This window comes from Sphingopyxis sp. 22461 (assembly GCF_052044915.1).
Taxonomy (GTDB): Bacteria; Pseudomonadota; Alphaproteobacteria; order Sphingomonadales; family Sphingomonadaceae; genus Sphingopyxis.
In genome coordinates this window covers 57,094-99,855 of record NZ_JBQENY010000015.1, presented here as the reverse complement: position 1 = coordinate 99,855, position 42,762 = coordinate 57,094, and the positions used below count along the sequence as shown (strand labels likewise).

Sequence of the window (42,762 nt, the reverse complement as noted above, 5' to 3'; positions counted from 1 at the left end):
CTGAGCTATCATCCCTCCGGCAACGTCGGCTTGGCAACGAAAGATTCGGTGATGGGCCCCTGCCTTCGCAGGGGCACGGTAGTATTGAAGTTAGGAACCGCTCACCTCGCTCCACAGCCCCCGCACGATATCGCGCATCCGCTGCGCCTCGTCCCAGCGGTTCGTCAGTTCGCGGCCGTCGGGCGCGGTGATCGCGTAAGGTGGAGGCCCGAGTTCGCACATGAAGGTCAGCGCGTCGCCCGCGCGCGCCTGTTCGAGCCAGAGTTCGAAGCCGCGGCGCCACCAGGCGATATGCTGGTCGCGCCAGCCGGCGTGCTGCGGCGCATCGAGCGCGACCTGTACCTGATGCGTCGTCGAGACGCGGCCGTGGAAATTATGGCTCCCCTGCAGGATCGTCTCGATCGCCGCGAGCTGGTCGCCCGAAAGCGGCAGTTCCATCTCGCCGGCGACGGGATAGTGCGACAGGTCGGCGGTAAGCGGCAGGCCGGGGCGTTCCTCGATCAATTGCAGCGTGAAGAGCAAATCGTTGGTGAGACGGCCGCGGTGGGTTTCGAACCACACCGGGAGCGGCGCGTCCTTCGCGACCGCGACAAGAGCATCGATCAGGCGCAGCGCGGCGCGGAAGTCGGCGGTCGGGCCGGCGATCTGGACGTTGAGATGGTGTGCGCCGAGGCGGTGGGCTTCGCCGATCCAGTGCGCGAGCTGGCCCGCGTCATGGACGAGAACCTGCCCTTCCCATGCGAGGCCGAGCGGGTTCATCACGCGCGCGACGCCGTCGGCGCGCGTAGTGCGCGCGAGATTGACGCCGACACCGTCGAAGCCCGCGGCGACGACCTGACCCAGCGCTTCGTCGAGGCGGTTTTCGATGTCGAAACCGGGGCATTTGTCGAGGCCCCAGACCGATTGAAGAACGAGCAATTCGGGCAACGGTTTTCCTTTCAGACAACGCTGTCATATCGCGTCGGTGGCGGGAGTCAAATCAAACCCGTCGCCCCCGCGAAGGCGGGGGCCGTCGGAGGCCTTGCCCAGCATTGCTGCATAAACCGACAGCGGCCCCCGCCTTCGCGGGGGCGACGAAAAAAGAAAAGATCGTGAGAGGATGAGATGAAAACCGAAGCCCCCACCCCGCCCGTCATTGCGCCGGTGTCCTTGGCGTATCGCCGCTACGCGCTGACGGTGCTTCTGATCATCTATATCCTCAACTTCCTCGACCGGCAGATCGTCTCGATCCTCGCCGAGCCGATCAAGAATGAGCTGCATCTGGCCGATTGGCAGCTCGGGGTGATGACGGGGCTCGCCTTCGCGCTTTTCTATACCGTGCTCGGGATTCCGATCGCGCGCTTTGCCGAGACGGGCGACCGGCCGCGGATCATCGCGGTGGCGGCGGGGTTGTGGAGCGTGTTCACCGTCGCGTGCGGCTTTGCGCAGAATTTCGTGCAGCTGGTGCTGTGCCGGATCGGGGTCGGGATTGGCGAGGCGGGGTGCACGCCGCCCGCGCATTCGCTGATCACCGATTATACGCCGAAGGAGAAACGCGCCTCGGCCCTCGCCTTCTATTCGCTCGGTATCCCGCTCGGCGGGCTGCTCGGGCTAGCACTCGGGGGGTTGATTGCCGATGCCTGGGGCTGGCGGACGGCATTCCTGTTCGCGGGGGCGCCGGGGGTGCTGATGGCGCTGATCGCGTGGACGACGCTGAAGGAACCGCGGCGGCAGATGCACGGCGATCTCGCGGCGCTCAAGGCGGCGCGGCCCGACTTCAAGACCGCGATGGCCGAGATCCGCGGCAAGCGCACCTTCTGGCTGATCGCCTTTGCCGCCGCGATCAAGGCGTTCATCGGCTATGGCGCCGCGGCCTTCCTCGCGCCCTTCTTTTTTCGCAACCACGCCGAGGAGCTGACCGCGATCGCGAGCGATTTCGGGCTGGGGCTGACGGGATTTCTGGGCGTTGCGCTCGGCATCGTGCTCGGGCTGACAGGCGCGCTCGGCACCTGGATGGGCGGGCAGTTGGCCGACAAATATGGCGCGCGCGACCTGCGCGCTTATGTGGCGATCCCGGCGGTTTCGACCTTTCTCGGCATCCCTTTCTACATCGCGGGGCTGATGGCCGATTCGGCGGTGTTCGCACTGATCATGTTCGCCTTTCCGCCGGTGCTCAACACGCTGTGGTACGGGCCGGGCTTCGCCGCCGTGCAGGGGCTGGTGCGGCCGCAGACCCGCGCGACCGCGTCAGCGGTGCTGCTGTTCATCATCAACCTGCTCGGGCTTGGGCTCGGCCCGCTCGGGGTGGGTGTGGTCAGCGATTTCCTCTCGGGCCCGATGGGGCTAGGGTCGGCGGAAGGCGTGCGCTGGTCGTTGATGATCTTCATCCTGTTCGGCGCGCTCGCCTCGGCGTTGTTCTGGATGGCGCGGAGTTCGATCCGCGAGGAGATGGTGAGTTGAGTATCGCGAGTATCGCCCTGCCCCGCATCTTCCGCATCGGCGGCGGCGCATCGAAGCAATTGGCCGAGGTGCTTGGCGCGCTGGGGCTGGCGCGGCCGTTGATCGTGACCGACGGCTGGCTGGTCAGCAGCGGGCGTGTGGCGGAACTGGTCGATGAGCTGACGGCGGCGGGGATCGCGGCGCGGGTGTTCGCGGACACGGTGCCCGATCCGACGGTCGCGTCGGTCGATGCGGGCGTGGCGTATCTGCTCGAGGGCGATCACGACTGCGTCGTCGGTTTCGGCGGCGGCAGTCCGCTCGACAGCGCGAAGGCGATTGCGCTGCTCGGGCGGTTCGGCGGGGCGATGGCCGATTACAAGGCGCCGCATGTGCAGGACGCGCCGGGGCTGCCGGTGATCGCGATCCCGACGACCGCGGGCACGGGGTCGGAGGCGACGCGCTTCACGATCATCACCGACGAGGCGACCGACGAGAAGATGCTGTGCCCGGGGCTCGCCTATCTGCCCGTTGCGGCGCTCGTCGATTATGAGCTGACCTTTACCAAGCCGGTGCGGTTGACCGCCGATACCGGGATTGATTCGCTGACGCACGCGATCGAAGCCTATGTATCGAAGCGCGCCAACCCGTTCAGCGACGGCATGGCCCTGCTCGCGATGCGCGCGATCGCGCCGAACCTGCGGCGCGTGTGCAGCGACCCGATGGATGCCGCGGCGCGCGAGGCGATGATGCTGGGCGCGACGCAGGCGGGGATCGCCTTTTCGAACAGCTCGGTCGCGCTGGTCCACGGGATGAGCCGGCCGATCGGGGCGCATTTCCATGTCCCGCACGGGCTGTCGAACGCGATGCTGCTGCCCGCGGTGACCGCCTGGTCGGCGCCCGCGGCGCTGCATCGCTATGCCGATTGCGCGCGCGCGATGGGGGTGGCGGACGAAGCCGAGGGTGACCAGTCGGCGGTGGCACGGCTGCTCGACGAGCTGGCGGCGCTCAATCGCGAGTTGGAAGTGCCGGGGCCGGCAGCGTGGGGGATCGACGCGGCGCGCTGGGATGCGCTGGTCCCGACGATGTGCGCGCAGGCGGCGGCGTCGGGGTCGCCGGCGAACAATCCGCGGGTGCCCGATGCGGAGGAGATGGCGACGCTTTATGGGCAGGTTTGGGCTGGATAAAATCTTTTGTTCATCGACAGGTAAGCCGCACCCTGCTTAAGCGCGCTCGCCCCGTCCCCTTCTCTCCTACGTCTCAAACGTGGGGGCGGGGCATCCTCATAAAGCCGACGTCACCCCGGACTTGATCCGGGGCCCCGCTCAGCGACATTGAAAGCGGGACCCCGGATCAAGTCCGGGGTGACGAATTGAGGGGATTCGAGGTCGTCAGAGTTCCAGCGGCCCGTGCTTCATCTTCGGCAGCACATGGCGCGCGAAGAGATCGGCTTCGGCGGCGTGCGGGTAACCTGAGAGGATGAAGGCTTCGATGCCCATGTCCTGATAGCGGTTCAGCTTTGCGAGAACCTGATCGGGGTCGCCGACGATCGCGGCGCCGCAGCCCGAGCGGGCGCGGCCGACGCCGGTCCACAGATTGTCCTCGACATAGCCGTCGTCGGAGGCGGCCTCGCGCAAGGCGACCTGCGCGTTGACGCCGAACGACTGCGAGTCGAGCGACTTCGCCTTGATCTCGGCGCCCTTCGCGGCGTCGAGTTTCGAGAGCAGGCGGTCGGCGGCGGTGCGCGCTTCGGCCTCCGTGTCGCGCACGATCATGTGCGCGCGGTAGCCGAATTTGAGGGTGCGACCGTAGGCGGCGGCGCGCTGCGTCATGTCGGCGATGATCTCCTTCACCACCTCTTCGCGGTCGGGCCACATCAGGAAGACGTCGCAGCCCTTTGCGGCGGCGTCGCGCGCGGCGGGCGAGAGGCCGCCGAAGTAGAGCGGCGGCGCCTTGCCCGAGACGGTGCCGACGCGCGCGGGGGCGACCTGCAGCTTCCAGAACTCGCCGTCATGGTCGAGTGCCTCGCCGTTGAGCAGGGTCTTGAGGATATGCATCGCCTCGACCGTACGGCGGTAGCGCGGTTCAGAGTCCATCGTCTCGCCGGGCATGTCGGAGGAGATGATGTTGACCGTCAGGCGGCCGCCGAGGATCTGGTCGATCGTCGCGATCTGCCGCGCGAGCTGCGGCGGCCAGCTTTCGCCGATGCGCACCGCCATCAGCAAGCGGATGTTCTTGACCATCGTCGCGACCGCGGCAGCGAAGGCGGTGGTGTCGATGCCGAGCGCATAGCCCGAGGGGAGCAGGATATTATCGAAGCCCAAGGAGTCCGCCTGCATCACGATGTCGCGGCAATGTTCCCAGCTCGATTTGAGCATCGGGTCGGGAACGCCGAGGAATTCATAGTCGTCGTCGCAGAGCGCCGAAAACCAGCTGACTTCGCAACTGCGGTCGGTCATGGCAGATTCTCCCCCATCGATGTTTGCAGCACCGCATACCATTCGGCGCGCGTCCAGCGCGGGGCGAAGGCCTGCGGAATTTCCTTGATGCGTTCGACATTCTGCGTGCCGACGATCGGGATCGGGCGCGCGGGATGCGCCATCACCCAGCTGTAGGTCGCGGCGGCGCGCGAGACGCCATATTCGGCGGCCTTCGCATCGAGCAGTCCGGCGACTGCGCGCGTGCGCTCGTCGGCCGGATCGCCGAGCCGGCCGCCGCCGAGCGGCGACCAGGCGAGGAAGCTCATGCCCTCGGCCATCGACTGGTCGAAGATGCCGTCGAAGAGCGGGGCGAGATGCAGCGGCGAAAATTCGCTCTGGTGGCTGACCACCGGAACGGGGAGGAATTTGGCGAGCGCCGCGGTCTGGGCAGGCGTGAAGTTCGAGACGCCGATCGCGCCGATCTTGCCCGCGCGGTGCGCCTCCTCGAGCGTGCGCGCGATTTCCTGCGGATGGGTGAGCAGGTCGGGGCGGTGGATCTGCCACAGTTCGACATGGTCGGTGCGCAGGCGTTTCAGCGAGATGTCGATGGCCGAGGTCAAATAGGGCGCGCTGCTGTCATAGGGTACGCCGAGGATGATCCCGCCCTTGGTCGCGAGCACCATCTTGTCACGCATGGCGGGGGCTTCGGCGAAAACGTCGCCAAGCAAAGCCTCGGCCGAGCCGAAACCGCCGGGGGTATCGCAGCCGTAGATATCGGCGGTGTCGAACAGGGTGACGCCGGCTTCGAACGCAGCATCGATGCGGGCGCGAGCAGTCGCGACGTCGACGCCGGCGAAGCGCCACATGCCCCAGGCGATGGGCGAAACCTCATGGCCGGCGAGAGTCACATTGGCGGGAGCGGGAAGAAAATCTGACATCGCTGTCATATACTCCATAATCGGATGCAAGGAAAGTGGGTTTCGTATGCGATTCTAGGGTTCGATTTCGGTTTTCGTGTTCCCCGGCGAAAGCCGGGGTCCATCCGGCGGTAGGAGATGGGCCCCGGCTTTCGCCGGGGAACACCTAAATATGATCCGTCATTTCCATCAATGTGCCAGCACCTGCACCTCGCCATCCTCCTCCTCATCCACCGCGACGATGCGCGGCAGGATGAGGTGGATCGCGGCGAGCGCGACGAGATAGGTGATGGCGCAGACGAGGAACATCGGCAGATAGCCCCTGCCCGTGTCGAGCGACCAGCCCGCGAACTCGATCATCGCCATGCCCGACAGGTTCCCGGCAAAGGCGCCGATGCCGATCGCCGAGCCGACGATACGCGCGGGGAAGACGTCGGTGGTGAGGCCGAAGAGATTGGTCGAGAAACCCTGATGCGCGAAGAGCGCGAGGCCGAGGATCATCGCGGCGGTCCATGCGCTGTCGACGCCGACGAGCAAGGGCACCGGCAGGATGAGCAGCGCGTAAATGAGCATCGTCGTCTTGCGCGCCGCGTTGACGGTCCAGCCGCGGCGCCCCATCAGGTAGGAGGGCAGATAACCGCCGGTGATGCCGCCGAGCGCCGCCATGAAATAGACGAAGGCGACGGGAAGCCCGAGCGTGCCCTGCGTCAGCCCGAAAACGCGGTGGAACAGGTCGGGCATGAAGAAAAGCAGGAACCACCACACCTGATCGGTCAGCGCTTTGCCGAGGATGACCGCCCATTGGCGGCGATCGCGGAGCAGACTGCTCCAGGCGATTTTCGGCGCCGCGGCGTCGCGCGCGGCGTTCGGCTGTTCGGGAATGCGCACCATCAGCCAGACCACGACCCAGACGAGGCCGAGCCCGCCCGCGATCAGAAAGGTCGCCTGCCACCCCCACATCAGCGCCATCAGCGGGATGAGCAAAGGCGTCAGGATCGCGCCAACGTTCGGCGCGATGCCGCCGAGGCCGAGGACGAAGCTTCGCTCCTTCGCGTTAAAGTAGGTCGCGGCGGTCTTCACCGCGGCGGGCGTGCCGATCGATTCGGCGGCGCCGAGGACGGCGCGTGAAGCGACGAAGCCCGATACGGTCGAGGCGAAGGCGTGCGCCATGCCCGCGAGGCTCCACACGCCGACGCCGATCGCGAAGCCCCAGCGAAGGCCGACCTTGTCGATGAACCAGCCGGTGCCGAGGAAGGCGAGCGCGGCGGCGAACTGGAAGGCCGACGCCATGTGGCTGTAATCCCGGTCGGTCCAGTCGAACTCGAGCTGGAGCGTCGGCTTCAAAAGCGCGAGAATCTGGCGATCGACATAGTTGAGGACGATCGCGATGAAGACGAGTCCCACCACGAGCCAGCGGCGTTTATCGGCGATTTGCGCCAAGATCGTCTCTCCCCGAATCCATTTGTCCGGCGGATGAGATAACGTTGTCATATCGGAATGGACAGCGGTTTTTTGATTCTGGGGTGCGGGCAGGCTCCCGATCATTTCCCGAAGGACAACGACCGGTGGCCTGCCCGCTTGGCGTTATGCGTCGATCAACGCCGGATCCTCGTCATCCTCGTCGATGATATTGCCCGACTGCCGATCGAACAGCCGGCGATACTGACCGTCGGGATCGGCCAGCAGCGCTTCATGGTTGCCATCCTCGATCACCCGCCCCTGATCGAACACGAGGATTCGGTCGAGCGTGCGCACTGTCGACAGGCGGTGCGCGATGACGATCGCGGTGCGCCCCTTCATCAGCCGGTCCATCGCCTGCTGGATCAGCGCCTCGCTTTCCGAATCGAGGCTCGACGTCGCCTCGTCGAGGATCAGGATCGGCGCGTCGGCGAGGAAGGCGCGTGCGAGCGCCACGCGCTGACGCTCGCCACCCGACAGCTTGACCCCGCGCTCGCCGACAAGCGTCGCGTAACCGCGCGGGAGCCGGGCGATGAAGTCGTGCGCGTTGGCGAGCCGCGCCGCCGCCTCGACCTCGGCCCGGCTCGCATCGGGGCGGGCATAGGCGATATTGTCGGCAAGGCTGCGGTGGAACAGGATCGGCTCCTGCTGCACGATCGCGATCTGCGCGCGCAGCGACTGTTGGGTCGCGTGCGAAACATCCTGCCCGTCGATCGTCACCCGCCCCTCGTTCACGTCGTAGAGGCGCTGGATGAGTTTGACGAAGCTCGTCTTGCCCGATCCCGAATGGCCGACAAGACCGATCCGCTCGCCACCCCGGATCAGGACGTCGAGATGTTCGTAGAGCGGCGTTTCGTGCCCGCCATAGCGGAAGGTGACATCGTCGAAGCGTATTTCGCCGGCGCCGATCCGGATCGGCGCGGCGCCCGCCCGGTCCTCGATCCCCAGCGGCTGGTCGTGAAGATCGACGAGTTCCTCCATCTCGTTCACCGAGCGTTGCAGGTGATGGATATGGAAGCCGATGTCGACGAGATAGCCGTGGACGACGAAATAGCTGGTGAGCACGAAGGCGACGTCGCCCGGCGTTGCAGCGCCGCGCCACCACAGCCACAGCGCGACGCCGGTGATCGCACTGCGCACAACCCAGAGGAGCAGGATCTGGGCGCTGCCCGACCAGGTGTAGCGCATCCACGTCCGCCGCGTGCGCTTCGCCCATTTGGCGAGCAATGTTCCGACACGCGCCTCCTCGCGGTCCTCGGCGCCGAACGCCTTGACGACGGCGTTGGAACCGATCGCGTCGGAGAGGAGGCCGCCAAGCTTTGTGTCCCATGCGTTCGACAGCGTCGCCGCGGGCGAGGCCCAGCGCGCGGCGAGTGCGACGGTCATCGCGACATAGAGCGCCGCGCCGATGCCCATGACGAGCCCGAGCACCGGCCAGTGCCAGCCGAGGAGGAGCATCGTGCCGACAAGCACGACGGCCGACGGCAGCAGCTGCAGCAGCAGCACGTCGTTGAGCGTGTCGAACGCCCACATGCCGCGCGTGATCTTGCGCACCGTCGAACCGGCGAAGGCGTTGGCGTGCCAGTCGGTCGAGAAACGCTGGACGCGGTGAAAGCTGCCCTGCGTCACGCCCTGCATCATGCGCAGCGTGAAGGGGATGATGCCCGCCCACGCGAAATGGCGGAGGATCACCATCGCGAGGCCGAGCGCCGCCATCGCCGCGAAAAGCGCGAGCGCGCCGTCCTGCCGGCCGGCGGCGAGCGCGTCGATCAGCCGGCCGGCGTACAGCGGCACGAAAATCTCGGTGACCGTCGCGACGGTGATGAACAGGGCGATGAAGGCGGCGCGCCCGCGCTGCACGGCCCAGTGGCGGAAAGTGAAGTCGAGGACGCGGCGAATCGAATTCGCGCGGCCCGTGTCGGGTGTCGATGTCATATCATGAACCGGCGCGAAAGCGCCGTCTCCAAAGCGTTGTATCAGGGGGCGATCGGGTCGGAAAACCGGATCACGGAGGCTTCAGGACCTAGTGGTCGAAGCGCTCGAAGGCTCTAAACCTTCCGGGAGGGCATGCTGCGATCGAAAATTTCATTACGCCCTCCTTTCTTCGCATTGGAACGGACGGCCGGTGTACCGGCCTGCCATCTGCTTGGCAAGTCCCGACTTTTCCGCCCGATGGGCGGGCCGGGGCGGCCCCTCCCGCTCAGCCTTTCGGCGCCGCGGTCGAGCCGCGCACGACCAGCTTGTGCGGAAGCTGCCGTCGCTCGATCGTCTCGCCGAATTCGAGCAGCAGGTCGGCGGCGGCGTAGCCGAGGTCGCGGATCGGCTGATGGATCGTGGTCAGCGACGGCCAGACGACCTGCGCGAGGTCGGTGTCGTCGAAGCCCGCGACCGACAGCTGGTCGGGCACCGCGACGCCCAGCCGGTGCGCGGCGGCGAGGACGCCCGCGGCCATATCGTCGCTGCTCGCAAAGATCGCGGTCGGCGGCTGGTCGAGCGCCAGCAGCGCCTCGGCCGCGGCGGTCCCCGACTGGAAATCGAACTGGCCCGGAAAGACCAGCGCCGCGTCGAAGCCGATGCCTGCGCGCTGGAGCGCCTGCCGATATCCGGTCAGCCGCTGGCCGCTCGCGAAATAATTGCCGTGCCCGGTGACGAAGCCGATGCGGCGGTGGCCGAGCGAGATGAGGTACGCGGTCATGTCGTCGGCCGCCTGCACATTGTCGATGTAAACCGCTGATGTCGCGGTCAAATCGGTGCCCGGCTGGACGCGCACGACAGGAATCTTGCGGCGGAACAGCTCGGCGAGCGCGGTGCCGACGTCGGTCACCGGGGGGGTCATGATGATGCCGTCGAGCTGCGCCTGATCGATCAGCGCGCCGATGTCGTCGACGAGGCCGGGCGAGTTGATGTCGCACGGCTGGACGATCATGCGGAAGTCGGCCTCGCGGCAGCGCTGTCCGACCCCCGCCTGCATGTTGAAGATATAATAGGGGCTGGGGTTGTCGTGGATCAGCCCGATCTGGAACGAGCGTTTTCCGGCGAGCGTGCGCGCCGCCTGGCTCGGGTGATAGTTGAGGCGCGCGACGGCTTCCTCGACCTTTTGCCGCATGTCGTCGCTGACATAGCGTTCCTTGTTGAGCACGCGCGAGACGGTCTTGATCGACACGCCGGCGACGCGCGACACATCCTTGATCGTCGCCCGGGTCATGCGCGCTTGCGCTCCGCACCCGGCTGGAAAATCCTCGTCACGGCTGCGCATCTCCCCGTTCGGCCTGTTGACCACCGCTGTCTTCTTTGGCGCTGTCTGCTTTGGCGCGTCGCGCCGCGCGCCGCAAGAGAAGCCTTGCGCCCGCGCCCGCGTTGGCGATATGGCGCGATCTTATGACAGCGTTAGACAGAAACGATCTGACATCGATGCGCCATGCGCATTGGAACAATTTGCCGAGCGGCGGGGACCTGTTCGGCGAATTGCATCTCGCGCAGACCAGGGCCGGCACGGCGCCGAAAGGCCGCCTGTTTCCGGGTCTCGCCGCCTGCGCGGTGGCATCGGCGGCCGCGGCATGGCTGTCCGACCATTATGGTTTTCCGATCATCCTGCTCGGCCTGCTCGTCGGGCTGGCGCTCAATTTCATCGCGACGAACGAGGCGACGCACCGCGGGCTCGACTTCGTTTCGCGCACCTTCCTGCGCATCGGGATCGTCGTGCTCGGGCTGCAGGTGACCTTTCTGCAGATCGCGGTGCTCGGGCCGGTGCCGTTCGCGGCGCTGATCATCATCATGACACTGACGATGGGCGCGGGATTTCTGGGCGCGCGGATTTCGGGACAATCCCCCTACGCCGGGCTGCTCGCGGGCGGTGCGACCGCAATCTGCGGCGCGAGCGCGGCGCTGGCGCTCTATGGCGTGATCGGGCGGCAGCGGCTGTCGCAGGCGCAGTTCGCCTTGACCCTCGTCGGCGTCTCGCTCGCCAGCGCGCTCGCGATGACCATCTATCCGCTGCTCGCCGCGCGGTTCGGGCTGAGCGATGCGCAAGCGGGATTCCTGATCGGCGCGTCGATCCATGATGTCGCGCAGGCGATCAGCGGCGGCTATGCCTTTTCCGACGCGGCGGGGGCGAGCGCAACGATCGTCAAGCTCGCGCGCGTCGCGCTGCTCGCGCCCGTGGTGGCGCTCGTCGGGCTGCTGCTCAAGCCCGAGGACGGCAGCGACGGGCGCATCTGGCGCCGCCTTGCCCTGCCCTGGTTCATCGTCGCTTTCTTTGCGATGGTGACGCTGAACAGCCTTGCGCCGATCCCCGATGCGGTGCGCGGCGGCGCGCTGACCGCGTCGAAGGCGCTGCTGCTGCTCGCGGTGACAGCGACCGCGATGCGGACGCGGATGGACTTGCTGCTCGAGATGGGCTGGCGCGCGGGCGTGCCCGTGCTGCTGGCCTCGTTGACGAGCTTTGCCGTGTCGCTGCTCTTCGCGCTCGCGATCGTCTAAAGCCCGAGCAGCTTTCGCGCATTGCCCGATCGGATCCTGGCGCGCTCCTCGTCGGTCAGGTCGAGCTTGGCGAAGGCTTCAAGCGTTTTGGGTAGCGAAATTTGCGGGAAGTCCGACGCGATCAGCACATGGTCGACGCCGACGTTGCGGATCGTCCAGACATATTCGGCCTCGATCGGCGAATCCGCGGCGAGGATGACGCTCGCCGAAATGTCGAAATAGATATTGTCGGCGAAGAGATTTTCGGCGGTGCGCGCGAGCGCGAGGATGTTCCAGAAGCGGAAGCCAAGCCCGCCCATATGGCCGAAGATGAATTTCGTCTTCGGCGCCGCGAGCGCGAGGTTGAAGAGTTTCTCATTGTCGCTGGGGACGATGCTCGCGTTGTCCATGACGACGATCATGCCCCGGTCGCCCGCGCGCTTGACGAGCGTCAGCACGCGCGGGTCGGCGGCATCGAATTTCTGCGTGTGCGGGTGAATCTTGAGCAGCTTGACGCCGCGCGCGGCCACGCGGTCGACTTCGGCGAGCGCGGCGTCGCCGTCATAGGGATGGACGGTCGCGATCGCGATCATATCGGGGTTCTTTGCCGCGAGCGCGATCAGTTCGTCGTTGCGTTTGCCGATGTCGGCGGGGTTGCCCGCGAGCGCCTGATTGGGGCCGCCGAACCACATCGCGCCGAACGCCGTGACCGGCTGGTTCGCAGCTTTGAGCTGCGCGCGATATTCGGCAATCGATGCCTCGCCCTTGTGCAGATGAACGTGGGTGTCGACGACGGCGTCCTGTGCAAAAGCGGGCGCGGCGGACGCCAGAAGAACAATCGAAAGCAGCAAGGTTCGCATGGGTGCTCCGGGACGGAAAGGGTTGGATACCCCTCACCTGCCACAAAGCCGGCGTTCGGCCAATTACCTTGGAAGCCATTGTTCGAAGAGAAAAATGCATGATGCCGCCCCCGCCGGGAGAATGCAGGAGCGGCATCGGCAGGGTCTTATTTGCGGACGGTGACCTTGAGATAGGTCGCCGGAATTTCGGTGCGATCGGCACCGCCGCGATTTTCGCGTTCGAACAATTGTTCGAGTTCGGTTTGAAGCTCGGCGCGGCGGCCGCTTGCCTCGGCGGCGGCGAAGGCGTTCATCGTCGGGCCGTAATAGTCGCGGAAGATCGCGAGGAATTCGCGTGGGCTTCCCGCATAGCGGAAGGTGTAGGTCGCGCGTTCGCAGCTGATCCGGTCCTGCGCGATGCCCGCGGCGGCGAAACGTTCGCGCACCGCCTCTTCCTGTCCCCAGGTCACCGGGCTGACGAAGCCTTCGGGCGGCGGCGGGGTGTAAGCGGCAGAAATCTTGAGCACATGCGCGATGAGGGTCGGATCGCCGGGGATCCAGTTGCCCATCACGATGCGCCCGCCGGGGCGCGTCACACGGACCATTTCGGCCGCGGTGTCGAGCGGCCGCGGCGCGAACATCGCACCGAAGATGCTGACGACGAGATCGAAGCTGTTATCGGCGAGCGCATCGAGATGCGAGGCGTCGCCCTCCTCGAAGCGCAGGTTCGACAGGCCGGCTTCGCGGGCGCGGACATTGCCGGCGGCGACGAGGTTCGATGCGATGTCGACGCCGAGCACCGTCGCGCCGCGGGCGGCCGACGGCAGCGCGGTCGTGCCGTCGCCGCAGCCGAGGTCGAGCACGTCGAGCCCGGCATGCACGCCGAGGCTCTCGATCAGCGCATCGCCGCTTTCGCGCATGCACGCCGCGAGACGGGTAAAATCTCCCTTCTCCCAAAGAGCCTTGTTCGGGTTACCCGTCGTTGATAGATTTTCGGTTTGCGGCGCGGTAGGCGCCGTTTCCGGCCTGGTTGTTGCGAGCGTCACGATAGCCTCCTTGAACGGAACCGGGTGCCGGTTCGATATGACGCTGAATAGGCTTTCCGTGGTCCCATGCTTGAAGACGGCATGGAGAAGTTATGGAGAAATGCTGGCTTGTCGTTCGGCGCCGCCCTGATCTACCGCTTTGAAGGCTTCGAGCTCGATCCGGGCAAGTTCGAACTGCGCGAGCACGGGCACGCGAAGCATCTGGAGCCGCAGGTGCTGTCGCTGCTGATCCTGCTTGCCAGCAATGCCGACCGCCTCGTCAGCAAGGACGAGATTATCGAGAAGATCTGGGGCGGCCGGATCGTGTCCGAAGCCGCGGTCGCCTCGCGCGTCAAGGCGGCGCGGCAGGCGCTGGGCGACGACGGCAAGGAACAGCGCGTCATCCGCACCGTCCACGGCAAGGGATTCCGGTTCGGCGCGCAGGTCCTGTTCGAACAGGCGCCTGCTCCCGTGCGGCGGTTCGCCGAACCCGCCGCCGATCGATCAGCCCCCGCCGCCGAGGAACGGCCGTCGATCGCGGTCCTTCCCTTCCATCTCGTCGGCGGTCCCGGCCCGCTGTCGGTCGTCGCCGATGCGCTGGCCGACGAGCTGATCGGTGACTTGTCGCGGCTGCGCTGGTTGCTCGTGATCGCGCGCACGTCGACCTTCCGTTTTCGCGGGCAGGAGGCGGGCTGCGAACAGGTCGGCGCCGCGCTGGGTGTCCGCTATTGCCTGACCGGGACGCTCGAGGAAGCCGCCGGACGCGTCATCCTCTCGGTCAGCCTTGCACGAACGAGTGACAGCGCGGTGGTGTGGGCCGACCGCTTCACCGCCGGCCGCGAGGCATTGCACGAGCTGCGCTGCGAGGTGCTTGGCGCCGTGATCGCCAACCTCGAAACGCGGATCGTCCAGAACGAAGTCGAGCGAGCGCGCCGCATGCCCGAGTCCGGGCTCGACGCCTGGTCGTCCTATCATCTCGGGCTCGACCATATGTTCCGCTTCAACCGGTCGGACAATGCGCGCGCGGCCGGCTTGTTCGCGCAAGCGCTGGCACGCGACCCCAATTTCTCGCGCGCGCTGTCGGGGCTGTCCTTCACGCGCTTTCAGGATTGCTTCCTGCAATATTCGGGCGACCCCGACGCGATGGCGGAGCAGGCGCGGTCGCTCGCCGAGCGCGCGGTGCAGCTCGATCCGCTCGATCCCTTCGCGCACCTCAACCTCGGTCGATCGCTGTGGTTTGCCGATGCGGTACCCGAAAGCATGGAGCGGCTGTCGGCGGCGATCGCGCTCAGCCCCAATTATGCGCAGGCGATCTATTCGAAAGCCTGGGCCGAGATGACGCAATGCGACATCGGCCACAGCGACGAACATGCCGAACTGGCGCTGCGCCTGAGTCCGCTCGATCCGCTGCGCTATGCGATGCTGGGGGTGCGCTCGGTCAGTGCTTTGATGCGCGGCGACCATCAGAGCGCAATCGACTGGGGCGAGCGCGCCGCGCAGTCGCCCGGCGCGCACAAGCATATCGCGGTGATCGCGGCGATCGCCGCCGAGGCGTCGGGCAATCACGAGCGCGCGGCGCAGTGGATCGGGCGGGCGCGGCAACTCGACCCGCAAGTGTCGCGGGGGACTTTCCTGCGATCCTTCCCCTTTGCCGCGACGAGCGAACGCGAGATGATCGAGCGGGCGCTACAGGGCACCGGGCTTTAGTTCGTCCAGTAGACATAATCCTGGCCGTCTTTCCACGGCGCATTCTGCGGCACGTCGATCCGCACCGGCGCTTCGACCAACCCCGGCCAGATGGGCTTGGCCATGCCTTTGTTCTGCGCGTCGATCATCGCGCGAAGCTCGGCGACGCGCTGTGGCTCGCTTGCCGACAGGTCGCGCCGTTCGGTCGGATCGACCGCGAGATTATAGAGGCGCGCCTTTTCGGGCCGCTTCGTCACCTGCAATTTCCAGTCGCCCGCGCGCACGGCGCGATAATCGCCCGAGCGCCAATAGAGCGCCGTGCGCTTTGCGGGGCCCGTCAATATATCCTCACTGTCGACGATCCGGTCGGCCGGCACCTTCGCGCCCGCCGCGGCCGCGATGGTTGAGAACAGGTCGATATGCCCCGTTACGTCGGCGCGCGTCGATCCGGGCGCGATATGCCCCGGCCAGCGCATGAAGAAGGGGGTGCGGATGCCGCCTTCGAAGAAAGTGGCCTTCCATCCGCGATAGGGTGCGTTCAAGTTGTCGATGCCCGTGTACCAGGCGCCGCCATTGTCGCTGGTGAAAATCACGAGAGTATTGTCGTCGATCCCCGCTTCTTTCAGCTTTGCCATCACGTCGCCGATGCGGCGGTCGAGCTGCGCGATCATCGCACCGTAAACGCGCGTCTTGTGGTCCCTGATCTGCGGGAGCTTTGCATAGTCCGCTTTCGTCGCCTGAAACGGCGTGTGCGGGGCGTTGAACGCGAGATAGAGGAAGAAGGGCCGGTTCCGGTTCGCCTCGATCGCCGCGATCGCCTGATCGGCGAAATAGTCGGTCATATGGCCCTTGGGATGGAAGCGTTTGCCGCCGTTGAAGGTCACGGCATGGCGCAAATTGGCCCACAGGAAATGGTCGATGCGGTCCCACGGCAACTTCGCATTCACCGCATCGGCGTCATCCTCGGGCAGAAACATCGCCGCGCCGCCGAGCACGGCAAGGCTTTCGTCGAAGCCCTGCGCGTGCGGTTGCAGCGCCGGCGCCTCGCCCAGATGCCATTTGCCGATGTGGAGCGTGTGATAACCCGCAGCCTTGACCGCCTCGGCGATCGTCACTTCCTTGGCGGGCACGCCCATGTCGGGATAGGCGGGGATGTCGGGCGTGATCAGGCCTTTGTGGAAGATCGCCTTGTGCGGCCCGATCCCCTCGCCGTGCGAAACGCTTTCGGCGAACTCGACCGGCACCGCCGTATATTCGAAACCGAAGCGCGTCGGGTAGCGTCCCGTCATCATCGCCGCGCGCGACGGCGAGCAGGTCGCGTTCGCGGCATAGGCGGTGGTGAAGTTGATTCCTTCGCGCGCGATCGCGTCGATATTCGGCGTCTTGACGATCCCGCCCGCGACCCCGCCGCCATTGAGGCTGATGTCGTTGTAACCGAGATCGTCGGCGACGATCAGGATGATGTTGGGCAGACTTTTGCCCCCCGGCGGAGTGGCATGCGCCTTCGCCGGACCCTGCTGCCACACGACCGCGCGGTTCGGCTGCACCGGATCCTTCCAGTCCTGAACGATACCCGGAAGCTTGTATTTATTCGCCTCATAGGCCCAATATCCGCCCGCGCCGACGGCGGCCACTACGCACAGAGCAACCCATGTTTTCTTCATCTTCGGCCCCTAATCCATGCGCTCGGCTTGCTGCAAAACTATTGACACTATATGTGTCACTATATTGGCCGATACGCAAGATTGTTTGACCCCGGCGCCAAGCCGGGCCAGCAGAGAGGTCATGACGACAGGGGTGAAGAAGATAGACGCGCCAAAGATCGAGCCCGGCAGGGTCGACGGCCGCCGCGAACGCGGGCGGTCGAGCCACAAGCGCATCGTCGAGGCGATGATGGAGCTGATCGTCGCGGGCGACCTGTCGCCGAGCGCGGCGCGCGTCGCCGAAGAGGCGGGCATCGGTCTGCGCACCGTATTCCGCCATTTCGACGATATGGACGCGCTTTATGCCGAGATCACGGCGACAATCACCGAGCGCGTGATGCCGATCGTCGTGGCGCCCTATCCCGACCAGCCGTGGCGCGCCAATATGGGGGAACTCGTCCGCCGGCGGGTCGACGTGTTCGAGGCGACGCTGCCCTTCCGCCTTGCCGCCAACATCAAGCGTTACCAGTCGCCCTTCCTGATGGGACAATATAGCCGCGTCGTGATGCTCGAGCGCGAGCTGATCGTCCGCCTGCTCCCCGCTTCGGTCCGCGCCGACCGGATCGGCGTCGAGGCTTTGTGCGCCGCGCTGTCCTTCCAGACCTGGCGCACGCTGCGCCACGACCAGAGCCTGTCGGCCGAAGAGGCCGGGACGGTGATGGGGCAGATGGTCGAAGCGGTGATGACCACGATCGTCGAAGAAGATTGATGCGCGAAGCTTCGGTCCTGTTGTCGCTCGCAATGCTCGGCGCGCTCGCGGCGTGCGGCGAAGCGAAGGATGCGCCGCTTGCCGAAGCGAAGGCGCCCGAATGTCCGGCGATCCCCGCAGAACATTATGTGTGGATCCCGGGCGCGACCTTTGCGATGGGCGCCGACGCACACCTGCCCGAAGAAGGCCCGGCGCGCGACGCGACCGTCGCGGGCTTCTGGATGTCGACGCACGAGGTCACCAACGCCGAGTTCGCCGAATTCGTGAAAGCGACGGGGTACAAGACGCTCGCCGAGCAGGACCCGCCGAAGCTGCCCGGCGCACCGCCCGAAATGCTGATCCCGGGCTCGGCGGTGTTCACCGCGCCGACCGACGGCAATCCGAACTGGTGGCGCTGGGTCGTCGGCGCCGAATGGCGGCATCCGGCAGGCCCCAAGACGAATATCGACGGACGCGGCCGCGACCCGGTGGTGCAGATCGGTTATGACGACGCGCTCGCCTATGCCAAATGGAAGGGCAAGGCGCTGCCGAGCGAGGAGCAGTGGGAGCTGGCCGCCGCAACCGGCGGCGCCGACCGCAATGTCCCGGTCGACAAGGCGGGCAAGCCGCTGGCCAATTATTATCAGGGCGCCTTTCCGGCGCGCGACCTCGGCACCGACGGCTTTACCGGTCGCGCGCCGGTCGCCTGCTTCCCCGCCGACCGGCATGGCGTCCACGACCTGATCGGCAATGTGTGGGAATGGACGACGAACAAGGCGGGCGGCGAGAGCAATGTGATCAAGGGCGGCAGCTTCCTGTGCGCCGCCAATTATTGCGCGCGTTATCGTCCCGCGGCGCGCCAGTTCCAGGAACGCAGCCTAGGCACCGACCATATCGGCTTTCGCCTGATCGATACGGCGCGCCCGGCGCCGGCGGCGAAGGCCCCAGACAAGGGCTGACAGCAGCACGGCGATCCCGCCAACCCACAGGCCGAGGCGGATCAGCCGCGGCTTGCCCTGTTGCTCGAAGGCATAGGCGTTGATCTGTTCGTCGGCGGTGTAGCCCGCGGGCATGTCGAGCACGCCGTTCGCCTTCGCATAGGCGCGGTAGTCGGTCATCATCGCGGTGAAACGGGCGGGGTCGGCCGCGGCCAGGTCGCGCGTTTCGCCGGGGTCGGTCTTGAGATTGAACAGGCGCCATCTGCCGTCGCCGGTCGGCGCGAGGTTGCGCACCAGCTTGTAATCGCCGCGGAACAGCGCCGCATTGCCCGACAGTTCGTAACCGAGCGGCGCGTCGCCATGGACGCTGCCCGCCCCGCCTTTCAACATGGGGACAAGGCTGCGCCCGGTGACGGGTTCGACCGCCTTGCCTTGCCAGCTTCCGCCGTGGCCCGGCACGCCGGCAAGCTGGGTGAGCGTCGGCATAATGTCGGTGACATGCGCGAGGCCGTTGCTGATCGCGCCCGCGCGGATCTCGGCGTGGCCCGGCCAGGCGATGATCAGCGGAACGCGCAGCCCGCCTTCGGTGGCGCTGAACTTGTACCCCGACAGGGGCGACGCCGCGGCGCTCGCCCAGCCGGGACCGATCGCGGCGAAACTGCCACGCCGGCCGATGTTCGCGGTCGCGAGGTCGTACTGCATGTCGAGGTACAGGCGGTTGCGCAGGCTGTTGAACGGATTGGTCGGCTCGGCGCCATTGTCCGAGAGGAAGACGAAGATCGTGTTCTCATAATCGCCCGTGGCCTTGAGATGCGCGACGAGGCGGCCGACCTCGCGGTCCATCGCGGTCGCCATCCCGCCATAGGCCTGCATCACGCGCACCGCGGCGGCGCGCTCTTCGGCGTCGAGTTTTTTCCAATCGGGCGTCGTCGCCATCGTCACGATCGGCACGCCCGCGGGCACGATGCCGAGCGCCGCCGCGCGCTTCGCCCGCGCGGCGCGGAGCGCTGTCCAGCCGTCGCTGTACATCGCCGAATAAAGCGCGATGTCGCTGTCGGGCGCCTGCACCGGGATATGGTTGGCGAGGAAGTTGATCGAGGCGAGGAAGGGTTTGCCGCTTTTGCGGTCGGCCTCGATATAATCGATCATCCGCTGCACGACGAAATGCGAGCTGTAATAATCCTTGGGCAGCGTCGCGGGCTTGCCATTCTCGGTCCAGGCGGCGGTATCGTACATGCCCTCGATCGGGCGCTGTTCGAAATTGTCGGCGCCGGCATCGGCGAGGCTGTAGGCACGGTCGTAGCCGCGCGCGTGCGGCAGGCGCTTCGCGTCGCTGCCAAGGTGCCATTTGCCGGTGAGGTAGGTGCGGTAACCCGCCGCCTTCAGAAGCTGCGCGATCGTGACGACGCGCAGGTTCATCACCGTGTCGTAACCGGGCTTGCCGCGATGCTCGTCGGGGATCGTCTCGGGCATGTTACCGAGCCCATTGCGGTGGTTCATCACCCCCGTCTGGAGCATCGCGCGCGTCGGCGAGCACGACCCCGCGACATGAAAGTTCGAGAAGCGCATCCCCGCTTTTGCCAGTGCGTCGATGTTCGGCGTCGCGATTTCGGAACCGAACGAACCGACGTCCGAAAAGCCCCAGTCGTCGGCAAGCAGGATAACGATGTTGGGGTGCTTTGGCGCGGATGGAGCGCGCTGCGCCTGCGCGGGCGCGATGGTGATCAGGGCGCCGATAATGATGATGGCAGCACGCCGGGACCCGCCTAAGCGACCCGGCATTTAGTGGTCCTCCTGCGTACTGCCATCACTCCCACCCCCTCGGGATATGGCACTTACTATGTCAATATATTCGCGAGTCAATGGGGGTGATACGGAAGCCTTAACCTTATCGCTCGCGATAGTCGGGAGCGCGCTTTTCGAGGAAGGCGGCGAGCGCTTCGCGGTGGTCATCGGTCGCCGAAAGGATGACCTGCTGGCGGTCCTCGATCGCCATCGCCGCGTCGAGACTCGGCGCATCGAGGTTGAGGTTCAGCGCCTGTTTCGAGAGGCGCAGGCCATAGGGCGACGTCGCCAGCATCTCGTCGGCGAGCGCGAGGCCGCGGCCGAGTAATGCCTCTTCTTCGACGACCTCGCTGACGAGGCCCGCGCGCAGCGCGCGCTCGGCATCGATGAAGCGGCCGGTCAGGATCATCTCGGACGCGAGGCTCGCGCCGACGAGGCGCGGGAGGAAATAGCTCGACGCCATGTCGCAGCCGCCAAGGCCGATGCGGATATAGGCGGCGTTCGCCTTGAACGAGGGCGAGGCATAGCGCACGTCCGATGCGAGCAACAGCGACAGGCCGCCGCCCGCCGCCGCGCCATGGCCGAGCGCGATGATCGGCTGCGGACAGGCGCGCATCTTGCGATAGATATTGCCGATGCGCGTCTGGGTGCGCAGCGTGCGGAGCACGGGCGTTTCGTCACTCGACCGGTCCTCCTGAATATCGAGCCCGGCGCAGAAGCCGCGCCCCGCGCCGCGCAGGATGACGACGCGCACGTCGGGGCGCTCCGCAAGCCCGCCGAAATAGGCGTTGAGCTCGTCGACCAGCGCCTCGTTCAGCGCATTGAGGCGTTCGGGGCGGTTGAGCGTCGCGATCTCGACCGCGCCGCGCGCCTCGATCAGCAGCTCGGTCACAATGTCTGCCCGTCGTCGACGGTGATCACGCTGCCGGTGATGCCCATCGCGGCGTCGGAGCAGAGGAGCAGCAGCGGCGCGTGGAGGTCGCTCGGCGGACGCATCCGCTGGCGCGGGAAGCTCTTGACCATCGCCGCGCCGACGTCGCCCTCGAACAATTCGGCGGTCATTTCGGATTCGAAATAGCCGGGCTGGATCACATTGACGCTGATCCCGCGCCGCGCCCATTCGCGCGCGAGCGCTTTCCCGAGGTGGCGCACCGCCGCCTTGGTCGCGCCATAGACCGAGGTCGCGGGAAAAACCTTTTCGGCGGTGATCGAGCCGATGAGGACGATGCGGCCATGCTGCTTTTCGCGGCTGCCCGCCTTATCGAGCCGCTTGGCGCCCTCGTTCGCGGTCAGGAAGACACCGCGGACATTGGCCGCGAGCAGGAAATCGACGTCGGCGACCGACAGGCTCATCGCCATCTTCTCGGTCGCGACGCCGGCGTTGGCGACAATCGTGTCGACGGTGCCGAATGCCGCCTCGGCGGCGTCATAGGCGGCGATCGTCGATGCCTCGTCGGTGACGTCCATGCTGACCGCGATCGCCTGCCCGCCCGCGGCTTCGATCGCGGCGACCTGCTCGGCCAGCTTGTCGGCGCGCCGCGCGGCGAGCACGACCTTCGCTCCCGCCGCCGCCAGCGCCTTCGCAAAGCCCGCACCGAGGCCCGATGACGCCCCGGTCACCAGCGCCACGCGTCCCGTCAGGTCGAATTTCGGTTGTTCCGCCATCACACTCCCTTTCCTTCGTTTGCTATGCATTGACCCTGATTGACGTTCGCGTCAACCGGACGCGCGGCCTCGCTGAAAAACCGCAAGAAACAGGTTGACGAACATATTTTGTTCTCCTAATGTTCTCATGTGCACACCAAACCTCATCCCCCGTCGCAGCTGCCGAGCGCGGCGGGCGGGGGATAAAGGTTCCTCCTTTCGCATTCCGCAGCCCGGCATGGCTTACCCCCGTCGCGAAGGCCGCCAAGCTTTTGAGCTTGCCCAATCTCCAGCATTGAACTCGGCGGCAAACGCCGTCACAAATGGCCTCGTCGGATTGGACGAAACAAGGGGCCTCCATATGTCAGCACCGTTCGGCGACGCCATGGACCGGACCTGAGCAATGCACCCCGTCGAAACCTTCGAACTCGTCCTCGGGCTGCTCGCGCTCGTCATCGGGCTGCACTGGCTGGCGCTGAAGCTGCGCTGGCCGCCCGCGACCGCGCTCCTTGTCGGCGGCGGCGCGCTCGCTTTCATCCCGGGGTTGCCGGCGATCTCGCTCGACCCCGAACTCGCGCTCGTGCTGTTCCTGCCGCCGCTGTTGATGGACGGCGCCTATTTCACCGCGCTCGGCCGGTTTCGCCGCCACCTTCCCGGCATCCTGTCGCTCGCCGTGGGCGCGGTAGTGTTCACGACGCTCGTCGTCGGCGTGGTCGTCCACATGATCTTGCCCGAACTGCCCTGGGCGGCGTGCTTCGCGCTTGGCGCGATCGTCTCGCCGCCCGACGCGGTGTCGGCGCGCGCGGTGCTGAAGGGCGTCCATTTGCCGCGCCGGCTCGAAGCCCTGCTCGAAGGCGAAAGCCTGCTCAACGACGCGACCGGCCTCATCCTCTTCCGCTTCGCGGTCGCCGCGACGCTCAGCGGGGTGTTCCACACCGGCGAGGCGATCCAGAGCTTTGCCTTCGTCGCGATCGGCGGGGTGATCGTCGGCGCGCTGGTCGCCGCGGGGTGGATTTTCCTCGCCAAGCGCCTCCACGACCGCATGCTCGTCATGCTCGTCACGATCCTGCTGTGCTGGGCCGCCTATATCGCCGGTGAAGCCGTGCATGTGTCAGGCGTCATCGCGACCGTCACCGCGGGCCTTGCGATGGGCTGGTATCAGCATGAGATATTGTCCGCCGACGTCCGCCTCCGCGCCAATTCGGGGTGGTTCATCATGGTGTTCGTCCTCGAAGCGCTCGTCTTCATCCTGATCGGCTTTTCGCTGCGCGGCGTGATCGAACGGATCGGCGGGATCGAGGCGATGCCGCTGTCGTGGACCATCGTGATCGCCGCGGTCGTGATCACCGTTACCATCGCGCGCTTCGTGTGGATTTTCGGGTCGGAGGCGCTTCTGGGTATCGCCCGCAAGGTCGGACTGGAACGCGCGCGGCCGCTGGGCTGGCGGCAGGCGACGGTGCTGAGCTGGGCCGGGATGCGCGGCGTCGTGACGCTGGCGGTGCCGCTGACCCTGCCCGTCGACATGCCCGGGCGCGACCTGATGCTGATTTGCGCGTTCGCGGTGATCTTTGTGACCGTCGTCGCGCAGGGGTCGAGCCTCGGGATGCTCATCCGCGCGGTCAAACCCGTCGACACCGATCCGCCCGCAAAAATGGCGCTGCCCGCTGCCGAAGCCGCGATGGCGCGCGCGCGGTTCGCGGTGATCGAGCGGCTCGCTTATGACGAGAATGGCACGCTGATCCATCCGATGATGCTCGAAGAACATCGCAAGCGGATGAATTTCATGGAGCGGTACGAGGCCGACGCCAGCACGGCGATGGACGGGCTACGCTCGCATTTCGACGTCCTGCTGCAGGCGATCGCCGCCGGGCGCGCCGAGCTGCTCCGTATCCATCGCGCCGGGCTGATCGAGGACGAGGTTCTTCACGAACTCGAACGCGACCTCGACGTCGAGGAACTGGCGATGACGCTGCAGTTCGGCGAACAGACCTAGAGTGCGTTCGGTTTTGATTGAATCAAAACCGGCACTCTAGATTCTAGTTTTACCGCGTTTTCTGAGTCGTCAGGTGATTCCACCTGACTTGAAAACGCTCTAGCGCGCGGTCGACTGCGAATAGGGCCGCGCGCCCGGCGCCTTGCCCCACGCGGTGTCGGGCTTTGCCTGCATCGTGAAGCGCAACGTGCCGCCGCTGCGGATTTCGGCGTCCGAAATCCAGCTGCGCGTCAGCGGCTTACCGTTGAGCTCGACCTTGCCGACGTAGCGGTTCGCATCGGAAAGCCCCGCCGTTTCGACGGTGAAGCGCTTGCCGCCGGGCAGGTTCAGCACCGCGCGGTCGACGAAGGGCCGCCCGATCACATATTGGTTTGACCCCGGCGCGACCGGATAGAAACCAAGACCGGTGAAGACGAGCCACGCCGACATCTGACCAAGGTCGTCGTTGCCCGACAGGCCGTCGGGGGTCGGCTTATACTGGCTGTCGACGATCTGCTTCAGCCGCTCCTGCGTCCGCCACGGCGCGCCGGCATAGGCATAGAGATAGGCGACGTGATGGCTCGGCTCGTTGCCGTGGATATATTGGCCGATCAGCCCGGCGATATCCTCGGCATGGCTATAGTCGAGCTTTGAATTGTCGTAATCGAACATCGCGTCGAGCTTCGCGATCGTCTTCGCATCGCCGCCGAGGATGCGGAAGAGCGCGGCCTGATCCTGCGGGACGAACCAGCTGTACTGCCAGGCATTGCCCTCGGTATAGTCCGAGCCATAGTTGATCGCGGTCGGATCGAAGGGGGTGCGGAAGCTGCCGTCGGCCTTGCGCGCGCGCAGCCAGCCGGTCTTGGCATCGAAACTGTTCCGCCAGTAACCCGCGCGTTTGTAGAAGCGGTCGGCAATCTCCTTCCGCCCCATCTTCTCGGCCATCCGCGCGATCGTCCAGTCGTCATAGGCATATTCGACTGTCTTCGACGCTGCCTCGGGCTCGCGGTCGATCGCGACATAGCCGAGCTTCATATAATCGCCGAGCCCGCCATAGGGGGCGTATTCGGCGCTCGCGACCATAGCATCGAGCGCTTCGTTCGCGTCGAAATCGCCCACGCCCTTCATATAGGCGTCGGCGATCACCGGGACGGCGTGATAGCCGATCATCGTCCAGGTTTCGCGCCCGTGGAACTGCCACACGGGCAGGATGCCGTGCGGGCTCACCTTGCGGCTCGCGACGAGCGATTTGACGATGTCGCTGTTGGTTTCGCCGGGCTGGACGAGCGTCAGCAGCGGGTGCTGCGCGCGGAACGTGTCCCAGAGCGAAAAGGTCGAGCGGAAGGTGAAATCCTTCGCGGCGTGGACCTGATCGTCGGGGCCGCGATAGCGCCCGTCGACGTCGCTCCACACGCTCGGCGCGAGCAGGCTGTGATAGAGCGCGGTGTAGAGATTGGTGCGCATCGGCGCGGGCGCCTCGATTTCGAGTGCGCCTAGGGCTTTGCGCCATTCGCCTTCGGTGCGGGCACGGATGGCATCGAAGCCCGTGCCTTCTGCATCGAGGTTGGCGATCGCGCCGGCCTCGTCGACACCCGACAATGCGACGCGGACTTCGAGCGGGCTTGTCAGCGCGCCGAAATCGAGCCGGGCTTCGAGCGCCTTGCCGAGCTTTTCGGCGAGCGCGTCGCTGCCGCGGCCCGGCGCCTGGAAGCCCTTGTACGCGACCTTCTCGTCGCGATCGATGAAGGCGTGGGCCTTGAGCGGCGCCGAGAAGCGCATCGCGAAGAAGAGCTTGCGCCCCGGCGCCCAGCCGCGCGTCTCGCGGAAGCCGGTGAGCGTGCCGTCGGGTCGGAGATGCAGCCCCGACCAGAGGATCTTGCCCGGATAGTCGTAGAGCGACGAGCGGAGGTCGAGCAGCAGGTGCGCCTGCTTGCCCGCGGGGAAGCTGTAGCGATGGACGCCGACGCGCGTGCCCGCGGTGAGTTCGGCGCGGATGCCGCTATCGGCGAGCGTGACGGCATAATAGCCGGGGCTCGCCTTTTCGGTCGCATGGTCGAACCGCTGGCGATAGCCCGAACCGGGCTGTTTCGGATCGCCCGGATCGAGTTTGACCTCGCCGGCCTGCGGCATGACGAGGATATCGCCGAGGTCCGAATGGCCCGCGCCCGAGAAGTGGGTGTGGCTGAACCCCTGAATCGTAGGGTCGTTGTAGCTGTAGCCCGCGGCGTGATCGTAGCAGTCGCGGATCTGGCACGTCGCGTCGGTGTCGGGCGACAGTTGCACCATGCCGAAGGGCGCGGTCGCGCCGGGGAAAGTATGGCCTTCGGGACCGGTGCCGATCATCGGGTCGACGAAGCCCAGCGGATCGGGCGCCGGCTGCTCGGCGAAGGACTGGATCGGCATAAGGGCGAGCAGCGCGGCAGCGGCGGACAGGCGTTTCATCGCGCCCTTGTGCCGCCGGGCGCGCGCGCTGTCCAACGGCGAAAGGACAGATATCGCTACGCCGCCGTCGCGGCTCATGCGGGCGCGCCCACCGCGTCCATCGCCAGTGCGATCGCACCGAGCGGTCCCGCCATCGTCCCGAGTTCGGGTGCGGTGACATAAGCACCGTCACCCGGAATCTGCATATAGCCCGAGAGGCTCGCTTCGAGCTTCGCGTTGATCCGGGGAAGCAATTGCGGCTGGCCGGCAAGCACGCCGCCGCCCATCGCGACCCGCATCGGGCCGGTCGTGCAGGCGAGCGAATGAACCATCGACGCAAGCGTGTGCACGATCGGTTCCCAGACCGGGTCGTCGGCCGCAACCTCCGCCATCGGCCGCCCGTTCAGCCGCGCATTCAATGCGGTGCCCGAGGCGAGCCCCTCGACGCAATCGTCGTGGAAGCGGCACACGCTCGGCGTCTCGTCGCCCTTCAGGCGCGGCACCAGGACATGGCCGATCTCGCTGTGGCTGAAGCCGCGCGTCGGCTTGCCATGGACGATCAACCCGACCCCGACGCCGGTGCCGACGGTGACATAAGCGAAATCCTCGAGACCGCGCCCGCTGCCCCAGCGAATTTCAGCGAGTGCGGCGCCGTTGACGTCGGTGTCGAACCCGATGGGAACGCCGAAGGCCGATTGCAGCGGCCCGAGCAGGTCGGCGCCCTCCCAATCGGGTTTGTTCGTCGCGCCGATCTGACCATAGCCGGCCTTGGCGGGGTCGAGCCTGATCGGACCAAAGGATGCGATGCCGAGACCGCAGAAACCATGCGACCCGGCCCACTCGTCGAGCACCGCCTTGATCGCGGGCAGCGTTTCCCACGGCACGGTCGTCGCGATCGTCCGCTGGTCGCGAATGTCGCCCGGCCCTGCGGCAAGCGTGACGATGCATTTGGTGCCGCCGAGCTCGACGCCGGCGAACAGGCGCGCTTCGCCGCGCTCTGTTACGGGACCATCCATCAGCGCCACCCCTTCGCTCGATCGCTGAGGTTTGTGAAGGGCACCGGGCCGCAGCGCAAGGCCGAACGTGTCGGGATTTGGAGAGATTTCACAACGCATTCCGTTCTTATCATTTTATTTTCGTTACCAAAAACTTGTCGCCAATTTGCTTCACGCGGGGGCAGAACCGAAGGAGGGCGGACGGTCGGCCTTCGCGGTGCCGAACGCTGACGGCTTGGCGCCCATTTCGAAGACGAGTTCGCCGCCGCCGATCAGGTCGGCGTGCGCGATCCAGTTCTTGCTCCACGGCTTGCCGTTCCAGGTGACCGATTGAACATAGGGCCGGTCGGCGCCATTGCCCTCGGCGCGGACGGTCAGCGTCTTGCCCGCCCCCACCGTCACCTCGGCGACGTCGAACAGCGGCGATCCGAAGACGTAGATCGCGCTCACCGGATCGACGGGGTAGAAGCCGAGCGCCGAGAGGATGAACCACGCGCTCATCTGGCCGCAGTCGTCGTTGCCGATCACGCCGTCGGGGTCGTTCTTGTACATTTCGACGAGCAAGCGCCGGATCATCGCCTGCGCCTTCGCGGGCGCGCCGCAATAGGCGTACATATAGGCGACATGGTGGTTCGGCTCATTGCCGTGCGCATATTGGCCGACCAATCCCGAAATGTCGGGCGGCGCATTGTCGGGCAAGGTCGAGGGCGCGTTGAACAGCGCGTCGAGCTGCTTTTCGAACGCCGCGTCGCCGCCGAAATGCTCGATCAGCCCATAGATGTCGTGCTGGTTGAGGAAGGTCGCCTGCCAGCCGTTCGCCTCGGTATAGTCGCGCCATTTCTTGACGTTATGGCCGATCTGGACGGGGTCATAATCCTTCCACCAGCTGCCGTCCTTGAAGCGCGGGCGCGCGAAGCGGGTTTCGGGGTCGATGACGCCGCGGTAATTTTGCGCGCGCTTGCGCAGCGCCGCCGCGTCGTCCTTAGCGCCGACCGCATCGGCGAGGTGCGCCATCGCCCAGTCGTCATAGGCATATTCCTGCGTCCGGCTGACCGATTCCCACACCTCGTCGCACGGGATGTAGCCGAGGTCGTAATAGAAGCCGCGGCCGAGCGTGCTGTCGATGTCCTTGTAATCGCGGTCGAAGGCGCGGCGGCGGATGTTCGGCCAGGCGGCGGCATAATCGGCCTTGATGCCCTTGGCGTGCGCCTCGGCGAGCACCGACACGCCGTGCCAGCCGATCATGCACGCGGTCTCGACCCCCTGCAGCGGCCAGACGAGCGGCCCTGCCGGGCTCTGCGCGGTCTGGCGGCAGATGTCGCGCACGAGCAGCGCGGCGCGCGCAGGATCGATCAAGGTCAGCAGCGGATGGAGCGCACGATAGGTGTCCCATAGCGAGTAAGTGCTGAACGCCTCCTCGCCTTTCGCCGCCTCATGCACCTGCCGGTCGAGCCCGACATAACGCCCGTCGCGATCGGTGAAGAGCGTCGGCGCGAGCTGCGCGTGATAGAGCGCGCTCGTCATGATCGTGCGCTGCGCCTCGGTGCCGCCCGACACGCGGATGCCGCCAAGCGCCTTCGCCCAGGTGCCGCGCGCGGCCTTGACCGCGCCGTCGAAGTCCCAGGCCGGAACCTCCTGCGCCAGCGCATCGCGCGCGCCCTGGACATCGACCGCCGAGAGGCCGGTCTTGATCAGGACCGGCGGGCCACCGGCATCGTCAAAGAAGAAGGCGACCTTCAGCTTGTTGCCCTTGATCGACGTCGCGCCGTCGGGGGCGGGCTTGCCGTCGTCGCCGAAGAACTGCACGCGATCGGGCCGCCGCGACATCTGCATTGCGAAATGGATGCGCCGGCCCTTGGCCCAGCGATTGACCTGCCGGCCGCCGGTCAGCATGCCGTCGTCGCCAAGGTCGAGCGACGCGTCCTCGACGACGATGCCCTTGTCCCAGTCATCCTCGATCGCGTGCGCGAAATCGATCAGGATATGCCCCGGCCCCTGGCCGAAACGATAGCGGTGCAGTCCGCAGCGTTCGGTGACGGTGAGTTCGGCGAGCACCCCGGTCTCGAGCTTCACGCGGTAATAGCCGGGCTCGGCATGTTCGTCCGAATAGCGCTGGCGGTAGCCCTCGCCCGGTTTCTCGATCGTGCCGGGTTCGAGCTTCAGTTCGCGCCGCGTCGGCACCACGAGGATGTCGAGCATGTCGCCGATGCCCGTGCCCGACAGATGCGTGTGGCTGAACCCCATGATCGAGCCATCTTTCTGATGATAGCCCGAGCAGGCGTCCCAACCATGCGTGTTCGTATCGGGGCTGAGCTGCGCCATCCCGAACGGCAGCGACGCGCCGGGAAAGGTGTGGCCGTGCCCGCCGGTGCCGATGAAGAGGTTCGGCTTGCCAATCGCGAGCGCTTCGCCCGCGGCGCGCGAACAGCCGGCAGGGATCGCGCCGCCGAGCGCGAGCAGGCCCGTGGTGGCGAGAAGCTGGCGGCGGCTCGTGGTAATCATTCTATCCCTCATCACAGCGGCCGCGCCAGCAGCGCCGGGCGCTTGTCGGCGACCTCGACGATCAGCTGGCCGAACAGCGCGTTCGCCCACGCGAACCAGCTCCGCGTGAAGTTCTTCGGATCGTCCTTGTGGAAGCTTTCGTGCATGAAGCCGGTGCCGCCGTGCGTCGTCTTGAGCCAGCGCAGGCATTGCAGGATCGTCGCATCGTCGTCGGCGTTCATCGCGCGGGTGATGATCGACATCGGCCAGATCATGTCGAGGCCGATATGCGGGCCGCCGATCCCTTCGGCCGCCGTGCCCTTGAAGAAATAGGGGTTGCGGTCGGACCAGGCGAGCGCCGCGGTGCGAAGGAAGATCGGGTCGTTCTTGTCGACGACGTCTATCAGCGGCAGCCCCGACAGGCTCGGCACATTGGCGTCGTCCATGAAGACATAGTTGCCGAAGCCGTCGATCTCATAGGCCCAGACCTGACCGCCCTTGCCGTCGTCGATCAGCGCGTGCGCCTTCAGCGCGGCGTCGACCTCGGCAGCGAGCGCTTCGGCTTCGGTCGCTGCGGCATTGTCGCCGCGCGCCTCGCGGTGAACGGCCGCGATCTTGCGCAGCACCGACACCGCGAACAGGTTCGACGGGATCAGGAAAGGATAGAGGCACGCATCGTCCGACGGGCGGAACATCGAGTGGATCAGCCCGACCTTCTTCGTCGGTGCGCCATAACCGCTCAGCATCAGGCTGTCGGTGGGCTGGAGCGCGGGGCGCTGGAAGCTGTACGGGCCGGGGCCGTCCTTGCGCTGCTGTTCGCGGAAGGTCGCGACCGCGAGCTTCATCGCGCGCGACCATGTGTCGTCGAACGGCGCCTTGTCCTTCGTGCGCGTCCAATATTCGTGGGACAGCCGCATCGCGTAGCAGAGCGAGTCGATTTCCCATTTCCGCTCGGCGACCCCCGGCTTCATCTCGGTCTTGTCGGTCTGCGACCATTCGAGCTTCGAAGGCGCGGTCGGATCCTTGTCGAACGCATTGGCATAAGGATCGATCAGGATGCAGCGCGCCTGCCGCTGGATCAGCCCCTGGAACAGGCGCTTGAGCTTCGCGTCCTTGGCGACGAGGTGGATATAGGGCTGCACCTGCGCCGAGCTGTCGCGCAGCCACATCGCCTCGATATCGCCGGTGATGACGAAGGTGTCGGGGCGGCCGTCGAGCGTGCCCGTCTGCACCGTCGTGTCGAGCGTGTTCGGGTAGCAATTCTCGAACAGCCAGGCGAGTTCGGGGTCGGCGATCTTCGCCTTCACGCGCGAAATCTCGGCCTCGATCGCGGGGCTGGTGAAGGCGCGCTGGGCGGGTGCGGGGCGCTTGCTGGCGAACGCGCCGGCGGCGCGTGCGGCGGCGGGCATCGCGGCGGCCAGCGCGAGCGCGCCGGCACCGGCCATGATCTCGCGGCGGTTGGGGGTCATGCTCATCTCCGAAATCATTTGGAAGCCGCGCTGATCGAGAAGGGCGCATCGGCGGGGGCGGTGCCCCATTGCTTGTTGGGTTTGGCGCCCATCACGAAGTCGACCGTGCCGCCCTGCGACAAAGCGCTATGGGTGAAATAGGTCTTGCTCTGCGGCTTCCCGCCGAGCGCGACCGACTGGAGATAGACGTTCGCATTGCTGTTGTTCGCGGCGTTGATCGTCAGCGTCTTGCCGTTGGGCATCGTCAGCACCGCCTTCTGGAACAGCGGGCTGCCGATCGCATATTCGCCCGTTGCCGAGGCGACCGGATAGAAGCCCAAAGCCGAGAAGACATACCAGGCCGAGGTCTGGCCGTTATCCTCGTCGCCCGGATAACCATCGGGCGCCGACGAATAGAGCTTCGCCATGATGTCGCGCACATGATGCTGCGTCTTCCACGGCGCACCCGCCCAATTGTAGAGATAGGGCATGTGCTGGATCGGCTGGTTGCCATGGGCATATTGGCCCATGTCGACGATCTGCATCTCGCGGATCTCGTGGATCACCTGACCATAATAGCTTTCGTCGAAGATCGGCGCGGTGGTGAAGATCGCGTCGAGCCGCTCGACGAATTTCTGCCGCCCGCCCATCAGGTTCATCAACCCCTGGACATCCTGCATCACCGCCCAGCTGTAATGGAGAGCGTTACCCTCGGTGAAGGCGTCGCCCCATTTGTAGGGGTTGAACGGCGTCGACCACGACCCGTCCTGGTTGCGGCCGCGGATCCAGCCGCTCTGTTTGTCATAGAGCTTGCGGTAATTGAGCGCGCGCTCGGTATATTTCTTCGCATCGGCTTCCTTGCCGAGCAAAGTTGCGAGCTGCGCGATCGAGAAGTCCGCAGTCGCATATTCGAGCGTCCGCGCGGCATTTTCGTTGATGCCGACGTCGTAAGGGACATAGCCGAGCCGGTTGTAATATTCGGCGCCCTCGCGCCCGACCGCGGCGATGACCTTGCCCGCCTTGTCCTTGGGCCGGCCCTCGCTCGTCGTCGCATTCTTGATCATCGCTTCGTAGAGCGTCTCGACGTCGAAACCGCGCACGCCGTTGAAATAGGCGTCGGCGATCAGGTTCGCCGAGTTCGACCCGATCATCACGTTGCGATAGCCGGGACTCGCCCATTCGGGCAGCCAGCCGCCTTCCTTATAGGTGTTGACCAGCCCCTGCATGATCTGGCTGTCGAGGTCGGGGTACATCAACGCGAAGAAGGGGAAGACCGCGCGCCACGTGTCCCAGAAACCATTGTCGGTGAACATGTAGCCGTCGTGCACCTTGCCGTCGTACGGGCTGTAGTGGACGATCTTTCCGTTCGCGTCCTTTTCATAGAAGACGCGCGGGAATTGCAGCATCCGGTAGAGCGACGAATAGAAGGTACGGACCTTTTCCGGGTCGGGATCGGTCACGCGGATGCGCGACAGTTCCTTCTCCCACGCTGCCTTCGCCTTCGCCTGCGTCGCATCGAAGCTGTCGCTGCCGATTTCGCTGCGCAGGTTCAGCAACGCCTGTTCGGGGCTGATGAACGACGAGGCGACGCGGACATGGACTTTGTCGCCCTTCTTCGTCTTGAAGCTCAGCACCGCGCCGACATGATCACCCTCGCGCGCGAGTTCGTTCGTCGGCGCGTTGTCGCCGGCCCAGGTGCGCGCGAGCGTGAAGTCGCGGTCGAATTCGGCGACGAAATAATTGTGGAAATTGTCGGGCACGCCGCCGTTGTTGTTGCGGACATAGCCGGTGATGCGGCGGTTCTTGACGTCGACCTTGACCATCGAGCCGCCCGCGAGACCGTCGAGCAGGATGTGCGCTTCGTCGCTTTCGGGGAAGGTGAAGCGGAACTGCGCGGCCCGCTCGGTCGGCGCGACCTCGGCGGTCACGTCATAGTCGGCGAGATAGACTTTGTACGAATAGGGGCGCGCGACCTCGGCCTTGTGGCTGAACCAGCTGCCGCGTTCCTGCTGCTTGACCTTCACCGGGCCGGTTTCCGCCATCAGCGCGAAAGCGGCATAATCGTTCATCCACGGGCTCGGCTGGTGCGTCTGCTTGATGCCGCTGATCTTCTCGCCATCATAGGTATAGCCCCAGCCGCTGCCGGGCTCGCCGGTCACCGGGGTCCAGCTGTTCATGCCGAACGGCACCGCGACCGCGGGATAGGTGTTGCCGTACGACAGGCGATAGCTCGAATCGGTGCCCATCAGCGGATTGACATAATCGACGAGCGCGGTCTGGTTCGCGCTCGATTGCGCGAGCGCCACCGGCGTCCCGACGCTGGTGAGCACGAGCGCGCTTGCGGCGGCGCTCAGCATCGTCTTGCGGATCGTCTTCACTTCGTCTCTCCCCTGTTCGCCGTTCGTGCCGGCAGCGGGCGCGCTGCGACGCCCTTATTTGTCATTATCACCGGAGCGATCGTGCCGTCGGCGTTGAAGATCATGCGGTCGATCGCGAGTTGGCGGCGCTCACCGCTCTTCTGATCGAGCGGACGGCGATGATAGACGATATACCAGTCGTCGGTGCCCGGCACATTGACCACCGAATGATGGCCCGCGCCGCGCGCGATCTTGAAATCCTGGCTCAGAATCTTGCCCATCGGCTTGAACGGCCCGGTCGGCGACGGTCCCATCGCATAGGCGACCGAATAGTCGGGGCCGGTCCAGCCGCCCTCCGACCACATCAGATAATAGACGCCTTTGCGCTTCACCATGAACGAGCCCTCGACATAGCCGGGGGGCGTGATTTCCTTGTAGGTCGTGCCGTCGGCAAAGGGCTCGATCGAGGTCAGATCGTCGCCGAGGCGCACGACGTTGCAATGCTTCCAGCCGCCATAATAGAGATAATGCTGCCCATCATCGTCGCGAAAGACGAACTGGTCGATCGGCTGCGCGCCATTGTGGAAAGCGTCGATCAGCGGCTTGCCGATCGCATCCTTGAACGGCCCCTCGGGGCGGTCGCTGACCGCGACGCCGATACCGCCGCGCTGGTCGTCCGACTGGATGTCGTTCGCACCGAAGAACAGATAATATTTGCCGTCCTTCTCGATCGCCGAGGGCGCCCACACGGCATAGGCGGCCCAGGCGACATTCTCGACGTCGAGGGCATGGCTGTGCTTCGTCCAGTGGACGAGGTCGGGCGACGAAAAGACGTTGAAGAAAGTCTGGTAATGATAGGACGGGCGAACCGTCTTCTGCTCGCGCAGCTTCTTCTGCTGCTCATTGAAATGCGGTGAAAGATCGGGCGTCTCGCCATGGTCCGAATAGGTCGGATAGATCCAGTAACGGTCGCCGAAAACACGAATTTCGGGATCGGCGTACCAGCCGGGAACGATCGGATTCTCTGCCGCGGCCGCGCCGCCTGTCAGCAGCACCGCACCGAAAACCAGCGATTTCAACCAGACACGCACCCTGCATCGCTCCCCGTTTCGCTCATCACCATAGTCATACCCGCTCGCCCCGAAAGAGGTGGGTGGCTCCTTGCGGAGCCACCCAAGGGGGAGAGCTGGGGTATGGGCCCCATCAGAACTTGTACGAAACGCCAACGTAAGCGCGGCGGCCGAAATAGTTGCTGCGAACGAAGCGGTCCTTGGTGTCGTTACCAAGGTGCTGGCGCTCTTCCGATTTGGTCAGGTTGATGACCGAAGCGGTGAGCATCAGCCCGTCCATCAGCTCGTACGAGGCGTTGATGTCGACCTGTTCATAGGGGTCGGTGTAGACGTTGAGGCCCGACTGGAGCCCGCCGACGACTTCGCCGCGGCGGTTGTATGAGGCGCGGACGAGGAACTTGTCGGTTTCGTAGAAGACCGACGCGTTGACCTGCGTCTTCGCGCTGCCGACCAGCGCCGACTTGCCGACGGTTTCGCCATCAAGCGTGATGTCGGCGACCGAGGTGTCGTTATAGGTGAAGTTCACCTGCGCACCGAGGCCGAAGTCCAACGTGTGCTGGGCATAGACTTCAACGCCTTGCGACACCGCGTTCGAACCGTTGGCGACCGTCGAATAGGGCTGGATCAGCACCTGCTCGCCGTTCACTTCGCGCGTCACGTCGAGCACGAGCGGCACGACGAAGTCCGAGACTTCCTTGCGGAACACACCGGCGCCGAGCACCGAACCGCGCTTGAAATACCATTCGACGCCCAGGTCGTATTGCCATGCCGAGAAGGGCTGGAGATCGGCGTTGCCGCCGCTGCCCGACCAGCCCTCGAACTCGCCGAACTGGCCGCGGTCGAAGGCGTAAGCCGCCGAACGATAGGTGAGCGAACGCTGCGAGCCGAGGTCGTTGAACGAAGGGCGCGCGATCACCTTGGCGACGGCGCCGCGAACGACGATGTCGGGGGTGACTTCATAGACGACGTTCAGGCTGGGGAGCCAGTCGGTGTAGCTCTTCGACTGATCGATCTGCGTGTTGACGATCACTTCGCGCTCGGCAAGCGGCCGCACCTGGCAATTGCCGTCGGGAGCGAGCGGCACATTCGGATCGAACGGTCCGCCCGGGCCGTCGACGCAATAATCGTTGAGGAATTGCAGGCGATCCGAGGTCAGGCCCGACTGCTTCGTGTGCGCGACGCGGACACCGATGTTGCCGCGCAGCGGACCGGCCTCGAAATCGGCCTGCACATAACCGGCGAACACCTTCTCCTTCAGGTCATAGGTGTTGTTCGGCTCGGGCACGCGCACCGACGGACCATAGGTCGTGTTGATGTAGTCGAGATAATTGCTGAAGTTGATGCCCGGGAACGAGCTTGCATCGAACCCGCCGGCGATGTTGCCGATCGGATTGTCATAGAAATATTCGGGCCGCGCGACCGCGCCCTCGGGCGTGTCCTGATAGCGCCGCTTGGTCGCCGGATCGGCGTACCATTCGTTGCGGCCGGTTTCGCGGTGGATGCTCATCTCGCGCCACTTGCCGCCGACACGGAACGCGCTCAAAAAGCTGTCGAAACGGCGGACGAGATCGAGCTGCGCATAACGCTGCGAGATCGCGCTGTTGGTGAAGCCCGAGCCCGTCGAGCCGACGTCAATCTGCGCAATGCCGTTCTTGATATTTTCCTGCAGCTCGGGCGAGAATTCCATGTTGAGATTGCCGCCGGTGAAATCCCACGCGCTCAGGAAATTGCCGTTCTGCTCCTGCCCGGGGATCGTCAGGCGCGGCTTCACAGCGACGCCGAAGCGCATCGACGGACCGCCGGTCGCCTTCGTCTTGCCGAATTTCAGCACCGCGTCGAAATTGTCCTGATTCCAGGCGACCTCGGTCTCGAACGTGTTCGAAACCTGCTTTTCGCGGCTGTAAGAACCCGCAATCTGCGGCGTTTCCATCGTGCAGGGTGTCGGCCGGGTAAGGCAGCCGGTTCCCGCGGCGGGCACCTGGAAATTCGCCGACTGGAAGATCGTGCCACTCTCGTCAAAGGTCGGCGCGGTGAAGAAATTGCCATAACCCCATTCGGGGATCTTCAGCACATTGCTCTGCCAGTTGCTCTTGTAATCGAAGCGGAAATAATTGGCGGTGACGGTCAGGTTTTCGATCGGGCGCATCTGCGCGGTCGCCTGGATGCCGAGACGCTTGCGCTGCTGCGAAAAGACTTCGGCGTTGACCGACTGCGGCGCCCAATAGCCCGAATAATGCTTGCCGTCCTGCCCCGTCACGCCCGTGCCCGGCCAATAGGAAATCGCGTCGTCATTCTCGAACGGATTGCCGTTGACGTCGGTCGCGGGGGTGATGATGTCGCCGTTCGGGGCGCGGTCGCTCCACCAGCGCCAGGTTTCGGTCGAACCGCGCAGCTCGCGGTTCGAACGTTCCTGATAGGTCGCACCGATCAGGAAACCGAGCCGCTCTTCGGGGTCTTTCCATGAAATCTGGCCGGCAATCTGTGGATCGAATTTCTTGGTCGTGTCCGAATAGGTGCCCTCGGCCGAGACGAAGCCCGACCAGGCCGGCAGGTCGAACGGACGGCGGGTGTTGAGGATCACGGTGCCGCCGACGCCGCCTTCCTCAAGCCGCGCCTCGGCCGACTTGTACACTTCGGTGCTGGCGATGAAATTCGACGGCAGCAGGACATAGTTGAACGAGCGCGACGGATCGCCGCTGTCAGCGCCGGCGATGAAATTGCCGTTGAGCAGCGTGAGCGTCAGGTCCGACTGGAGACCACGAATGCTGACGCGGCTGCCCTCGCCGCCGTCGCGGGTGATGATCACGCCGGGGACGCGCTGCAGCGCGTCGGCGACGTTCTTGTCGGGGAATTTGCCGATGTCTTCGGCGGTGATGACTTCGATCAGCGAGTTGGCTTCGCGCTTCTGTTCGAGGCTCTGCTCGATCGACTTGCGATAACCGGTGACGACGATCGCATCGCCCGGTGCCGCCTCTGCCGCTTCATCCGCCGGCGGCTGCGGCGCCGGTGCGGGCGCGGCCTGCGCATAAGCCTGTCCGGCGCCGCACAGCGCCGCGAGCGTGCCCGCGCCCAGCATCAGTTCGCGGACCAGCGCCGCGCGCCGCGCCGCTTTCGCTGAATGGATTTGTCCTGCCTTCATCACATCGACCTCCCTGTTCGAGGGGCTGCTCGCCCCCACTCGTTATTCGGCGCTTTCGGAGTCGCCGAGCAGCGGATCATCGGACCCGTTGAGCCTCTATCAGAATATAAAAAACAATTTGTCAAAATAAATTTTTCGAGCCGGTGGCGGGACGCGATGAATCGTTACGGACTCGTCATGAAGACACAATTTTTCGCAGTTTTGCGTGGATATGGACTCGCGGCCGCAGACCACCGCGCCCGCCGTCCCGACTCCGGGGACGGCAGGTGCCATCATGCTTTCGCCCGCTCCGGGTCAGTCCGGAGTCGGAGTCTTCCAAAGCGGCGCGGCGATCTCCGCCAACGCCTCCGGCGATGCCTTCGGCACCGCGCGGTCATAGGTCAGCAACCCGTTGATCTCGTCCTCGACGTCGGTCGTCTGGGTGTAGACCGACGCGCTGAGGCCATTCTCCTTCGCCTGCCGGATCACGCCTTCCATCTTGCGGCGGAAGCGGACGAGATATTCCTTCTCGTCCTGCGCGACCTGATAGCTCCAATTGCCTTTGCCCGGTTTCCAGATATGCCCCGGCACGGGGAAACCGACGCCGCCATATTCGCCGAGCACGATCGCGCGGTCGGCCTGCAGCGGCGGCGTCTTCGGCACATCCTCATAGGTGTGGATGTCGAGCATGTCGGAATCCTTCGGCGCGACGTCGAGCCAGCCCGAATTGGCGTCGACCAGCCGCGTCGGATCGATCCCCTTCACGAAGCGCGTGAGGGTCGCCGAATCATATTGGCCCCACCCCTCATTGTTCACGACCCACGTCACGATCGAGGGGAAGGCGCGCAGTTCGCCGATCATTTCGGACAATTGCTTCTGCTGCTCGGCGAGCGTCTCCGACGGGAAGATCGCCTGATACTGGCTGGTGCCGGCAAGATATTGATCCTCGCCGCCGCCCGAGGGCATGTCCTGCCAGATCAGCATGCCGAGCCGGTCGGCGTCGTGATAGTAACGCGCGGGTTCGACCTTGATATGCTTGCGCAGCATGTTGAACCCCGCCTTCTTCAGGAAGACGATGTCGCTCTTCATCGCCTCTTCCGACGGCGGCGTATAAAGCCCGTCGGGCCACCAGCCCTGATCGAGCGTGCCGTGCTGGAACAAAGGTTTGTTGTTGAGCAGGATCGCGGGCTGCCCCGTGACGTGGCCGGGGCCGATCGACACTTTGCGCATCGCGAAATAGGCGGCAACGCTGTCGCGCGGTGCGCCCTGAACCTTTGCCTTCGCATAAACGCGGCTCTCATGGTCGGTGAAGCGCGAGTCATACGCCTTGCGGTCGCGCTCGGCCTCGCCCGCATAGGGGTCGGCGATCGTCACCAGCTCGGCCTTGAGGTCATAAAGATGCGGATCGTCGGGCGACCAGAGATGCGCGTTCGGGATCGCGAGCGTCGCCTGCCGGTTCGCGCGAATGATCGTCGAGGCGATGACCTTGCCCTTCGCGCTCGCGGTCAGCCGCACCGCGTCATTGTCGTTCGCCCAGCCGGAGAGCGCCACGGCGACGTCGACGGTGCCGCGGTCGATGTCGGGGGTCGCGCGCACCTCGGCGATGTGGAGCTTGGGCACCGGCTCGATCCACACCGTCTGCCAGATGCCGCTGACCGCGGTATACCAGATGCCCGCGGGGTCGAGGATCTGCTTGCCGCGCGGCTGCGTGCCCGCGCTCGTCGGGTCGGTGACCTCGACGACCAGTTCGTTCGCGCCGGGCTTCAGATAGGGGGTGATGTCGAAGCCGAAGGCGTCGAACCCGCCCTTGTGCGACCCGACGACCGATCCGTTGACGCGCACAGTCGCTTCATAATCGACCGCGCCGAAATTGAGCATGACATTCTGGCCGCGCCAGTCGGCGGGGACGGTGAAGCTGCGGCGATACCAGACGCGGTCGTCGGGCGTGACCTTGCGCGCAACGCGCGAGAGTTTCGATTCCACCGGGAACGGCACGAGGATCTGGCCGTCCATCGCCGCCGGCCGCTCGGCCGCCTTGGGCGCGATCGCATAGTCCCACAGGCCGTTGAGATTGACCCAGCGATCACGCACCATCTGCGGGCGCGGATAGAGGCGCCAGGCGTTTTCGGGCGTCACCTCCTTGCCCCAGCGCGTCATCAGCTCGCTGGTGTAGACCGCGTCACCCGCAGGCGGCGATGCGGCGGTCTGGGCTTGCGCCGCGACCGGCGCGAGAGCGAGAAGGGATGCGGTGATCAAAAGGCTGCGCATGGGATTTGTCCTGTTGAAGGGGGGAGCCCAGGACCCTTAGGGGGATGGGGCGGGTCCTGGGCTCGCGCCCCCGCGGAGGGCGCGGGGGCGAGGGGCTGGGTCAGTGTTTTCGCGACATCGACGGCGGTGCGGCGCCGGGCGCGGCGCCCCACGCCTTGTTCGGCTTGGCGCCCATCGTGAAAACGAAGGTCGCGCCGTCCTTCACATCGTCGTGGCGGAACCACGGCTTGTTCCACGGCTTGCCGTTCAGCGTCGCCGACTGGATATAGACGTTGGTGGCCGAATTGTTGCGCGCGACGATCCGCAGCGTCTTGCCATTGCCCATATCGAGGCTGGCGTCGTCGAACACCGGGCTGCCGATGATATAATCCTGGCTCGACGGATCGACCGGGTAAAAGCCGAGCGCCGAGAGCGCGTACCACGACGAGGTCGCGCCCTGATCGTCCATCCCCGGATAGCCGTAACCCGCGGCATCGCTGGCATAGGTCTTGTCGAGGATCTGGCGCACCAGCGCCTGCGTCTTCCACGGCTGGCCGCTCCAGTTGTAATAATAGGGCGCCTGCTGATCGGGCTGGTTACCGTGCACATATTGGCCGATCACGCCGGTGCAGTCGCGGCAGATGCCCGTCGGATTGTAAGGCTTGGTGAAAAACTCGTCGAGTTTGGCATTGAACGCGTCGCGCCCGCCGAGGAGGCCGATCAGCCCCTCTACGTCGTGCGGGACGAGCCACAAGGTCGACCAGCCCGATGCCTCCTTCATCATGAAATTATAATAGGGTTCGGCGGGATCGAAGGGCGCGATCCACTTGCCGTCGGCGGTGCGCCCGCGGATGAAGCCGATCGATTTGTCGAACACATTGGCATAGTTGCCCGCGCGCTTCAGGAACATCTTGTGGTCGGCGTCCTTGCCGAGCTTTTTCGCGTAGAGCGCGAGCGCATAATCGTCCCACGCATATTCGAGCGTCTTGTCCGCACCCGCCTTGCCGCCGGCGTAGGGCGGGCTGGGATTATGATCGGGCACGATGTCCGAAATCCACCCCTGCTCCATATATTCTGCGAGATAGCCGCGCGGCCCCTTCGGGTCGGTCGCGTTCTTGCGCAGATATTCATAAGCGGCTTCATAATCGAATTCGATGCCGCGCTCCCACGCGCCGAGGAACAGGAACACCGCATTGTCGCCGTGGAACGAGGTGTTCATATAGCCCTTCTCGCGCGCCATCGCGAGTTCGGACGCCATGATATTCTTGACCGCCTCGGGCTCCATCAGTTCGAGCAGGACGATCTGGTTGCGCCCCGTGTCCCAGAAGGGCACCGGCCCGTAACGGTCGTGCGTCGCGGTCTGGACCTTGCCGTTGGTGTCGGCGAATTTCTCGCCCGTCTGCGCGATCAGGCGCGGCGAGGCGAAGGACTGGAACAGCGTCGAGTAGAAGAGCCCCCGCTGCTTGTCGGTGCCGCCCGTCACGCGGACGCGACCCAGAAGCTGCGCCCAGGTATCGCGCGCCGCCGCATGGACGCCATCGAAATCCCAGCCCGGCACTTCGGCGGCGAGCCGCTGCGCGGCCTGCTCATAGCTGGTGCCGTGCGCCATCTTCACCAGCACCTGCTCGCCGGCTTTCGTCTTGAAGGTCACATAGCTGCCCGCATAGCTGCCCGTCATTTCGCGCCCGCCGGGCTTGACGTCGCTGGTGCCGATGCCCCAGCCCGCATTGTCGCCCGGCGCCTTGCGGAAGGTGCCGAGCGCGGCGAAGGCCTTCGAGAATTCGGCGACGAAATAGCCGCCGTCGGCGCTGTCCTTGTCGTTCGATATGCCGCGTATGATGCGGTCGCCGACGACCTCGACCGAACCGCCGTGGCGCGGCAGGTTGACGATGATGTTCGACCGCTCGCTCGCGGGGAAAGTGAAGCGCATGACGCTCGCCCAGCGCGTCGCGGTCAGTTCGGCCTGCGTGCGAAAGCTGTCGAGATAGACCGAATAATAGCCCGGCGACGCCTTTTCGCGCGACTTGTCATAATAGGACTGGCTGTAGGCGGGCGGCGGCGACCAGTCGCCGACGACGGGCATGATGAACGGCTCGGCGCCGCCGCCATAGGTCGAGCCGCCGCCGCCGGTGAAGCCGATCATCGTCGGGTTGGTGTAATAATAGGGAACGGGGACGCCGTTCGGATAGAGAAGCTCGATATTATTGTTCACCGGCGCCGCCTCGACCGAGCCGTGCGGCAGCCGCGCGCCCGGCGACGTCTGCCCCGAATAGACGGGCTCGCCCGGCGGCGGCGCATTGCCGATCACCGCGGGATCGTCGAGCGGCGCGGTGCCGACGAGCGGGTTGGCGAGATCGACCGGCGACTGACCGGCTTTTGGCTGCGCCGCCACGGGCGATAAGGCGAGCATGAGCGGCAATATCGCCGCCGACGACGCCAGCATGGCGCCAAATTTCCACCCGCGGTTCACATTCCTGTCGATATCCATTGCGACCCTCTTCCCTGAATATTTTCGTTGATTGCGTGGTCAGTGCAGCGAAGTTGCGAAGCTGGTCGTCCGCGCCGGCTCCCGCGCCGCGCGCCAGCCGAACAGCGCGATGACGAGGTAACAGGCCATCGGCACCAGAAAGGCGAGGAAGCGGCTGCCGCTCGCGTCGGCGACCTGCGCGAAGACGAG

At 65.5% G+C, this 42,762-nt stretch carries 29 protein-coding genes (1 of these 29 only partly in view); 7 read left to right on the top strand and 22 right to left on the bottom strand.

The features are described from left to right. Window positions 1-90: 90 nt before the first annotated feature. Complete coding sequence (locus ACTJI5_RS21045; protein ID WP_440861677.1) at window positions 91-927, bottom strand: hypothetical protein; 837 nt, start codon at window positions 925-927, stop codon at window positions 91-93. A 177-nt stretch (window positions 928-1,104) separates the two neighbouring features. Between ACTJI5_RS21045 and ACTJI5_RS21040 the strand changes: the two genes are divergently transcribed. Beyond that, window positions 1,105-2,439: a spinster family MFS transporter gene (locus tag ACTJI5_RS21040; RefSeq protein ID WP_440861676.1), complete on the top strand. Its 1,335-nt coding sequence runs from the start codon at window positions 1,105-1,107 to the stop codon at window positions 2,437-2,439. Continuing rightward, the gene (locus ACTJI5_RS21035; RefSeq protein WP_440861675.1) at window positions 2,436-3,602 is read left to right on the top strand and encodes an iron-containing alcohol dehydrogenase; all 1,167 of its coding nucleotides are present in this window, start codon (window positions 2,436-2,438) and stop codon (window positions 3,600-3,602) included. Before ACTJI5_RS21040 ends, ACTJI5_RS21035 begins: the two co-directional genes overlap by 4 nt. 204 nt (window positions 3,603-3,806) lie before the next feature. Here the strand turns inward: ACTJI5_RS21035 and ACTJI5_RS21030 are convergent, their stop codons facing one another. The 5 genes from ACTJI5_RS21030 to ACTJI5_RS21010 all read right to left on the bottom strand — a co-directional run bounded on the left by ACTJI5_RS21030 (window position 3,807) and on the right by ACTJI5_RS21010 (window position 10,415). After that, complete coding sequence (locus tag ACTJI5_RS21030) at window positions 3,807-4,874, bottom strand: LLM class flavin-dependent oxidoreductase (RefSeq protein WP_058536805.1); 1,068 nt, start codon at window positions 4,872-4,874, stop codon at window positions 3,807-3,809. Beyond that, entirely contained in the window at window positions 4,871-5,773 is a 903-nt protein-coding gene (locus tag ACTJI5_RS21025) for an aldo/keto reductase (protein WP_440861674.1), read from the bottom strand. Before ACTJI5_RS21025 ends, ACTJI5_RS21030 begins: the two co-directional genes overlap by 4 nt. A 168-nt stretch (window positions 5,774-5,941) precedes the next feature. Next, window positions 5,942-7,192, bottom strand: a complete 1,251-nt coding sequence (locus tag ACTJI5_RS21020) for an MFS transporter (RefSeq protein ID WP_058536806.1) — start codon at window positions 7,190-7,192, stop codon at window positions 5,942-5,944. Between the two features lie 144 nt (window positions 7,193-7,336). Beyond that, window positions 7,337-9,145: an ABC transporter ATP-binding protein gene (locus ACTJI5_RS21015; RefSeq protein WP_440861673.1), complete on the bottom strand. Its 1,809-nt coding sequence runs from the start codon at window positions 9,143-9,145 to the stop codon at window positions 7,337-7,339. 265 nt (window positions 9,146-9,410) lie between these two features. Further along, window positions 9,411-10,415: a LacI family DNA-binding transcriptional regulator gene (locus ACTJI5_RS21010; RefSeq protein ID WP_093511885.1), complete on the bottom strand. Its 1,005-nt coding sequence runs from the start codon at window positions 10,413-10,415 to the stop codon at window positions 9,411-9,413. A 206-nt stretch (window positions 10,416-10,621) separates the two neighbouring features. On the opposite strand from ACTJI5_RS21010, the gene ACTJI5_RS21005 reads away from it, so the two are divergent. Beyond that, entirely contained in the window at window positions 10,622-11,689 is a 1,068-nt protein-coding gene (locus ACTJI5_RS21005) for a YeiH family protein (protein WP_440861672.1), read from the top strand. Here the strand turns inward: ACTJI5_RS21005 and ACTJI5_RS21000 are convergent. Both ACTJI5_RS21000 and ACTJI5_RS20995 read right to left on the bottom strand, forming a co-directional pair. Continuing rightward, a complete protein-coding gene (locus tag ACTJI5_RS21000) occupies window positions 11,686-12,528 on the bottom strand; it encodes an amidohydrolase family protein (protein ID WP_439513041.1) in 843 nt (280 codons plus the stop codon). The two genes, ACTJI5_RS21005 and ACTJI5_RS21000, sit on opposite strands and share 4 nt — an antisense overlap. A 146-nt stretch (window positions 12,529-12,674) precedes the next feature. Beyond that, window positions 12,675-13,553, bottom strand: coding sequence for a class I SAM-dependent methyltransferase (locus tag ACTJI5_RS20995; RefSeq protein WP_440861671.1), 879 nt, complete (start codon window positions 13,551-13,553; stop codon window positions 12,675-12,677). Between the two features lie 108 nt (window positions 13,554-13,661). Between ACTJI5_RS20995 and ACTJI5_RS20990 the strand changes: the two genes are divergently transcribed. Continuing rightward, window positions 13,662-15,239 carry a winged helix-turn-helix domain-containing tetratricopeptide repeat protein gene (locus ACTJI5_RS20990; protein ID WP_440861670.1) on the top strand — a complete coding sequence of 526 codons (1,578 nt, stop codon included), beginning with the start codon at window positions 13,662-13,664 and terminating at the stop codon, window positions 15,237-15,239. Here ACTJI5_RS20990 and ACTJI5_RS20985 read toward each other — a convergent pair. Continuing rightward, on the bottom strand, window positions 15,236-16,882 hold the full coding sequence (locus ACTJI5_RS20985; protein ID WP_440861669.1) for a sulfatase-like hydrolase/transferase: 1,647 nt from the start codon (window positions 16,880-16,882) through the stop codon (window positions 15,236-15,238). The two genes, ACTJI5_RS20990 and ACTJI5_RS20985, sit on opposite strands and share 4 nt — an antisense overlap. A 121-nt stretch (window positions 16,883-17,003) precedes the next feature. Here ACTJI5_RS20985 and ACTJI5_RS20980 point away from each other — a divergent pair, with 121 nt between their 5' ends. Both ACTJI5_RS20980 and ACTJI5_RS20975 read left to right on the top strand, forming a co-directional pair. Further along, window positions 17,004-17,630, top strand: coding sequence for a TetR/AcrR family transcriptional regulator (locus ACTJI5_RS20980; protein WP_310251700.1), 627 nt, complete (start codon window positions 17,004-17,006; stop codon window positions 17,628-17,630). After that, complete coding sequence (locus ACTJI5_RS20975; protein ID WP_440861668.1) at window positions 17,630-18,568, top strand: formylglycine-generating enzyme family protein; 939 nt, start codon at window positions 17,630-17,632, stop codon at window positions 18,566-18,568. The genes ACTJI5_RS20980 and ACTJI5_RS20975 overlap by 1 nt, the downstream gene beginning before the upstream one ends. Here ACTJI5_RS20975 and ACTJI5_RS20970 read toward each other — a convergent pair. From ACTJI5_RS20970 to ACTJI5_RS20960, 3 genes are all read right to left on the bottom strand, one after another. Beyond that, complete coding sequence (locus ACTJI5_RS20970; protein WP_440861667.1) at window positions 18,488-20,329, bottom strand: arylsulfatase; 1,842 nt, start codon at window positions 20,327-20,329, stop codon at window positions 18,488-18,490. The genes ACTJI5_RS20975 and ACTJI5_RS20970 overlap by 81 nt on opposite strands. 106 nt (window positions 20,330-20,435) lie before the next feature. Continuing rightward, window positions 20,436-21,227: an enoyl-CoA hydratase/isomerase family protein gene (locus ACTJI5_RS20965; RefSeq protein WP_440861681.1), complete on the bottom strand. Its 792-nt coding sequence runs from the start codon at window positions 21,225-21,227 to the stop codon at window positions 20,436-20,438. After that, the gene (locus ACTJI5_RS20960; RefSeq protein WP_440861666.1) at window positions 21,221-21,997 is read right to left on the bottom strand and encodes an SDR family NAD(P)-dependent oxidoreductase; all 777 of its coding nucleotides are present in this window, start codon (window positions 21,995-21,997) and stop codon (window positions 21,221-21,223) included. Before ACTJI5_RS20960 ends, ACTJI5_RS20965 begins: the two co-directional genes overlap by 7 nt. Window positions 21,998-22,379: 382 nt before the next feature. Between ACTJI5_RS20960 and ACTJI5_RS20955 the strand changes: the two genes are divergently transcribed. Beyond that, window positions 22,380-23,969, top strand: a complete 1,590-nt coding sequence (locus ACTJI5_RS20955) for a Na+/H+ antiporter (RefSeq protein ID WP_440861665.1) — start codon at window positions 22,380-22,382, stop codon at window positions 23,967-23,969. A gap of 99 nt (window positions 23,970-24,068) precedes the next feature. Here ACTJI5_RS20955 and ACTJI5_RS20950 read toward each other — a convergent pair whose 3' ends face one another. The 10 genes from ACTJI5_RS20950 to ACTJI5_RS20905 form a co-directional block, all read right to left on the bottom strand. Next, window positions 24,069-26,390 (bottom strand): GH92 family glycosyl hydrolase, encoded by a 2,322-nt coding sequence (locus ACTJI5_RS20950; protein ID WP_440861664.1) that lies wholly within the window; start codon window positions 26,388-26,390, stop codon window positions 24,069-24,071. A 74-nt stretch (window positions 26,391-26,464) separates the two neighbouring features. Beyond that, window positions 26,465-27,385 (bottom strand): ROK family protein, encoded by a 921-nt coding sequence (locus ACTJI5_RS20945; protein ID WP_440861663.1) that lies wholly within the window; start codon window positions 27,383-27,385, stop codon window positions 26,465-26,467. Window positions 27,386-27,535: 150 nt separating this feature from the next. After that, on the bottom strand, window positions 27,536-29,866 hold the full coding sequence (locus ACTJI5_RS20940; RefSeq protein WP_440861662.1) for a GH92 family glycosyl hydrolase: 2,331 nt from the start codon (window positions 29,864-29,866) through the stop codon (window positions 27,536-27,538). Between the two features lie 11 nt (window positions 29,867-29,877). After that, complete coding sequence (locus ACTJI5_RS20935; RefSeq protein WP_440861680.1) at window positions 29,878-31,314, bottom strand: glycoside hydrolase family 125 protein; 1,437 nt, start codon at window positions 31,312-31,314, stop codon at window positions 29,878-29,880. A 14-nt stretch (window positions 31,315-31,328) separates the two neighbouring features. Beyond that, window positions 31,329-33,650, bottom strand: a complete 2,322-nt coding sequence (locus ACTJI5_RS20930) for a GH92 family glycosyl hydrolase (protein WP_440861679.1) — start codon at window positions 33,648-33,650, stop codon at window positions 31,329-31,331. Between the two features lie 17 nt (window positions 33,651-33,667). After that, window positions 33,668-34,741 carry a glycoside hydrolase family 43 protein gene (locus tag ACTJI5_RS20925; protein WP_440861661.1) on the bottom strand — a complete coding sequence of 358 codons (1,074 nt, stop codon included), beginning with the start codon at window positions 34,739-34,741 and terminating at the stop codon, window positions 33,668-33,670. Between the two features lie 112 nt (window positions 34,742-34,853). Next, window positions 34,854-37,859 (bottom strand): TonB-dependent receptor, encoded by a 3,006-nt coding sequence (locus ACTJI5_RS20920; RefSeq protein WP_440861660.1) that lies wholly within the window; start codon window positions 37,857-37,859, stop codon window positions 34,854-34,856. 294 nt (window positions 37,860-38,153) lie between these two features. After that, the gene (locus tag ACTJI5_RS20915) at window positions 38,154-40,106 is read right to left on the bottom strand and encodes a glycoside hydrolase family 2 protein (protein WP_440861659.1); all 1,953 of its coding nucleotides are present in this window, start codon (window positions 40,104-40,106) and stop codon (window positions 38,154-38,156) included. A 100-nt stretch (window positions 40,107-40,206) separates the two neighbouring features. Then, window positions 40,207-42,573, bottom strand: coding sequence for a GH92 family glycosyl hydrolase (locus ACTJI5_RS20910; protein ID WP_440861658.1), 2,367 nt, complete (start codon window positions 42,571-42,573; stop codon window positions 40,207-40,209). A gap of 39 nt (window positions 42,574-42,612) precedes the next feature. Beyond that, window positions 42,613-42,762, bottom strand: the end of a protein-coding gene (locus tag ACTJI5_RS20905; protein WP_440861657.1) for a sugar MFS transporter. It continues 1,110 nt past the right edge of the window; the window shows 150 of its 1,260 coding nt (coding positions 1,111-1,260); its start codon lies off the right edge, out of view; it ends in the stop codon at window positions 42,613-42,615.

Coding starts and splice junctions, on each gene's coding strand:
- ACTJI5_RS21040 (WP_440861676.1), top strand. CDS start 1,105: ATGAAAACCGAAGCCCCCACCCCGCCCGTCATTGCGCCGGTGTCCTTG.
- ACTJI5_RS21030 (WP_058536805.1), bottom strand. CDS start 4,874: ATGACCGACCGCAGTTGCGAAGTCAGCTGGTTTTCGGCGCTCTGCGAC.
- ACTJI5_RS21025 (WP_440861674.1), bottom strand. CDS start 5,773: ATGTCAGATTTTCTTCCCGCTCCCGCCAATGTGACTCTCGCCGGCCAT.
- ACTJI5_RS21015 (WP_440861673.1), bottom strand. CDS start 9,145: ATGACATCGACACCCGACACGGGCCGCGCGAATTCGATTCGCCGCGTC.
- ACTJI5_RS21010 (WP_093511885.1), bottom strand. CDS start 10,415: ATGACCCGGGCGACGATCAAGGATGTGTCGCGCGTCGCCGGCGTGTCG.
- ACTJI5_RS21005 (WP_440861672.1), top strand. CDS start 10,622: ATGCGCCATGCGCATTGGAACAATTTGCCGAGCGGCGGGGACCTGTTC.
- ACTJI5_RS21000 (WP_439513041.1), bottom strand. CDS start 12,528: ATGCGAACCTTGCTGCTTTCGATTGTTCTTCTGGCGTCCGCCGCGCCC.
- ACTJI5_RS20985 (WP_440861669.1), bottom strand. CDS start 16,882: ATGAAGAAAACATGGGTTGCTCTGTGCGTAGTGGCCGCCGTCGGCGCG.
- ACTJI5_RS20980 (WP_310251700.1), top strand. CDS start 17,004: ATGACGACAGGGGTGAAGAAGATAGACGCGCCAAAGATCGAGCCCGGC.
- ACTJI5_RS20975 (WP_440861668.1), top strand. CDS start 17,630: ATGCGCGAAGCTTCGGTCCTGTTGTCGCTCGCAATGCTCGGCGCGCTC.
- ACTJI5_RS20970 (WP_440861667.1), bottom strand. CDS start 20,329: ATGCCGGGTCGCTTAGGCGGGTCCCGGCGTGCTGCCATCATCATTATC.
- ACTJI5_RS20960 (WP_440861666.1), bottom strand. CDS start 21,997: ATGGCGGAACAACCGAAATTCGACCTGACGGGACGCGTGGCGCTGGTG.
- ACTJI5_RS20955 (WP_440861665.1), top strand. CDS start 22,380: ATGCACCCCGTCGAAACCTTCGAACTCGTCCTCGGGCTGCTCGCGCTC.
- ACTJI5_RS20950 (WP_440861664.1), bottom strand. CDS start 26,390: ATGAAACGCCTGTCCGCCGCTGCCGCGCTGCTCGCCCTTATGCCGATC.
- ACTJI5_RS20945 (WP_440861663.1), bottom strand. CDS start 27,385: ATGGATGGTCCCGTAACAGAGCGCGGCGAAGCGCGCCTGTTCGCCGGC.
- ACTJI5_RS20940 (WP_440861662.1), bottom strand. CDS start 29,866: ATGATTACCACGAGCCGCCGCCAGCTTCTCGCCACCACGGGCCTGCTC.
- ACTJI5_RS20935 (WP_440861680.1), bottom strand. CDS start 31,314: ATGACCCCCAACCGCCGCGAGATCATGGCCGGTGCCGGCGCGCTCGCG.
- ACTJI5_RS20930 (WP_440861679.1), bottom strand. CDS start 33,650: ATGCTGAGCGCCGCCGCAAGCGCGCTCGTGCTCACCAGCGTCGGGACG.
- ACTJI5_RS20920 (WP_440861660.1), bottom strand. CDS start 37,859: ATGAAGGCAGGACAAATCCATTCAGCGAAAGCGGCGCGGCGCGCGGCG.
- ACTJI5_RS20915 (WP_440861659.1), bottom strand. CDS start 40,106: ATGCGCAGCCTTTTGATCACCGCATCCCTTCTCGCTCTCGCGCCGGTC.
- ACTJI5_RS20910 (WP_440861658.1), bottom strand. CDS start 42,573: ATGGATATCGACAGGAATGTGAACCGCGGGTGGAAATTTGGCGCCATG.